45 protein-coding genes are annotated in these 53,998 nt (G+C 73.3%); 25 read left to right on the top strand and 20 right to left on the bottom strand.

Going from position 1 to position 53,998, the window contains the following annotated elements; translation table 11 throughout:
* Positions 1 to 42 precede the first annotated feature (42 nt).
* A complete protein-coding gene (locus ACH9D2_RS12440; RefSeq protein WP_396363115.1) occupies positions 43 to 3,432 on the top strand; it encodes a DNA polymerase III subunit alpha in 3,390 nt (1,129 codons plus the stop codon).
* Positions 3,433 to 3,615: 183 nt separating this feature from the next.
* On the top strand, positions 3,616 to 4,533 hold the full coding sequence (locus tag ACH9D2_RS12435; protein WP_396363114.1) for a DUF2382 domain-containing protein: 918 nt from the start codon (positions 3,616 to 3,618) through the stop codon (positions 4,531 to 4,533).
* Positions 4,534 to 4,616: 83 nt separating this feature from the next.
* On the opposite strand, the gene ACH9D2_RS12430 is transcribed toward ACH9D2_RS12435, so the two are convergent.
* Entirely contained in the window at positions 4,617 to 5,858 is a 1,242-nt protein-coding gene (locus tag ACH9D2_RS12430) for an MFS transporter (protein ID WP_396363112.1), read from the bottom strand.
* A 154-nt stretch (positions 5,859 to 6,012) separates the two neighbouring features.
* Here ACH9D2_RS12430 and thrS point away from each other — a divergent pair, with 154 nt between their 5' ends.
* The gene (gene thrS, locus ACH9D2_RS12425) at positions 6,013 to 8,136 is read left to right on the top strand and encodes a threonine--tRNA ligase (protein WP_396363111.1); all 2,124 of its coding nucleotides are present in this window, start codon (positions 6,013 to 6,015) and stop codon (positions 8,134 to 8,136) included.
* 8 nt (positions 8,137 to 8,144) lie between these two features.
* Entirely contained in the window at positions 8,145 to 8,711 is a 567-nt protein-coding gene (locus ACH9D2_RS12420) for an HIT family protein (RefSeq protein ID WP_396363110.1), read from the top strand.
* 53 nt (positions 8,712 to 8,764) lie between these two features.
* Here ACH9D2_RS12420 and ACH9D2_RS12415 read toward each other — a convergent pair whose 3' ends face one another.
* From ACH9D2_RS12415 to ACH9D2_RS12405, 3 genes are all read right to left on the bottom strand, one after another.
* The gene (locus tag ACH9D2_RS12415) at positions 8,765 to 10,858 is read right to left on the bottom strand and encodes a M3 family metallopeptidase (RefSeq protein WP_396363109.1); all 2,094 of its coding nucleotides are present in this window, start codon (positions 10,856 to 10,858) and stop codon (positions 8,765 to 8,767) included.
* A gap of 120 nt (positions 10,859 to 10,978) precedes the next feature.
* Positions 10,979 to 11,449: a hypothetical protein gene (locus tag ACH9D2_RS12410; RefSeq protein WP_396363108.1), complete on the bottom strand. Its 471-nt coding sequence runs from the start codon at positions 11,447 to 11,449 to the stop codon at positions 10,979 to 10,981.
* Positions 11,450 to 11,495: 46 nt separating this feature from the next.
* Entirely contained in the window at positions 11,496 to 12,188 is a 693-nt protein-coding gene (locus ACH9D2_RS12405) for a LysE family transporter (RefSeq protein WP_396363107.1), read from the bottom strand.
* A gap of 111 nt (positions 12,189 to 12,299) precedes the next feature.
* Between ACH9D2_RS12405 and ACH9D2_RS12400 the strand changes: the two genes are divergently transcribed.
* Entirely contained in the window at positions 12,300 to 13,220 is a 921-nt protein-coding gene (locus ACH9D2_RS12400; RefSeq protein ID WP_396363106.1) for a LysR substrate-binding domain-containing protein, read from the top strand.
* Between the two features lie 77 nt (positions 13,221 to 13,297).
* Here ACH9D2_RS12400 and ACH9D2_RS12395 read toward each other — a convergent pair whose 3' ends face one another.
* Both ACH9D2_RS12395 and ACH9D2_RS12390 read right to left on the bottom strand, forming a co-directional pair.
* Entirely contained in the window at positions 13,298 to 14,125 is an 828-nt protein-coding gene (locus tag ACH9D2_RS12395) for an MBL fold metallo-hydrolase (RefSeq protein ID WP_396363105.1), read from the bottom strand.
* Between the two features lie 246 nt (positions 14,126 to 14,371).
* Positions 14,372 to 14,701 (bottom strand): hypothetical protein, encoded by a 330-nt coding sequence (locus ACH9D2_RS12390; protein WP_396363104.1) that lies wholly within the window; start codon positions 14,699 to 14,701, stop codon positions 14,372 to 14,374.
* Positions 14,702 to 15,067: 366 nt separating this feature from the next.
* Here ACH9D2_RS12390 and ACH9D2_RS12385 point away from each other — a divergent pair, with 366 nt between their 5' ends.
* Both ACH9D2_RS12385 and ACH9D2_RS12380 read left to right on the top strand, forming a co-directional pair.
* Positions 15,068 to 15,490, top strand: coding sequence for a hypothetical protein (locus tag ACH9D2_RS12385; RefSeq protein ID WP_396363103.1), 423 nt, complete (start codon positions 15,068 to 15,070; stop codon positions 15,488 to 15,490).
* 389 nt (positions 15,491 to 15,879) lie between these two features.
* Complete coding sequence (locus ACH9D2_RS12380) at positions 15,880 to 16,215, top strand: hypothetical protein (RefSeq protein ID WP_396363117.1); 336 nt, start codon at positions 15,880 to 15,882, stop codon at positions 16,213 to 16,215.
* 170 nt (positions 16,216 to 16,385) lie between these two features.
* Here ACH9D2_RS12380 and ACH9D2_RS12375 read toward each other — a convergent pair whose 3' ends face one another.
* From ACH9D2_RS12375 to ACH9D2_RS12355, 5 genes are all read right to left on the bottom strand, one after another.
* Entirely contained in the window at positions 16,386 to 16,826 is a 441-nt protein-coding gene (locus ACH9D2_RS12375) for a VOC family protein (RefSeq protein WP_396363102.1), read from the bottom strand.
* 240 nt (positions 16,827 to 17,066) lie between these two features.
* Positions 17,067 to 18,221 carry an MFS transporter gene (locus ACH9D2_RS12370; RefSeq protein WP_396363101.1) on the bottom strand — a complete coding sequence of 385 codons (1,155 nt, stop codon included), beginning with the start codon at positions 18,219 to 18,221 and terminating at the stop codon, positions 17,067 to 17,069.
* Between the two features lie 151 nt (positions 18,222 to 18,372).
* Positions 18,373 to 19,143, bottom strand: coding sequence for a hypothetical protein (locus ACH9D2_RS12365; protein WP_396363100.1), 771 nt, complete (start codon positions 19,141 to 19,143; stop codon positions 18,373 to 18,375).
* Positions 19,144 to 19,809: 666 nt separating this feature from the next.
* Positions 19,810 to 20,715, bottom strand: a complete 906-nt coding sequence (locus tag ACH9D2_RS12360; RefSeq protein WP_396363099.1) for a hypothetical protein — start codon at positions 20,713 to 20,715, stop codon at positions 19,810 to 19,812.
* A gap of 143 nt (positions 20,716 to 20,858) precedes the next feature.
* The gene (locus tag ACH9D2_RS12355) at positions 20,859 to 21,584 is read right to left on the bottom strand and encodes a hypothetical protein (RefSeq protein ID WP_396363098.1); all 726 of its coding nucleotides are present in this window, start codon (positions 21,582 to 21,584) and stop codon (positions 20,859 to 20,861) included.
* Positions 21,585 to 22,347: 763 nt separating this feature from the next.
* On the opposite strand from ACH9D2_RS12355, the gene ACH9D2_RS12350 reads away from it, so the two are divergent.
* The 12 genes from ACH9D2_RS12350 to ACH9D2_RS12295 all read left to right on the top strand — a co-directional run bounded on the left by ACH9D2_RS12350 (position 22,348) and on the right by ACH9D2_RS12295 (position 35,608).
* Entirely contained in the window at positions 22,348 to 23,256 is a 909-nt protein-coding gene (locus ACH9D2_RS12350; RefSeq protein WP_396363097.1) for a CPBP family glutamic-type intramembrane protease, read from the top strand.
* A 118-nt stretch (positions 23,257 to 23,374) separates the two neighbouring features.
* A complete protein-coding gene (locus ACH9D2_RS12345) occupies positions 23,375 to 23,863 on the top strand; it encodes a DoxX family protein (RefSeq protein ID WP_396363096.1) in 489 nt (162 codons plus the stop codon).
* Between the two features lie 246 nt (positions 23,864 to 24,109).
* On the top strand, positions 24,110 to 25,417 hold the full coding sequence (locus ACH9D2_RS12340) for a MurT ligase domain-containing protein (protein ID WP_396363095.1): 1,308 nt from the start codon (positions 24,110 to 24,112) through the stop codon (positions 25,415 to 25,417).
* 12 nt (positions 25,418 to 25,429) lie between these two features.
* Positions 25,430 to 26,152, top strand: coding sequence for a type 1 glutamine amidotransferase (locus ACH9D2_RS12335; protein WP_396363094.1), 723 nt, complete (start codon positions 25,430 to 25,432; stop codon positions 26,150 to 26,152).
* Positions 26,153 to 26,293: 141 nt separating this feature from the next.
* Positions 26,294 to 27,055: a YebC/PmpR family DNA-binding transcriptional regulator gene (locus ACH9D2_RS12330; RefSeq protein WP_396363093.1), complete on the top strand. Its 762-nt coding sequence runs from the start codon at positions 26,294 to 26,296 to the stop codon at positions 27,053 to 27,055.
* 26 nt (positions 27,056 to 27,081) lie between these two features.
* A complete protein-coding gene (gene ruvC / locus ACH9D2_RS12325; protein ID WP_396363092.1) occupies positions 27,082 to 27,678 on the top strand; it encodes a crossover junction endodeoxyribonuclease RuvC in 597 nt (198 codons plus the stop codon).
* Positions 27,679 to 27,777: 99 nt separating this feature from the next.
* Positions 27,778 to 28,419 (top strand): Holliday junction branch migration protein RuvA, encoded by a 642-nt coding sequence (gene ruvA / locus ACH9D2_RS12320; protein ID WP_396363091.1) that lies wholly within the window; start codon positions 27,778 to 27,780, stop codon positions 28,417 to 28,419.
* 2 nt (positions 28,420 to 28,421) lie between these two features.
* Positions 28,422 to 29,546 (top strand): Holliday junction branch migration DNA helicase RuvB, encoded by a 1,125-nt coding sequence (ruvB, locus tag ACH9D2_RS12315; protein WP_396363090.1) that lies wholly within the window; start codon positions 28,422 to 28,424, stop codon positions 29,544 to 29,546.
* Positions 29,547 to 29,665: 119 nt separating this feature from the next.
* Positions 29,666 to 30,121, top strand: coding sequence for a preprotein translocase subunit YajC (gene yajC / locus ACH9D2_RS12310; protein ID WP_396363089.1), 456 nt, complete (start codon positions 29,666 to 29,668; stop codon positions 30,119 to 30,121).
* An 88-nt stretch (positions 30,122 to 30,209) separates the two neighbouring features.
* A complete protein-coding gene (gene secD, locus ACH9D2_RS12305; RefSeq protein ID WP_396363088.1) occupies positions 30,210 to 32,051 on the top strand; it encodes a protein translocase subunit SecD in 1,842 nt (613 codons plus the stop codon).
* Positions 32,051 to 33,070, top strand: coding sequence for a protein translocase subunit SecF (gene secF / locus ACH9D2_RS12300; RefSeq protein ID WP_396363087.1), 1,020 nt, complete (start codon positions 32,051 to 32,053; stop codon positions 33,068 to 33,070). The genes secD and secF overlap by 1 nt, the downstream gene beginning before the upstream one ends.
* Positions 33,071 to 33,283: 213 nt before the next feature.
* Positions 33,284 to 35,608, top strand: a complete 2,325-nt coding sequence (locus ACH9D2_RS12295) for a RelA/SpoT family protein (protein WP_396363116.1) — start codon at positions 33,284 to 33,286, stop codon at positions 35,606 to 35,608.
* Between the two features lie 174 nt (positions 35,609 to 35,782).
* Here ACH9D2_RS12295 and ACH9D2_RS12290 read toward each other — a convergent pair whose 3' ends face one another.
* Entirely contained in the window at positions 35,783 to 36,379 is a 597-nt protein-coding gene (locus ACH9D2_RS12290) for a hypothetical protein (protein ID WP_396363086.1), read from the bottom strand.
* Positions 36,380 to 36,470: 91 nt separating this feature from the next.
* Positions 36,471 to 38,021, bottom strand: coding sequence for a DUF349 domain-containing protein (locus tag ACH9D2_RS12285; RefSeq protein ID WP_396363085.1), 1,551 nt, complete (start codon positions 38,019 to 38,021; stop codon positions 36,471 to 36,473).
* 198 nt (positions 38,022 to 38,219) lie between these two features.
* On the opposite strand from ACH9D2_RS12285, the gene hisS reads away from it, so the two are divergent.
* Positions 38,220 to 39,578 (top strand): histidine--tRNA ligase, encoded by a 1,359-nt coding sequence (hisS, locus tag ACH9D2_RS12280; RefSeq protein WP_396363084.1) that lies wholly within the window; start codon positions 38,220 to 38,222, stop codon positions 39,576 to 39,578.
* A gap of 170 nt (positions 39,579 to 39,748) precedes the next feature.
* Here hisS and ACH9D2_RS12275 read toward each other — a convergent pair whose 3' ends face one another.
* Positions 39,749 to 41,077, bottom strand: coding sequence for an APC family permease (locus ACH9D2_RS12275; RefSeq protein ID WP_396363083.1), 1,329 nt, complete (start codon positions 41,075 to 41,077; stop codon positions 39,749 to 39,751).
* Positions 41,078 to 41,221: 144 nt separating this feature from the next.
* Here ACH9D2_RS12275 and aspS point away from each other — a divergent pair, with 144 nt between their 5' ends.
* The gene (gene aspS / locus ACH9D2_RS12270; protein ID WP_396363082.1) at positions 41,222 to 43,048 is read left to right on the top strand and encodes an aspartate--tRNA ligase; all 1,827 of its coding nucleotides are present in this window, start codon (positions 41,222 to 41,224) and stop codon (positions 43,046 to 43,048) included.
* Positions 43,049 to 43,169: 121 nt separating this feature from the next.
* Here aspS and ACH9D2_RS12265 read toward each other — a convergent pair whose 3' ends face one another.
* Genes ACH9D2_RS12265 through ACH9D2_RS12255 form a run of 3 tightly spaced genes read right to left on the bottom strand, consistent with a single transcriptional unit; the run spans position 43,170 to position 46,128 of the window.
* Positions 43,170 to 44,465: an APC family permease gene (locus ACH9D2_RS12265; RefSeq protein WP_396363081.1), complete on the bottom strand. Its 1,296-nt coding sequence runs from the start codon at positions 44,463 to 44,465 to the stop codon at positions 43,170 to 43,172.
* On the bottom strand, positions 44,462 to 45,700 hold the full coding sequence (locus tag ACH9D2_RS12260; RefSeq protein ID WP_396363080.1) for a glutathionylspermidine synthase family protein: 1,239 nt from the start codon (positions 45,698 to 45,700) through the stop codon (positions 44,462 to 44,464). The genes ACH9D2_RS12265 and ACH9D2_RS12260 overlap by 4 nt, the downstream gene beginning before the upstream one ends.
* On the bottom strand, positions 45,700 to 46,128 hold the full coding sequence (locus tag ACH9D2_RS12255) for a hypothetical protein (RefSeq protein ID WP_396363079.1): 429 nt from the start codon (positions 46,126 to 46,128) through the stop codon (positions 45,700 to 45,702). Before ACH9D2_RS12255 ends, ACH9D2_RS12260 begins: the two co-directional genes overlap by 1 nt.
* A 293-nt stretch (positions 46,129 to 46,421) precedes the next feature.
* On the opposite strand from ACH9D2_RS12255, the gene ACH9D2_RS12250 reads away from it, so the two are divergent.
* Positions 46,422 to 47,048 (top strand): maleylpyruvate isomerase N-terminal domain-containing protein, encoded by a 627-nt coding sequence (locus ACH9D2_RS12250; RefSeq protein WP_396363078.1) that lies wholly within the window; start codon positions 46,422 to 46,424, stop codon positions 47,046 to 47,048.
* A gap of 52 nt (positions 47,049 to 47,100) precedes the next feature.
* Here the strand turns inward: ACH9D2_RS12250 and ACH9D2_RS12245 are convergent, their stop codons facing one another.
* Positions 47,101 to 47,700, bottom strand: a complete 600-nt coding sequence (locus tag ACH9D2_RS12245; RefSeq protein WP_396363077.1) for a hypothetical protein — start codon at positions 47,698 to 47,700, stop codon at positions 47,101 to 47,103.
* Between the two features lie 55 nt (positions 47,701 to 47,755).
* On the opposite strand from ACH9D2_RS12245, the gene dtd reads away from it, so the two are divergent.
* Positions 47,756 to 48,208 carry a D-aminoacyl-tRNA deacylase gene (dtd, locus tag ACH9D2_RS12240; RefSeq protein WP_396363076.1) on the top strand — a complete coding sequence of 151 codons (453 nt, stop codon included), beginning with the start codon at positions 47,756 to 47,758 and terminating at the stop codon, positions 48,206 to 48,208.
* A 48-nt stretch (positions 48,209 to 48,256) separates the two neighbouring features.
* Here the strand turns inward: dtd and ACH9D2_RS12235 are convergent, their stop codons facing one another.
* Positions 48,257 to 49,561: a cation:proton antiporter gene (locus ACH9D2_RS12235; RefSeq protein WP_396363074.1), complete on the bottom strand. Its 1,305-nt coding sequence runs from the start codon at positions 49,559 to 49,561 to the stop codon at positions 48,257 to 48,259.
* A 173-nt stretch (positions 49,562 to 49,734) separates the two neighbouring features.
* On the opposite strand from ACH9D2_RS12235, the gene ACH9D2_RS12230 reads away from it, so the two are divergent.
* On the top strand, positions 49,735 to 51,192 hold the full coding sequence (locus tag ACH9D2_RS12230) for an AAA family ATPase (RefSeq protein WP_396363073.1): 1,458 nt from the start codon (positions 49,735 to 49,737) through the stop codon (positions 51,190 to 51,192).
* A gap of 33 nt (positions 51,193 to 51,225) precedes the next feature.
* Here the strand turns inward: ACH9D2_RS12230 and ACH9D2_RS12225 are convergent, their stop codons facing one another.
* A complete protein-coding gene (locus ACH9D2_RS12225) occupies positions 51,226 to 52,203 on the bottom strand; it encodes a sugar-binding transcriptional regulator (RefSeq protein ID WP_396363072.1) in 978 nt (325 codons plus the stop codon).
* A 95-nt stretch (positions 52,204 to 52,298) separates the two neighbouring features.
* Between ACH9D2_RS12225 and ACH9D2_RS12220 the strand changes: the two genes are divergently transcribed.
* The coding region (locus ACH9D2_RS12220; protein ID WP_396363071.1) for an FAD-dependent oxidoreductase at positions 52,299 to 53,998 on the top strand (1,700 nt) is incomplete at its 3' end.

Genomic DNA, 53,998 nt, shown 5'->3' with positions numbered 1-53,998 from the left:
TTGCAATTGACTTAATATTCGAACACGTATTCGAATGGAGGTGTGAGCTTTCCGCACCTGCACGTCGCCACCGCCTTCAGCGCCCACTTCGGGGTCAGCCGGCCCGCCGCCCTGGCCGCGGCCGCCGCTGCGGACGGCGCGGACGTGCTCGCCTGCACCGACCGGGACGGGCTCTACGGCGCGATCAAGCACCTGGGCGCGTGCCGGGAGCACGGCATCGACCCGGTCCTGGGGGTCGACCTCGCCCTGCTGGCCCCCGGCCGCGAGCGCTCCCTCGGCCGCGTCGTGGTGCTCGCGGCCGGCGGCACCGCCGGCGCGGGCTACGCCGCCCTGTGCCGGCTCGTCTCCACCGCCCACGCCACGGAGGGACCGCCCGGGGCGACCGCCGCCGAGATCGCGGCCTCCGCCGTCTCGGCCCGGCACGAGGACCCGGTCCTGACCGTGCTGCTCGGACCCGCCTCCGACGTCGGGCAGGAGCTCGCGGCCCGCCGCTACCGCACCGGGCGCGCCGCCCTCGCCCGGTGGCGGGCCCTGCTCCCCGCCCCGGCGCTCGCCGTGGAGGTGGTCTCGCACCTGGCCGCCCCCGGCACCGCGTGCAGCACGTCCCACGCGGCCCGGATGCTGCGCGCCGCCCTCGACGCGGGACTGACCCCGGTGCTGACCAACGCGGTGCGCTACGCCACCCCCGCCGAGGCCGCCACCGCCGACGTCCTCGACGCCGCCCGTGCCCTCACCCCGCTCGAGACCCTCGGGGCGCGAGCCGGCCTCGCGCCGGACGGCAGGGGAGGGGGCGCCGGACGGACCGGGGCGTCCCGGCGGACGGCGGCGCCGGAGCCGCTGCAGCCCAACGGTCAGGGCTGGCTCAAGTCCGCCCGGCTGATGCGCGCGCTCGCCGCGGAGATCGCCCGGGCCGCGGACCTCGGCGCCGCCGGCGCCGCGGAGCTGCTGGCAGGCACCCAGCGGGTCGCCGACCGGTGCCGGCTGGACCCGGTCGCCGACTGCGGCTGGGGGAGTCCGGTGGTGCCCGAGGCCTCCGTGCTGGGCCTGGGCCGGCCGGCGCCCGCGGAGCTGCGGGCCCGGTGCGAGGCGGGCCTGGGGCGCCGCTATCCGGGCCGCCGCGCCACGCGGGCCGTCCGGGACCGGCTGGAGCGGGAGCTGGGGGTGATCGAGCACCTCGGCTTCGGCTCCTACTTCCTCACCGTGGCCGAGGTTTCCGCGATGATCGGGGCGATGGGCGTCCGTCACGCCGCCCGCGGCTCCGGGGTGTCCTCGCTCGTCAACTACCTGCTCGACGTCTCCCAGGTGGATCCGCTCGAGCACGAGCTGCTCTTCGAGCGCTTCCTCTCCGGCGACCGCTCGACCCTCCCGGACATCGACATCGACGTCGAGTCCGCCGAGCGCCACCGCGTCTACCGGCGGATCTTCGAGCGCTTCGGCCCCGAGCGGGTGAGTCTCATGAGCATGCAGAACGCCTACCGGGCCCGCGGCGCCGTCCGGGACGCCGGGCTGGCGCTGGGCCTCGACGCCGAGACCGTGGACGGCGCCGCCAAGCAGCTGTGGCACCTGCCGGCCTCGGCGCTGCGGGAGACCATCGCCCGCCGGCCGGAGCTGCGGGACTTCGCCGAGCAGGTGGCCCAGGAGAAGCAGCTCGACCTCCTCGTGGACCTCACCGAGCGCCTGGACCGGCTGCCCCGGCACATCTCCATGCACCCGTGCGGGGTGATCCTGGGGGACCTGAGCCTCCTGGACCGCACGCCGGTGCAGTCCAGCGGGACGGGGATGCCCATGAGCCAGTTCGACAAGCACGACATGGACCCCATGGGCATGCTCAAGCTCGACATCCTCGGCGTGCGGATGCAGTCGGCGCTGGCCCACGCCGTCGACGAGGTGGCCCGCACCCACCCGGACCGGCCCCGCCTGGATCTCGAGGCGATCCCCGTGGACGACGGGAGGACGTTCGAGCTCATCCGCTCGACCCACACCCTGGGCTGCTTCCAGATCGAGTCCCCGGGCCAGCGCGAGCTCATCGGCAAGATGGCGCCCACGAGCTTCCGGGACCTCATCGTGGACATCTCCCTGTTCCGTCCCGGGCCCATGCACTCGGACATGGTCCGCCCCTACCTGGAGCACCGCCACGGCTGGTCCGTGCCCGCCTCGATCCACCCGGCCCTCGATCCGATCCTCGCCGAGACCCACGGCGTGACCGTCTTCCACGAGCAGGTCCTGCGCATCCTCGACACCTTCACCGGGTGCGGTCTCGCCCGGGCCGACGAGCTGCGCCGCCGGCTGGGCTCGGAGCGCCAGCTGGAGGTGGAGGAGTTCTTCCGGGAGCGGGCCCGCGCGCGGGACTACCCCCTCGACGTCGTGGACCGGGTCTGGGAGATCCTGGCGGCGTTCGGGTCGTTCGGCTTCTGCAAGGCCCACGGCGCGGCGTTCGCGGTGCCCACCTACCAGTCCGCGTGGCTGAAGGCCCACCACCCGGAGGCGTTCCTCGCGGGGCTGTGGGAGCACGATCCCGGGATGTACCCCAAGCGCCTGCTCGTGGGGGAGGCGCGGCGGATGGGCATCCCCGTCCTGCCCGTGGACGTCAACCGCTCCGACGAGCACTACCGCGTGGAGCGGCTCGACGACGACCCCGCCCGCCTGGGCGTGCGCCTGGCCCTCACCGGGATCCACGGGGTCTCCCAGGCCGAGGTCCGCCGGATCGTGGCCGGGCAGCCCTACGCCTCGCTCGCCGACCTGCGGCAGCGGGCCCGTCCCGCCCGGCGCACCCTCGAGCGTCTCGCGGCCGTCGGGGCCTTCGACGGCCTGCTGCGCCGGTCCGGCGGCGCCGCCTCCCGCGCCGATCTCGTGCACGCCCTGCGGGTCCGGGCGGACAGCGGCCGGCCTTCCCGGCCGGCCGGGGAGGTGGAGGGGCAGCTGGCCCTTCCCCTCGGGGACCTCGAGCTGCGCGCCCTGCCCGCGGAGCGCCCCGAGCCCACCCTGGCGGAGAAGGTCCGCACCGAGCTCGACCTGCTCGCGGTGGACGTCTCGGCGCACCTGCTGGAGAGCTGGGCGCCACTGCTCCGCGAGCTCGGGGTCACGCCCGCAGAGCGGCTGCTGGAGCTGCGCAACCGTTCCGAGGTGCTCGTGGCGGGGGTGCGGGTCTCGACGATGACCCCTCCCATGCGCAGCGGCCGGCGGGTGGTCTTCGTCAGTCTCGACGACGGCACGGGCACGGTGGACTGCGCGTTCTTCGCCGACGCCCAGGACCGCTCGGGGCAGCACCTGTTCGGCACGCGGATGCTGCTGGTGCGGGGGCGGACGCGGCGCACCGGACCCCGGGGGATCAGCCTCAGCGCGGAGCAGGCCTGGGACCTCACCGACCCGGGAACACCGGCTGCCGTGCGCGCCGCGCCCCCGCTGGCCCCCCCGAGAAGCAGGGCAGGATGAACCGGGAAACCGCGCAGTTCCAGGGGTTTCACTCTCGGTGAAGCCATTGGCCAGGGAACTGATTGCCAGTATGGTTACTAATAACAGCGGATGAGCTGCACCCCGCCCCCGGGCGGAGATCGTCCGCGGCGAGCCCCCCGTCCAGGGGAGCCCGTTGCCTCGCAGAATAGAGAAGGAGTTCTCATGGCTACGTACGACGTCAACGCACTGCTCTCGGCCACCGCCTACGGGTCGGACGGCGACAAGATCGGCAAGGTCGAGCAGGTCTTCCTGGACGACAACACCGAAGAGGTCACCTTCGTGACCGTCAACACCGGTCTGTTCGGCTCCAAGGAGAGCTTCGTCCCGGTCGACGGCGCCCAGCAGGACGGTGACCGCTTCGTCCTCCCCTACACCAAGGACGTCGTCAAGGACGCCCCGAACGTGGACGCGGACCAGCACCTCTCCCCGGCCGAGGAGGAGGAGATCTACCGCTACTACAAGATGAACTACGCCGGCGCCGATGCGGGTGACCGCGACGACCGCTACGCCGCGGACACCGACCGCAACGCCGTCCCCGCGACCGGCACCGCCGGCACCGCCGGCTACGCCGAGGTCGACCGCGACACCGCCGACCGCAACAGCACGGCGGGGATCGCCGACGTCGACCGCTCCGTCACCGATCGCGACCTCACCGACCGGGACCGCGACGTCACCGACCGTGCCGACAACGGCGTGGTCCGCCACGAGGAGCAGCTGCACGTCGGCAAGGAGCAGCGCGAGACCGGCCGCGCCCGTCTGCGCAAGTACGTGGTCACCGACCACGAGACCGTGGACGTGCCCCTCGAGCGCGAAGAGGTCCGTGTCGAGCGCACCCCGCTGAACGGCAACGAGGCCACCTCCGGCACCATCGGCGAGGAGGACGTCGAGGTGAGCCTCCACGAGGAGCGCCCCGTCGTCGCCAAGGAGACCGTGGGCGTCGAGAAGGTCGGCCTCGAGAAGGAGACCGTCCGCGACACCGAGCGGGTCGACGCCGACGTCCGCAAGGAGCAGGTCGAGGTCGAGACCGACGCCGATCGCGGCACCGGGCTCACCGACGACGATCGCCGCGACCGCATCTGATCGCGCCCGATCCGTTCCGGGGCCCCCGTCACCGTTCCGGNCGGTGACGGGGGCCCCGTCGTCGTGCCGGGCGCGGTTCGCGCCTATTCCCGCCGGGCCCGGGCGCCGGGCACAGCCGCGTAGTAGACCAGGCCCAGCGCCACCACCGCCGCGGCCGCCACGTACATGCCCCGGTAGCCCAGCGCAGGGACCAGGGCCCCCATGAACATCGGGCCCAGCGCCACGCCCACGTCCATGCACAGGAAGTAGGTCGAGGTGGACAGCCCCACCCGGGTGAGCGGGGCCGAGCGGACCGCGGCGGCCTGGGCCGCCGAGAGCACCGCCCCGTAGCCCACTCCCAGCACCGTGCCCGAGGCGAGCACGAGGAACGGCGAGTCCGCGGCCGCGAGCAGCAGCAGCGCCACCACGAACAGCAGCAGCGACGGGTACAGCACCGCGTTGTCCCCGCGCCGGTCCTGCAGCCGGCCCGCGAACGGGCGGCTCACCAGGACGGTGACGGCGTAGGCCACGAAGTACGCGCCCGCGGGGCCCACGAGGTCCGCCTCCACGGCGAACGGGTTGAGGAAGGACAGGACCGCCGAGTAGCCCACGCCCACGAAGAGCATGAGCGCCGACACGGGCAGGGCCCGCACCTCCACGAACTGCCCCGCGGAGAAGGAGCGCAGTCCCGCGCGCTGCTCGGGGGAGAGGCTGAGCTCGGGGACCCGGGTCACGGCCCCCACGGCGAGACCCAGCAGGGCGATCGCCGTGCACACCACGAAGAGCGTGCCGTAGCCCACCGCCGTGGACAGGCTCAGCCCCACCAGGGGGCCCAGCGCGGCGGCCAGGGTGGTGGAGAGCATGAAGTACCCGGTGCCCTCGCCCCGCCGGTGCGCCGGGATGAGGGCCTGGACGGAGGCCGGCAGCACGGTGGTCGCCATGCCGAAGCCCACGCCGTTGAGCACCCGGACCACGAGCAGGCCCCAGAAGCCGGTGTCCAGCAGGTAGGCGGCGGCGCACAGCGCGAGCAGCACGAGCGCGGCGTGGAGCACGCGCCGGCGCCCGAGCAGCTCCATGTACTTGCCGGTGAGCAGCCGCGCCAGGACCGCCCCGACGATGAAGGCGCTCGTGGCCACCCCGGCCAGCGCCTCGTCCGTGCCGAAGCGTTCCATGGCGTAGAGCGCCATGACGGTCATCAGCAGGTAGAAGTTCATGGAGATGAGGAACTGGCCCGCCCACATCAGCACGAAGCCGGAGGTCCACAACCGCTGCGGCGGCGGAGGGGAGGACGGAATCTCCCCGCCCGGGGCGGGCGGGTCGGGCGGTCCGGGAACGTCTGCGGGCATCGGGTGGCCTCACCTCCGCCGGTCATCATCTCACCGCCGCGGCCCGCACCGGCCGACAGGTACCATCGATGCAGTGCGCGCCGCCCGCCGGTGCCGCTGCCACGTGCCCCCCGTACCGGTGCGTGCCGTTGCCGACCCAAGGAGCACCTTCCCCATGACCACCGTGCCCGAGCACCAGCCCGAGTCCGCACCCCTCACGATCACCGTCGACGGCGAGCAGCGCACGGTGGGGACCGGGACCTCCGCCGCGGACCTGTACCGCGAGGACCGCTCCGTCGTGGTGGCCCGGGTCAACGGGGTGCTCAAGGACCTCGCCAGCGAGCTGGCCGACGGGGACGACGTGGAGCGGGTGCTGGTCTCCGAGCCGGAGGGCCTCGAGGTGCTGCGCCACTCCGCCGCCCACGTGATGGCCCAGGCCGTGCAGCAGCTGCACGAGGACGCGAAGCTCGGCATCGGCCCCTACATCACCGACGGCTTCTACTTCGACTTCGACGTCGAGCAGGCGTTCACGCCCGAGGACCTCAAGGCCATCGAGAAGCGCATGCAGCGCATCGTGAACTCCACCCAGTCCTTCCGCCGCCGCGCCGTGAGCGAGGAGGAGGCCCGCGCCGAGATGGCGGACGAGCCGTACAAGCTCGAGCTCATCGGCCTGTCCCAGGGCCCGGGCTCCGGCGGGGACGTGGACGACGCCGCGGAGGGCGCCTCCGTGGAGGTCGGTGCCGGCGAGATCACGATCTATGACAACGTGGACCGCAAGACCGGGGAGACGGTCTGGAAGGACCTGTGCCGGGGCCCCCACCTGCCGGACACCAAGCTGATCGGCAACGGCTACGCCCTCATGCGCTCGGCCGCCGCCTACTGGCGCGGCTCCGAGAAGAACAAGCAGCTGCAGCGCATCTACGGCACGGCGTGGCCGTCCAAGGAGGACCTCAAGGCCTACAAGGACCGCCTCGCCGAGGCGGAGCGGCGCGACCACCGCAAGCTCGGCGCCGAGCTGGACCTGTTCTCCTTCCCGGACGAGCTGGGCTCCGGCCTGCCCGTCTTCCACCCGAAGGGCGGGATCATCAAGCGGGAGATGGAGGACTACGTCCGCGACCGCCACGTCGCCGAGGGCTTCCAGTACGTGGGGACCCCGCACATCTCCAAGGACGGGCTCTTCCACACCTCGGGGCACCTGCCCTACTACGCGGACACCATGTTCCCGCCGCTGCACGTGGACGAGGAGCGCGACGAGGACGGCAACATCACCAAGCCGGGCCAGGACTACCGGCTCAAGGCGATGAACTGCCCGATGCACAATCTCATCTACCGCTCGCGGGGACGGTCCTACCGGGACCTGCCGCTGCGGCTGTTCGAGTTCGGGCACGTCTACCGCTACGAGAAGTCCGGCGTGGTCCACGGCCTCACCCGCGTCCGCGGGTTCGCCCAGGACGACTCCCACTCCTACGTGACGCGCGAGGACGCCCCGGCGGAGATCCGGCACCTGCTGGACTTCATCCTGGGTCTGCTGCGGGACTTCGGCCTCAACGACTTCTACCTCGAGCTCTCCACCCGCGATCCGGAGTCGGACAAGTTCATCGGCTCCGACGAGGAGTGGGAGGAAGCCACCCGCGTCCTGGAGGAGGTCTGCACCGAGACCGGCCTGGACCTCGTCCCGGACCCCGGAGGCGCCGCCTACTACGGGCCGAAGGTCTCCGTGCAGGCCAAGGACGCGATCGGGCGGACCTGGCAGATGTCCACGATCCAGTACGACTTCAACCAGCCGGAGCGCTTCGACCTCGAGTACCAGGCCGCCGACGGCACCCGGCAGCGACCGGTGATGATCCACTCCGCCAAGTTCGGGTCGATCGAGCGCTTCATGGGGGTGCTCGTGGAGCACTACGCCGGGTCGTTCCCCGCGTGGCTGGCCCCCGTGCAGGTCGTGGCGATCCCCGTGGCCGAGGCCTTCAACGACTACCTGCAGGGCGTGGTGGACACCCTCCGGGCCCGGGGCGTGCGCGTGGAGCTGGACGCGGGCTCGGACCGGTTCCCGAAGAAGATCCGCACCGCCTCCAAGGAGAAGGTCCCGTTCGTGCTCATCGCGGGCGGGGAGGACGCCGAGGCGAACGCCGTGTCCTTCCGGTTCCGCGACGGCTCGCAGGACAACGGCGTCCCGGTCGGCGAGGCGGTCGAGCGGATCGTGGCGCACGTCCAGCGCCGCGTCAACGAGGAGCCGACGGCCGCCGTCGTCGTCGAGGACCCCCGCGCCGCCGCGGAGACGGCGGGGGTGGGGCAGTGACCGGGGCGGTGCCCGACGCCGGCCCCCCGCACCACTGGATCCGCCAGGACGAGTTCGAGATCCCCGGGGTGCCCGACAGCTTCCAGCGGCTGTGGACCCCGCACCGGCTCGCCTACGTGCGCGGGGAGGACCCGTCCGTGCGGGAGGACCCCGGGTGCCCGTTCTGCAACGGCCCGCAGCGCGCGGACGAGGAGTCGCTGATCGTCCACCGCGGTGAGCACTGCTTCGTGATCCTCAACCTGTTCCCCTACAACCCCGGCCATCTCATGGTCTGCCCGTACCGGCACGTGGCCGATCTGACGGAGCTCGGGACGGACGAGCTGCGGGAGCTGACGGACCTGACCCGCACCGCGATCGCGACGATCCGCGGCGTCGCGTCCCCGCACGCCTTCAACGTGGGCATCAACCTGGGGGCCGCGGCCGGTGGCTCCCTCTCGGGGCACCTGCACCAGCACGTGGTGCCGCGCTGGAACGGGGACGCCAACTTCATGCCGGTCCTCGCCGGGACCAAGGCGATCATGCAGACCCTCGGGGACACCCGCCAGGACATCGCCGACGCCTGGCCGGTGGTCTGACCCTCTGGCCCGACGCCGGGCCCTGACACCTGCGCCGGGCGCCCTCGGAGAGCTCAGCCGTGGTCGGGAGCGTCCCGGGCCGGCGCCCCGCGCTGCCGGTGGACGAACTCCTCCCGCGGCTGGAGCCCGCGCCGCTCCAGCAGCGCGCCGAGGTCCGGGCGGCGTCCCAGCAGGGCCTCGAAGGCCTCCATCGGAGCGGTCTCGTTGCCCCGGGAGAGCACCTCCTCGGCGAAGCGCCTGCCGTTCTCCCGGGTCGGCCCGCCGCGTGCCGTGAACCACTGCGCCGTGTCCGCGTCGAGGATCTCGGACCAGATGTAGGACCAGTAGCCGGCGGAGTAGCCGCCGGCGAAGATGTGCTTGAAGTACCCGGTCCGGTAGCGGGGGGCGATGCCGGGCACGTCCAGCCCGGCGCGGGCCAGAGACTCCTGCTCCACGGTCCGCGGGTCCGGCAGCTCGGCCGGGTCCTCGATCCCGTGCCAGGCGAGATCCAGGTAGGTCGAGGCGAGGTACGCCACGGTCCGGAAGCCCTGCCCGTGCGCGGAGGCCTCCCGCAGGCCCGCCAGGGTCTCCGCGGGGATCGGCTCGCCCGTGCGGTGGTGGCGGGCGTAGCGCCGGAGCACGTCCGGGTGCAGCACCCACATCTCGTGCACCTGGGACGGGTACTCCACGAAGTCCCGCGGCACCTTCGTCCCGGAGAACGAGGGCAGGTGCACGTCGGAGAGCAGCCCGTGCAGGGCGTGGCCGAACTCGTGGAAGACCGTCACCACCTCGTCCAGGGTCAGCAGCTTGGGCCTGCCCGCGGGCGGTCGCGTGAAGTTCGCGTTGTTGACGACGACGGGGCGCTGCCCGGTCAGCCGGTTCTGGTGGACGAGCGAGCCCATCCAGGCGCCGCCCTGCTTGGTGGGTCGCGTGAACCAGTCGCCCAGGAACAGGCCCACGCCGCGGCCCTCCTCGTCGGTGACCTCCCACACCCGGACCTGGGGCAGGTAGCCGCCCAGGTCGGGGCGCTCGGTGAAGACCAGCCCGTAGAGATCCCGGGCGGTGCGGAAGATCCCGTGCTCGAGCACGGACTCCAGCTCGAAGTAGTCCCGCAGCGCTGCGGCGTCCACGGCGTAGCGCTCCTGGCGGAGCCGCTCGGCCCAGAACGGCCAGTCCCACGCCTCGATCGGGTGGCCGGCCAGCTCCTCGAGCTCGGCCCGCTCCTCGAGCGCGTTGCGCACGGCGGGGCCGGTGATCCGCTCCAGCATCTCGTGCACCGCCTCCAGGGACGGCGCCGTGCTCCCGGCCAGCACGTGGTCGGCGTGGCTGCGGTAGCCGAGCAGCTCGGCCTGCTCCGAGCGCAGCCGGGCGATCCGCGCGGCCACGGGCAGCAGGTCCGTGCGGCTCTGCGAGCCCTCGCCGCCGTGCTCGCCGGTGCCGCGGTTGACGGCGGCGAGATGGATCCGCCGGCGCAGCTCCCGGTCGGTGAGCACCGACAGCACCGGCTGGACGGTGAACAGCGAGGGCGTGAGGAGGTACCGGCCCGGCAGGCCGTTCTCGGCCGCCGCGGAGGCCGCGGCCTCGACGTCCGCGGGAGACAGTCCGTCCAGCTCCGCGGGGTCGTCGACGACCACGGCCGAGGAGTTGACCTCCCGGATCAGGTCGTTGCCGTAGCTGATGCTCAGCGCGGAGAGTTCGTCGTTGATCTCCCGGAGCCGCTCCTGGTCGTCCAGGCCCAGCTCAGCACCCGAGTTCGCGAACCAGGAGACGTACTCGTCCAGCACGCGAAGCTGCCAGGGCTCCAGGTCCGTGCGGTCGACCCGCCGCACCCGGGCGTAGAGGTCCTTGTCGAGCGTGAAGTCCGCCTTGTGCTCCGACAGCCGCGGGGCGAGCTCCTGGTAGATCCGCTGGATGCCCTCCGTGTTGTGGGCGGCGGTCAGCGTGAAGAAGACCGACTCGACCCGGTCCAGGGCCAGGCCTCCGCGCTCGAGGGCCTCGACGGTGTTCGCGAAGGTCGGCGGGTCCGGGTCGGCCAGGATCGCCCGCACGCACTCGAGGTCCTGGGTCATCGCCGCCTCGAAGGCCGGCAGGAAGTGCTCCTCCTTGATCCGCCCGAAGTCGGGCAGCTCGTAGGGGAGAGCGCTGGGGCGCAGGAGTGGGTTGTCCAAGAGCCGGCTTCTGTCGTGGTGGGCGGACGGGCGCGCTCCAGACTATCCTCCCGGGGCGACAGTGGCGCCTGGCGGACACCGAGGGCTCCACGGCAGGCCTGTCAGGGGAGTCCTCGCCGGTCACCGCGGTGCCTGCCCGCGACCTGGGACCCCACCCGGGGGTTCGGGGGCCTCCCGCAGGACGGTGCGGCAGATGGTCGATCGGGCCGCACCGGACAGCTCCGCCGGCTCGGCCCGGCTGTGCTCGCCCTGCGCGTGCAGGGCCATGAGGTGGCGCCGCAGCAGCGGTGAGAGCATCGGCTGCTTGCCGTGCAGACGCCCCTCGGCCCGGGCGACGGCCACGACCAGGCGCAGGGGGAAGGCGGTGGCGAGCACGGTCAACAGCCGGAACGCTGCGAAGTCCACCCTGCGCTGCGGCCGCTTCTGCGGGCCGTTCACCGGGCGCCGGGCCACGAAGCGATGGCCGTACGTCAACACCGAGCGCACGACGATCAGCGCGAGAAAGGAGACCACGACGGTGATCTCACCGGTGTTCGGGTGGAAGGCATGCCTGAGCCTCTGCTCCATGACCTGGATCCAGCCCGGCTTCACGCCCCTCCACGGGCAGCAAGGGTTCCTTTCGCGTGGCGCCGTTGGCTCAGATCCAGGAGGCGAGCACGGGGACGGTGGTCATCAGTCCCAGGGCCACGAAGACCGCCCCGGAGGTGAGCTCGATCTTGCGGGTCACGGTGGGACGGTTGAGCCAGGTGCTGGCGGTGTGGGCGGCCAGGGCCACGATGAGCAGGTAGATCCCGATGGTCGCCGCCACCGTCCCGCCCATGACCACCACGACGAACAGCGCGCCGGCCCCGGGCGGGGTGAACTGGGGCAGCAGGGCCAGGAAGAACAGCCCGGTCTTCGGGTTGGTCAGGCAGCACACCAGCCCCGCGGTGAAGGCCGATCCGGCCTTCCGCTGGGACGGCGCCGAGCGAACCGGAGCGACGGTGACGGTCGACCCCGGGGTCCGTGAGACACCAGCGGTCACCGGGACCGCGGTGGCCGGGGCGGGAGCGTGGGCGGTGATCGCTCGGTAGCCCAGGTAGAACAGATAGGCGCCCCCGAGAATGCGCAGAGCCTGGAAGGCGGCCGGGGAGTTGTTCAGGAAGGCGGCCACGCCCACCGCGACCAGCCCGGCCCAGGCGAAGATTCCGAGTGCGGAGCCGGCAGCGGCCAGCATCCCTGCCCGCCGCCGGCGCAAGGCGAAGCCCAGGGTCAGGACGGTGTCGGGTCCCGGGGTGAGGGCCAGGACCACAGCCACTCCCAGCAGGGCCAGGTAGCTCGAGGCGTCCACGGCAACTCCTTGTCGGTCGGTGATCCGTGGCCTCTACCGTGGCACCGCATCATCCTTCAGCACCAGCAAAGATTTCCGATTGATTGACAGGTGAAAGCGTACAATCGAAGCATGCTCGATCCGCACCGGTTGACCATCCTGCGCGCCGTCATCGCCGCCGGCTCGGTCCACGCCGCCGCCAGGAACCTCCACCTGGCCCCAGCCACCGTGAGCCAGCATCTGCGCGCCCTGGCCCGGCAGACGGGGCTGGTGCTGTTCGAGAAGAACGGCCGGGGCATCGAGCCCACTCCCGCCGCCCGGCACCTGTGCGAGGCCAGTACGGAGGTCCTCACGAGCCTGGAGCGCCTCGAGCGCACCGTGGAGGACCTTCGGCAGGGCCGGGCCGAGCAGATCGCCATCGCCTGCTTCGCGTCGCTGGCCCAGGCCTGGATGCCCGAGGTGGTGATCGCCCTGCGCGCCCAGTCTCCGGACGTGGTGGTGGAGATCAGCATCAACGAACTGCACCCCACCGGAGGCCGCCGGGTCCCGGACGTCGACGTGCGCAACGAATCCCTCGACGGGCCCCTGATCCACCTGGAGGGATACCAGCGCCACGCCCTGCACGAGGAGGACTTCTGCGTGGTGCTGCCGGTCGGCCACCCTCTGGCCGCTCAACCCACGGTGACCATGGCCCAGTTGCGTGATGAGCCCTGGATCGACCACGACATCCACGACGGTCCCACCGGCCGCATCATCACCCGCGCCTGTCACGCCGCCGGCTTCACGCCGCACCACGTCGCCCGCCTCGACGACCACCACGCAGCCACCAGCCTGGCCGCGGCCGGCCTGGGCATCACGGTGCTGCCCCGGATCGCGCTCACCGGGCTGCCCGAGAACCTCACGACGAGGCCGCTGGTCGATCCGACCGTCCACCGGCGCATCGTCGCCCACACACGCACCCACCCCACCCGGTCGCGGCTGATCCACACGACCCTGACGGCGCTGCGCGAAGCCGCTCAGCGCATGCGGCCGTCTACGCCGGTCGAACACTGATTCAGCAACCGCTCCGACAGACCCCGTGATCATCGGACACCCCCGGAGCTGCCCGCGGGCGATGCCGCAGCAGAGGTTCACTGTCCGGGTGTCTCGTCGTGCGACCGTCTTCGGGCGAGCCGCTGCAGTTGCCATCGGTGCACGTCCGGCAGCCAGTCCAACGGGGCCGATGGGCCGACCCGCGGGTCGTCGGGAACACCGCCGTCCCGCAGGGCCTGCACGTACGCGCGATCCTGTTCGATCCGTGTGCGTACCTGCTCAGCTCCGCCGACCGAGCCGTGACCGGAAATGACGGCAGCAACGTCGTCGGCCACGCTCTCGAGCAGCAGCAACGCTTCGAGGTAGTCCTCGATCGGATGCGCTGCCTCCAGATCGAGGAACGGCATCAGGATGTCGGACAGCATGTCGCCGGCGACGAGTACGCCGCGCTCCTCGATCAGCAGCGCCGCATGGCCCGGTGCGTGGGCCTGGTGCTCGAGGATCCGGACTTCGGGGCCGTCCCAAGGAATCCGTGCGGCTTCGGCGGGCAGACCGGTGATGAGACCGAGCAGATCCATCGGGATCTCCTCGGCGAACTCCGGCGGCAGCCCCACGGCTATGCGGGCCCTCCAGTCCGCGTGCGTCAGCAGATCGTGGATGGAGGCCGCGCAGCGGGCCGTACCGTAACGGGGCACGTCGCCGAACATCGCGTGCCAGAGCACGTGGTCCCAGTCGGAATGCGTCGAGAAGCCCGCCACGACGGGGCGGCCCGACTCGCGAAGGTCGTTCGCGAGGGCGGCCATTTCGTCGCTCGTGATACCGGGGTCGACGAGGAGCACACCGCCCCGGCCCTGCACGACCACGGAGTTGCTCCGGATGAACTCGCTCTCGTGCACGAGAACGCCCTCGGCGACTTCCTTCAGCATGGAACGCCTCCGCTGGTGGTGTGCAGCCACTTGTCGAGACGGTAGGACCTGGTGGAGTGGGATGTCCAGCCTCCGGCGGCTTCAGCCGCACAGACACCTCGTACCGTCCTGCATCTGGCACAGCCGGAGGCCAGTGCCTCTCGGCGCCGTCGAGCGGAACTCAGCCCGTTGCCCCCTCGGCCCCGCTGGTCGGTCGCACCCCGGACAGCGCGGTAGGGGTCCTGTCACGCTTCCAGCGGCGGGCAGTCATCCTCGTCCGTCCCGATGTTCGCCCCGGCGGGTCGCTTCCGCCTCCGCGGCATCACGCACACGCGTGTCGGTGGCGTTGTCGGCAGCATAGCGACGGTCGTCGGCGTTCATGTGGTCATTGCTGAGCGCGGCAACCGCCACGTCGAAGTCACTGTGGTGCAAGGCGATGTCGAGCAGCTCCGTCCCGCCCGTCAGCTCCTTCACCCGGTCGGCGGTCCAGTCCTGGACCCGACGTCGATGGTCGGCCTCCCTCTGCGCAAGCTGCCGCATCAACTCGCCCGTGTTGATCACAGAGGTGATGGGATGGGAGTCGTCGTGCTTCGTCACCGTTGTCCTCCTGGGGGGTCCATCTCTGGTGCTTCCATTCATATCCCACGACACCGGTCCCTGTAATCAGGTGCCCGTCCCCTGGTGGCGAGGAGGAACCCGGGACTGCCCCGGGTTCGCCCGACTCGTGAGGACATCCCCGCACAGTGAGGACGAACCTGTGCCCGAGTCCTGCCCGGCGGAACTCCACCGGGCAGGGCTCGGGCGTGCGGCTGGGGATCGTGGTGATGCCGTCGGCCGATGTCCGGTGAACGGGGTCGTTGTCGGGATCCTGGCGGCGGCCGGCCGTGCGGACGTCATCCTGGTCGGGGTCGTTCGTTAAGGCATGTTGCTCGGCAGTGGTTCGGACGGAGCGGACCATGGATCATGGGCCTCGCACCAGCACTGGATCTTGATGGGGAGTGGACGGCAATGGCGCCGAAAACAGTATTTTTGGCCTTCGCGGAGCAGGACGAGTTGTTCCGGGACCTGTTCATCGCACAATGGGCCCGAGCTGGGGACCAGGCCTGGTTCCTGGACTCGCCCGGGAACGGGACGTGCCCGGGCGAATGGAAGAAGGAAGTGCGGGAGCGGATCCGCGACTGCGACGGTGTGATCGCACTGGTCGGCGGCTCCACACCGACCTCGGCCGAGGCGCTGTGGCAGATCGAGTGCGCGGTGGCTGTGGGCAAGCCCCTGCTGGGCCTGTGGGTGGAGAACGAGCACCGGAGCAAGCCCGCCGAGATGGGACCGGCGCGCTGTGAGACCTGGACGTGGGAGAACATCGGGGACTTCATCGACCGGATCTGATCCGGCGGCCGCTGCGCCATGGCCCGTGGGTCGCCATCGACCCGTTGGCAGGGCGGGGTCTCCCGAACCCCGCCGGGGCGAACACCGAGGCGGTCCGCGCCGCGAAGATCGGCCCCGACCGCGGTGTCGGAGGCCCGCCGGCCTCGGCCAGCTTCATGACCCTGCCCCGCCCGAGCAGCCGGCCACCCGCTGAGTGCGCACCTCCTCCACGCCGACTCCCACGATGGCGGCGCTGCCTCCAGGACAGGAGACCGAACGTCTCATGCCCCGGCCTCTGCTCGGAGAGGGGTCGGGCCTTCGTCGTGCTGACCCCACAACCGGGGCGTTCCCGAGTGCACACTGTCCGTGATGAACTGGGCGCTGATGCGCAGCGGAGGAAGGCGGTGAGCATGAAGGGCACGACGAAACAGACCATCGGCACCCTGGTACTGACCTTCGGCGCCGTGACGGTGTTCAACTCCTTCAAGTTCCACACGGTGGATCCGTTCTGGCTGGGCGGGGTCATCACGATCGCCGGCGTGGCCTTCGGGGTGCTGGGGTGGAAGATGATCGCCCGCGGGCGCAGCGATGCCGCCCTGGAGGCGGCACGGCACCACGACGAGCAGGCCGCCCTCCATCGGGCGCACCTCGCCGATGAAGGTCCGCGCGCACGCCACCGGGACACTTCGTCCGAGGACGCCCCTGGGGCGGAGTCCTCGCTGGAGGACCCGCCGGAGCCGCGGTAGCGACTCCGGCGGCGGGACCGTCCGGCGAGGACGACGGACCGGCCGCGCGAGCCGCCCCGTCGGTCCTTCGCGCAGGCGCGCAGCGCTCGCAGAGCACCCGGCGGCCGGACGTCCTGGTCCCGAGGACAGCGATGCGGCAGGGGTGGTCGCCGGCCGGCCGCGACGAGCCGTCAGCCGAGCTGCTCGGCCAGCGCCACGATGATCCCCTCGGGGCCGCGGACGTAGCAGAGCCGGTAGCTGTCCTGGTACTGCGCCACCTCTCCGACGAGTTCCGCGCCGCGGGCTCGCAGGCCGGCGACCGTGGCGTCGATGTCGTCGACGGTGAACATGATGCTGCGCAGCCCCAGCGTGTTCCCCGGCGCGTTCTCCGGCACAGCGCTGACCGCCGTCGGCGTGTGGAACCTCGTCAGCTCGAGCCGGCCGTGGCCGTCCGGGGTACGCATCATCGCGATGTCGACCCGGACGCCGTCGAGCCCGACGACACGATCCACCCACCGTCCCTCGACCGGCGCCTCGCCCTCCAGCTCGAGACCGAGGTCGACGAAGAACGCCACAGCAGCCTCGAGATCGCCGACGACGACGCCCACGTGGTCCATCCGCTGGATCGTCATGGTGGTTCTCCTTCTTCGTGGGCGGCCTGTCGTGGCCCCCGGTGCACCGGGGACGGAGCCGGCGCCGCATTCTCGACACCCGGCAACCTGCCGGGTTCCAGGGACCGGCACGATCCAGGAAAGCACCGGCCTGATGAGTCCGGCAAGGACGAGCCCGAGGACGTGGTGCTCGGGCGATGCGTCGAACGCCCGCCCACAGAGGAGCTCAGTCAGCGAGCACGGTCAGGAGTGCCCGGGGCATCAGTTCACCCGCGCCCCGGTGATGTGCCGTCCGAGTGCGAGCGGCAGGGTCAGCAGCGAGATCGCGCCGGCCACGAGCAGGGCGGTGCTGAACGAGGTCCCGGCGGCGACCATCCCCACCACGACCGCTCCGATGCCGGTCCCGGCGTCGAAGCCGATGTTCCACACCGCGCTGGCGGGGCCGTAGTGCTGCCGGCTGACCGTCTGGAAGGTGACGACCAGGGTGAGGTTCTGCAGCCCGCCGTAGCTGATGCCCACCATCGCTGCTCCGACCATCAGCGCCGGGGCCTCCGTTGCCCGGGGATCGCGGACGGCCCAGGCGATGACCATCATGCCGGCCGTGGTGAGGAGCACCAGCGGCGGGATGAACCTGCGCGGTCCGTGCCTGTCGGACCATGCGCCGATCCGCCAGCGCGCGAGCGCGGCAGCGACACTCAGCAGCAGCAACGCCAGGGCGGTCAGCACGGCGTCGCTGCTCATCTGGGCCATGAAGGTGATCAGCGCACCACCGGCCAGGGTGACGCCGATCAGCAGCGCCATCGGAGGGAGGAGGCTCAGGTAGGGCGCCCGTGCGTCCTCCTCCTCGGGGACGTGGTCCAGCATCCGGGCCAGACCGATCGCGGGCACCGCGGCCACCGTCGGCAGGGCTGCCACGGCGAACACGACCCAGAAACCGAGCTGCTCGGCGATCCAGGGTCCCGCCGACAGGAACAGAACCTGCGGTCCGGCGATCGCCAGGCCGTAAGCGCCGATCGCCTTCCCCCGGCGCTGTGGCTCCACCAGCTCGGCCACCAGGGCGCTGCCGGTCACGGTCAGCACGCCGAAGCCGAGCCCGCGCACCGCGGACAGTGCCAAGGTCGGCCCGAGGGCATCACTGAAGCCGTGCGCCAGGGCGGGCAGTCCCAGCAGGAGCATGCCCGCGACCAGGACCGGCGCCCAGCCGAAGCGGCGCAGCGCCCTGGGGACGAACAGCTGCGTGAGCACGGTGAAGAGCATGAGCACGCCGTTCACCAGGCCCGCGCCGACGGCGTCGGCGCCGCCGCGCACCGCCCACAGCGGCGCGACCGCCAGCAGCGCGGCGTACCCCGAGAAGCCCAGGACGGTCATGGTCAGCAGCAACGGCATCCCCGGCGCCCGCCAGACCGAGGTGCTCACCACCGGCCGAGGCCCGTGAGGACGGGTCCGTGCTCATGGGACGCGCCAGCGGTGGCTGTGCCGACCCTTCGGCCTCGTGGCGCTGCGGGTGGCTGCCTGCTGCGGGCATCGATGATCGACATGGTCACGCCAGCCTATGCCCGGCGTCCCCTCAGCCGGGCCCTCCGCGCAGCACGTCCACGTGCACGTGGTCGAGGTGACGCAGGATCTCGTTGCCGGGGTCGGGCGCGTCGTAGTCCTGCCACTGCCCTCGCGCGCTGTGGACGCTCCAGACCCGGTCGTCGAAGATGACGTACTGGACGTCCAGGTCCTCGGCATGAGCGACCAGCCAGTGGGCCAGCAGCCACCCCTCACGACGGTTCTCCTCGGTCACCGGGCGGAAGAAGATGTCGATGCCACGGCCGTCGTAGTGCGTCGACTCCGCTCCGTGCCCCTGGTCGACGCCACCGGGGGCGAACCCGCCCAGGCTCTGGTCGCCGAAGACCTCCGTCATCGCCTCGCGAAGCTGCTCGGCGCGCGGTGTCAGGCCGGTGCCGGTCAGCTGCTGCTCCTGCAGGTCCCCGGCGGCCGAACCCCGGCACCACAGGCTCGCACCGGCGTCCCCGGGCGGCCCGGCGGCCAGGCGCTGCAGCACCGCCTCGTCGATCCCGGAGGTGTCCGGGGCCTCCACCCCGCGGGCGGAGAGCGCCACCGCCGTCGTGGCCAGCTTCGCCTCGGCACGGTCGAGCCCGACCTCTCCCTCCGACGTCTCGACCACGCACTCCGAGCCCCATCGCAGCCAGCCGTCCCCGCCGCGCGGGCCGCCGAGCACACCGGGTCCGAGGAGCAGCACGGCGCCCGCGAGCCCCCCGAGCAGAAGCAGAAGGCTCAGGAGCGACCGCCAGGGGCGGCGCCGGCGCCCCTGCGTCCCGTCGGCGGTCATCCCGGGGACAGACGTGCAGGCAGCACGGCGGCCCCCTGGGGGCCGGTGTCGACCGGCCCCCGGGCCGGGGCTGATCCGACGACTCCGGCGCCGGTCACGGCGATCTTCCCTGCGATGGCGCACCTGCTTCTTCTGACGGCGTGGACGTTCCAGCTATAGCAGAGCAGACGGCACCCGGCGAGACCCTCCACGAAGCGGCCGGGGCCGGCGGCACGGTCGACGTGGAGGGGATCCTGCACCGGCTCTCGCCCGCCGGGGGCGCCCGGAGCCGGGGCCGGCTCCACGGCGGACCCCGCCGCGGGGTGTTCGTCCCACCGGTGGGGACGACATGGCCGAATGCCGTCCCACCCAGATGTGCGTCGGGGCGGGAAACCACGGAAGGCGCCCGCGCACAGGCCAGGAACCCCGCGGACAGGGCCCCGCGGGCACCCGAGGCCACCGTGAAATGACCTCTGCCAACGCTCTGCACAGCGTGAAGAAGCCGACACCCAGGCGCCGGCTCGATCCGGCTCTCTCCAGGAAGGTCACATGCTCCGCTGCACCGTGTCCGGCTCCCTGCCGTGCCGGTGCCACCGGCCCCGGCACGGCGCCCCGACCGTCGGTCCACCGGCGCACGACGGCAGCACCGGGCCCGGAGGACCGCCGCACAGGATCGAGAAATGCCGGTCAGGAGGGGTGGTCGAGGTCGTCCCCGTCCCAGGACAGGTCGTCGGAGGGCTCGATCCGCACCGCCTCGAGGACGCCGTCCTCCAGGACGGAGGTGATGAGGTCGTGGGATCCGCCCACGACCGTGGAGTCCCAGTCGATCTCGGAGGCCACACACCACGCCCGGTCGGCGGGCCAGATCAGCTGGGGCATCGGACCCGGGAGCTCGTGGTGCCATCCGATGCCGGCGCGCCGGGGCCAGGCCGGATCGCTCAGCTCGTGGGCCGTGGTCTGCAGCAGCACGTAGCGGCGGTCCGGCAGCTCCAGCAGCGGTCCGTGGGCCAGTGCCCGGGCCACCTCCGGGTCGACGGCCGCGACCACCGCGGCCCGCAGCTCAGCCCGCGCCGCGCGTCGTTCTCGTGCGGTGGCCCCCTCCCGGACCAGGGGAGCGCTGCGGTGCGGGTACAGCTCACCCCATCCGTCCCACACCCCGAGCATCAGCTCCTGCGGGGTGGTGGTGGCGGGAGCCGCCAGGACCATCAGACGGGCCAGCAGGTCCGGCTCCAGTCGCCCGGTCTCCGGCGGACCCAGCACCCAGCCCCCACGCAGGACCACCGTTTCGCCGGCGTCGCCGGCCACCTGCCGCCACTGCACCTGCGGGTGCACAGTGCTCCCGGTCTCCGCCGCCACCCGGCCCCAGGTCCAGGAGGCCTCCTCGTCGACCGGGCCGCGACCTTCCGTCGTGCGCGCGGGGCCCGACGAACCGGCGGTGCCCGGATCAGGGGTCCGGCGATGCCCCGGTGCCGGGTGCAGGATCCTGGCGTAGGCGGCGAAGCCCTCGGGCACCGCACTGCCGACCGTGCCCCAGGCCGCACTCAGTCGTGCACGGATCCACCCGCCTGCCTCGATCTCACCGCTCCAGCGCATGAGGCGATGCTGTCACGCGGCCGCGCCGAGCGGGAGCCCGGGTGTGCCGGCGGTGCGTCCCGGCACGCACCGCACCCGTGGCCATGCTCGGTCCGGGGGCCCTGGCAGGCGCCTCCGGGCACGAGGAATCCTCGCGTCACGGCTCACTGACGTCCCGCCCGTCCGTTCGCCTCCGCGCGACCGGCGGCGATCTGGGCGGCCCAGCGCACGCGGAACGGCCGCCGGTCCCGGTCGGCCGGATCCTGCGACCGCGCCACCACACCCGCCGCCCCGTCCTCGACCCCGGCGGTCTGCTCCCGGGACCGGCGGGCGGCGTGGCGCTGGGCGGCCGCGATGGCCTCAGCCCGGCGCTGCTCCGTCTCAGCCGCCCGGCGCTGGTCGACAGAGCGCATCGGTGTGCCGTCCTGGTGGGCCCAGGCGCGCAGGCGGGCGGCGAACCAGGCCCCGGGGTTCTCGATCCCGGTCACGGCGTCGTGGGTGTATCGGACCCCCTGCGGGGTCCAGTCCAGGGCGTTCAGGACGTCGGCGACGCTCCAGCCGGCCTCGAAACAGGGCTCGGCCACGGCCACGACGTAGGCGGTGCTGATCCGGCGCAGCACCAGGGCGTGGTGCTGGAGCTCCAGCCCCGCCAGGCGGCGCACCTGCTTCCAGTCCTGACGGGTCGCCCCCGCGGTCGTCGGGCGCACCGTCGCATGGACCGGCCACAGCGGGGCGGTCCGCCGGCCCAGGGCGGCCTGGACCTCCCGCCGGTGCGCGGCGGTCTCGGCGGAGGCCCGCCGCGCGGCCGCATCCCTCGGGGAGAACGGCTCGCGCGCCGGCGGGGGAGGCCAGGCACCCTCCGCAGGGACCGGGCCGGCACGTGTATCCACAGGCACTGACTCCTCTGCTGGCTCCTCGGGGACGTCCTCGGCGGTCCACGGCTGCGGCGAGCAGCCCCGGCCTCAGGACCCCGGTTCGCGTCCACCACGTCACGCCTTCCTGCATCCGACCGGACTGGACGACCAACAGCATCATGCCTTCCGGATCACGGACATAGGCGATGGTCTCGCCCCACGGCATGGAACACCCGCTCGTAGAAGGCCCTGGTGCCCAGCAGATCCGCACAGTTGATGATGGGGAACAGCTCGTGCCCTGTCATGGTCCGACAGTACCGGCGGAGCCGACAGTGGCCCACGCAGGACCGGCGACAGGATGTGGCGGCCAGTGCGTCTGCCGGCCGATGTGGGGCCGGCGCGCGGAGACTCGTCCGGACCGTCGGCCCGAGGTGGGGTTGGTGGGGGCGACCCCCGAGTCCCGGTGGCAGGTGTCCCTGTTCTTCGTCCTGGCGTTCGCCAGCACCTGGTGCGTGCCGATCCCGGCGGCCGGCATCCGTGCGGCGGGAGCCCGGCCCGCCGTGGTCCGCAGGGCCCGGGGCGGGGGCGTCCGCGGGCGCGGCGTCGTCGTGCGGGGTGCCGACGCACGGGGTGCCGAAACATTGGTCCGAGGCCACGACGACGGCCGGGACGCGGGAGCACACTGGAGAGCGGGACTCCCGTGCGGAAGCCCGCCGGGCGGACCGGAGCCCGGGCGTCCCGGTGGTCCCCGACGGGCAGTGCCCCGCGGGGACGGCCTGCACCGGCCGGGAGGAGCACCATGACCACGCCCACCCCGGACCGCCGGGACACAGACCGCCGCACGCGGACCGGCGCTCCGGTCCGGCGCCGACCCCTGACGGTCTTCCTCCTCCTGGCCCTGGCCCTGGTCCTGGGCTGGGGAGGGCTGACGGTCCCGGTGCTCACGGGCCTGCCGGTGGAGCCGTTCCTGCTGTTCCTCACCTTCGTGGGACTGCTGGGGTCCGCGTTGTTGGTCACCCGCCTGGTCGACGGGCCGGGCGGGATCCGCCGGTTGCTGGGGCGGGCCTTCGCCTGGCGCTTCGGTCCCGGGCGCTGGGCGGTGATCCTGCTGGGCATGCCGATGCTCACGCTGGCGCTGGCCGCGGTCACCGGCTCCCTGCGGAGTCCTCCGGGCGGCTGGGCGCACGAGGCGGGGTGGTACCTGTTCAGCACGCTGATCTACGGGGCACTGGCGCTGAACCTGTGGGAGGAGACGGCGTGGGGCGGTTTCCTCCAGTCCCGGCTCACCGCCCGCCACGGCCTGCTGGTGGCCGCGGTGCTCACCGGCCTGCCCTTCGCCGCGATCCACCTGCCGCTGTACCTGGCCGAGGGCTGGAACGGCGACGTCGCCAGGAACATCGCCCTGCTGGTGCTGCTGGCGCCCGTCTACCGGTACCTGCTGGGCATGCACCTGCTCGACACGGGCGGCAGCGTGCTGGCCCTCGGCATCCAGCACGCCTCCTGGAACGCCGCCGGCGGCCTCGGGGCCGTGACGGGGGAGTGGCAGGTGATGGGGGCGGTGGTCCTGCTCACGCTCCTGGTGGCGCTGGAGCGGCGGGTGCGGGGACAGGGCTCCCGACCGCTGGGCCGGGACGCCGAGCGCCGGGCGGCGGCCGCGTGGACGGAACCGCGCAGCCCCGGCCCGCCGGCCGGGGACGCCGGGACGTGACCGAGCGGACGCGCCCGGGACCCTGCGGCGCGCGGGCCTGCCACCACCGGCGGGGCGAGCCCGTGGAGCCGGCCGTCCCCTCTGTCCGACGCCCCCGGGACCAGCTCAGGAGAATGCCATGACACTGCTCGTTCCGCTCATCGTCACGATCGTCGTCGTCCGGGTCCTGGCCGTCCGGGCGAGCCGCCGCAGGGCCGGCCCGGATCCCGGCTGGGCCGCGGCCATGGCCTGGGGGATGGCCGTCGTGTTCGTCATCACGTCCATCACCCACTTCGTCGAGCCGTATCGATCGGGCCTGGTCGCCGTCGTCCCGCGTGCCCTCCCGGCGCCCGAGGCGCTGGTGACGGTGTCGGGCGTGGCGGAGATGCTCCTGGCCGCGGGGCTGCTGGTCCCGCGGACCCGTACCGTGGCGGCCGCCGCGGCCATCGCGTTCCTGCTGGCGGTGTTCCCGGCCAACGTGGTCGCGGCGCAGGGGGTGGACCACCCGCACGCCCCCGACACACCGTTGCTGCCCCGGCTGGCCCTGCAGCTGGTGTTCATCGGGACCGTCACGGTCGTGCTCGTCTCCGGGCTCAGGCGGCGGAGGCGGGCCGCCGCCGGTCCGTGACGGAGCGGCACCACCAGCGGGCCCGCGCCGGGCACCCGGGGCGCCCCGGCGAGGCCCCGGACATCGGCCCGTCCCGCATCCCGGGCCAGGACCTCCGGACCGGCCTCCACCCGCGTGGCCGAGCGGGGCAGGCGCCGGGTGCGGCTCCGTCGTCGTCGCCCGTTCCCCGTGCCCCGGGGGGAAGGCGACGACCCCGCTCGGTGGGCACACCCGGGTGCCCGCCCCCACCCGTGCGCAGACCATAGGATGGAGCGCATGTCCAGACCCCACGTGCGCCTGCTCGGCCAAGGCATCCGGTACCTGACCACACTGCGCGGCGGAGGCTCCGCCTTCCCCGGCCTCGTGATGGAGCGGCTGCACCCCGGGTTCGTGGCCGAGGAGCTCGCGAAGCTGCCGCACGGCGTGGTGCTCATCAGCGGCACCAACGGGAAGACGACCACCACCAAGATGGCCGTCCAGCTGCTGCGCTCGCAGGGGTACAAGGTCTTCACCAACCGCACGGGCTCCAACTTCGTGCGCGGCGTGGCCGCCGCCCTGCTCGGGGAGATGAGCCTCACCGGCCGCCTCCACGCGGACATCGCCGTGCTCGAGCTCGACGAGGCGCACGCCGTGCACTTCGTCAAGCAGGTCAAGCCCCGCCACGCGCTGCTCCTCAACGTCATGCGCGACCAGCTCGACCGCTTCGGCGAGATCGACACCACCCGGCGGATGCTCGCCCAGATCGCGGCCGCCACCACCGGCACCGTGGTGCTCAACCGGGAGGACCCGCGGATCGTGTCCCTGGCGGAGTACGTCCCGGACGGCGCGCAGACCCGCTGGTTCGGCCTGTCCGCGCCGCTGCGCCCCATGTTCCCCTCCGACGACGACATGCGCTCGGCCGGCGGGCCCGACGCCGAGGAGGACCACGAGCAGGAGCTCGCGCCCCGGCCGGGCGCCGACGTGGAGCTGACGTCCTTCGAGGCGAACCGGGTCCGGCTCACGGTGGGCGGTGAGCCCGTCGAGACCACCGTGGAGCTCTACGGCGTCTACAACATGTACAACGCGGCCGCCGCGCTCGCCCTGGCGCTCGCCGTGGCCGGTCCCGACGCGGACCGCGCCGCCCTGGTGGACGAGCTCTCCCGCGTCACCCCCGCCTTCGGGCGCGGGGAGACCATCACCGTGGACGGCCGCCCGCTGCAGCTGCTGCTCGTCAAGAACCCCGCCGGGTTCCGCCTCTCGCTGGCCTCGGCGCGGCCGGGCGACTACGCCACGATGATCGCCATCAACGACGAGTACGCCGACGGCCGCGACGTCTCCTGGCTCTGGGACGTCGACTTCCACTCCCTGCGCTCGGGCGGGGTGGACGTGGTGGCCGGCACCCGGGCGTGGGACATGGGCCTGCGCCTGGACTACGACGAGGTCGCGGTGCGCGAGGTGGTCCCGGCCCTCGGCGACGCCCTGCAACGCTTTCTCGCCGGGGCGGGCGAGCGGCCCATGCGCGTCTTCTGCACCTACACGTCCATGCTCGAGCTGCGCCGGGAGCTCTCCCGCGTGGCCGAGGTCGCCGAGATCTGAGCGGAGCCCCCCATGACCGACCGCACCGTCCACCTCGTCCAGCTCTACCCCCGGGACATGAACATATACGGGGACTGGGGCAACACCCTCACCCTCAAGCGCCGGCTCGAGAAGTACGGCTACGCCGTGCGGCTGAGCGACCACAACCCCGGGGACCCGTTCCCGCCCGACGCCGACCTCCTGGTGGGCGGCGGCGGCCAGGACTCCGGGCAGTTCCGGGTCCAGGAGGACCTGCAGCGGATCGCCCCCGAGCTGCGCGCCATGGCCGCCGACGGCGTGCCGATGCTCGCGATCTGCGGCCTCTACCAGCTCTTCGGCCACGAGTTCCGCACCGGCGCCGGCGAGACCCTGCCCGGCATCGGGATCCTCGACCTGACCACGGTGGGCGGGCCGACGCGCCTGATCGGCAACATCGTGCTGGAGTCCCCGGAGTTCGGGACCGTCGTCGGCTACGAGAACCACTCCGGGGTCACCCGCCTCGGCCCCGACCAGGCGCCGCTCGGGACGGTCCTCAAGGGCGCGGGCAACAACGGCGAGGACGGCACCGAGGGCGCGCGTGTGCACCACGTGGTGGGCTCCTACCTGCACGGGTCGATGCTGCCCAAGAACCCCGCCGTGGCCGACCACCTCATCCGCGCCGCCGTGGAACGCCGGCTCGGGGCCTTCGACGCCGCTCCGCTGGACGACACCCTGGCCGAGCGGGCCCGCGAGGTCGCGCAGGCCCGGCCACGCTAGACCCCCGGCCGGGGGCGGACACACCCGGTAGAATGGGGCAGGACTTCTCCGGCCCGTCCCGGCCACCGCCGGGGCGGGCCGTGCCGGGACGACGACCGACGCGTCCCGGCCGACCGCCAACGACTTCCCGAGGAGGGACGCATGTCAGGACACTCCAAGTGGGCCACGACGAAGCACAAGAAGGCCGCGATCGACGCCAAGCGCGCGAAGGCCTTCGCCAAGTACATCAAGGGCATCGAGGTGGCCGCGCGCATGGGCGGGCCCGACACCGCGGGCAACCCGGCGCTGGACCTCGCCGTGTCCAAGGCGAAGAAGAACTCGGTGCCGGTCGCGAACATCGACCGCGCGATCAAGCGCGGCGCGGGCCTGACCGGTGAGGTCGTCGACTACACCGAGATCCTCTACGAGGCCCGCGGCCCCCAGGGCACGGCGCTGTACATCGAGTGCCTCACCGACAACAAGAACCGCGCGGCCTCCGAGGTGCGCGTGGCCGTGACCCGCAACGGCGGCACGATGGCCGACTCCGGCTCCGTGGCCTTCCTCTTCGAGCGCAAGGGCGTCGCGGAGGTCACCCGCACCGACGGGCTGACCGAGGACGACGTCCTGATGGCCGTGCTGGACGCGGGCGCCGACGAGGTCGTGGAGCAGGAGGACGTCTTCGAGGTCGTCTCGGAGGCCACCGACCTGCCGGCGATCCGCACGGCCCTCGACGAGGCCGGGCTCGAGTACAACAACGACGACCCGCAGTTCCGCCCGAGCATGCTCGTGGAGCTGGACGCCGAGGGCGCCCGGAAGTTCCTGCGCCTGGTCGACGCCGTCGAGGAGCTCGACGACGTGCAGAACGTCTACGCCAACGCGGACATCCCCGCCCAGGTCCTGGCCGAGCTCGACTCCGAGGACTGACCACGGCCACGCAGCGGATCCTCGGGGTGGACCCCGGGCTGACGCGGTGCGGGTTCGGCCTGATCGACATGGCCGGCAACCGCACCGCGTCCTTCGTGGACGTCGGCGTGGCCGGCACCGACGCCGCCGACCCTCTCGACGTGCGCGTCCTGCGGATCTGGGAGGCCACCGAGCGGTGGATCGAGCGGTACCGCCCCGACGCCCTCGCCCTGGAGCGCGTGTTCGCCCAGACCAACGTGAACACGGTCATCGGCACGGCCCACGCCTCCGGCGCGGTGATCGCCTCGGCGGCCCGCCACGGCGTGCCGGTCGCCTGGCACACCCCGTCCGAGGTCAAGGCCGCGGTGACGGGGGAGGGACGGGCCGACAAGGCGTCCGTGGCCCGCATGGTGGTCCGCATTCTCCGGCTCGACGAGGCGCCCCGTCCCGCCGACGCCGCCGACGCCCTGGCCATCGCCATCTGCCACGGCTGGCGCGGTGGCGGCACGGGCGTGGACGCGACGGCCCGGACCGAGACGCACCAGGGCGCCCGCCCCCTGGCCGCCGCCCGCACGGGCATGACGCCCGCCCAGCGGGCCTGGGCCGAGGCGGAGCACCGCGCCAAGCGGGGCCGGCGCGGCTGAGTCGGTGTCCACTGCTAGAGTGGCCCGCGAGTCGTCATTCGTAGATCTGTTCGAGCAACCGTGCTCGGCCCCCGCCGGGGCACGGGAAGGAGCCGCGCGGTGATCGCGTCCATTACGGGACAGGTCGAGCACGTCGGCCTCACCACCGCCGTCGTGGCGGTGGGCGGCTTCGGCGTCCAGGTCCAGGCGACGCCGGAGACCCTGGCCGGGCTGCGGATCGGCAGGGAGGTCCGCCTCGACACGGCGTACGTGGCGCGCAAGGACGAGGCCCCGCTGCTCTTCGGCTTCCGCAGCCCCTCCGAGCGCGAGGTCTTCGAGATCATGCTCGGCGTCAGCGGCGTGGGCCCCCGCACCGCCCTGGCGGTGCTCTCCGTGCTGGGTCCGGACGACGTCCACCGCGCCATTGCGCAGGGGGACGCCAAGGCGTTCACCACCGTCCCCGGCATCGGACCGAAGGGCGCCCGCCGGATCGTGCTGGAGCTCGCCGACAAGCTCATCGTCCCGGACCGTCCCGCCCAGCCCGCCGCCGCCCCGATGGAGCCGTGGCGGGCGCAGGTGCTCGAGGCCCTCGTGGGTCTCGGCTGGCAGGAGAAGGACGCCGCCCGGGGCATCGCCGACGCCCTCGCCGGCCGGGAGGAGCTCGCCGCCTCCGGGGACGTCCCGACGATCCTGCGCACCGTGCTCGCGTGGCTCGGCGCGGCCAAGGCCGGCGCCCGGGCCGGCGCGGAGCGGGGAGTCTGAGCATGGCCCGCGAGGACGGCGCCGCCGTGAACTCCCGCGACCGTCTGGTCTCGGCGGAGGACGAGCCGGACGAGAAGCAGCTCGAGTCGGCACTGCGTCCGGCCAACCTCGACGAGTTCGTCGGGCAGAAGCGGGTCCGCCAGCAGCTCTCCCTGGTGCTCGAGGCGTCCCGGCTGCGGGGCCGCTCCGCGGACCACGTCCTGCTCTCGGGCCCGCCCGGGCTCGGCAAGACGACCCTGGCCATGATCATCGCCGAGGAGATGGGCGCGCCCCTGCGGATCTCCTCCGGCCCGGCCATCCAGCACGCCGGCGACCTCGCCGCGATCCTCTCCTCCCTGACCGAGGGGGAGGTGCTGTTCCTCGACGAGATCCACCGCATGTCCCGGCCCGCCGAGGAGATGCTCTACATGGCCATGGAGGACTTCCGGGTGGACATCGTGGTCGGCAAGGGCGCCGGCGCCACCTCCATCCCGCTGGACCTGCCGCCCTTCACCCTCGTGGGCGCCACCACCCGGGCAGGCCTGCTGCCCGGCCCGCTGCGCGACCGCTTCGGCTTCACCGGTCACCTCGAGTTCTACTCGGTGGAGGAGCTCGAGCTCGTGCTGCGACGCTCCGCCGGGCTCATGGACCTCGCGATGACCGCCGAGGGATTCGCCGAGGTGGCCTCCCGGTCCCGGGGCACCCCGCGCATCGCCAACCGGCTGCTGCGCCGGGTGCGGGACTGGGCGCTCGTGCACGGCGTCGACCGGATCGACTCCCGCACCTCGTGCGCCGCCCTGGACATGTACGAGGTGGATGCCCGAGGCCTGGACCGCCTCGACCGCTCGGTGCTCCAGGCCCTCGTGACCAAGTTCGGCGGCGGGCCGGTGGGCCTGTCCACCCTCGCGATCGCCGTGGGCGAGGAGACCGAGACGGTCGAGACCGTGGCCGAGCCCTACCTGGTCCGCGAGGGCCTGCTCGGCCGGACGCCCCGGGGCCGGATCGCGATGGCCGCGGCCTGGGAGCACCTGGGCCTGCGCCCTCCCGAGCACGCCGCGTTCAAGGACCCCGGGCTGCGGGCGGCCTTCGGCGGTCCCGCGGCGGCTCCGGCCGCCGCCGAGGACGACCCGCCCCTGTTCGAGGACTGAGGAGCGAGGGCCGGGCGCTTTCGGGAACCGGTGCTCGCACACCGGGTGGTGTCCAGGGCGCTGAAGGCCCGGATCGCCTACCATGGTGGGGACACCCACCACCGATCGAACGGAAGTCCGTGAGCTCGCTCCTCGTCACCCAGTCCCTCGCCGCCCAGGCCCCCCAGTCCACGGGAGGCGGCACCGCCTGGTTGCTGCCCCTGATGCTCGTGGCCATGGTGCTCCTGCTCTGGCTGCCCATGCGCCGGCAGAAGAAGGCCATGGCCCAGGTCAAGGAGAAGCAGGCGGCCATGGGCCCCGGCACGGAGGTCATGACGAACTACGGCCTCTACGGCACGGTGCGCTCGATCGACCGGGACACCAACAAGGTCGTCCTCGAGATAGCCCCCGGCACCGCCGTGACCGTGCACCTGCAGACCGTCACCACGGTCGTCGAGGACGAGACGGTGCCGGCCGCTCCCGAGACCGAGGCGGAGCCGTCGGTGATCGAGCCCGACGCCCCCGGCGCGGGGTCGACCCAGGTCGATCCCCTCGACGACGACGCCCGGCGCGATCCCGGGCAGCGCAACGACTGACCCCCCACACGGGAACGGGCCGACCAATGGTCGGCCCGTTCCCATGCACAGGCCCGGCACCACCGGGCCGTCGTTCGTAAGGAAGACCATGGCACTGACCACACGCAAGACTCCCGGTGACCCGGGACACGCCGCACCGGACGGCACGTCCGGGCGGGGCGGCTCCACCGCGCCGGCACGTTCGGGGGTGCGGGCCGCTCTCTCGACCGCCCGGCGGTCCCTGCTCGGGCTGCTCGTGCTCCTCGCCCTGCTGGGCGGGCTGCTGGCCTGGGGGACGGGCACCGACCGCACCGGCTGGGGGCCCAAGCTGGCCCTCGACCTCGAGGGCGGCACGCAGATGATCCTGTCCCCGTCCCTGCAGGGCGAGGACGCCGGGCAGGAGGTCGCCCCCGAGCAGCTGGACCAGGCCGTGGAGATCATCCGCCAGCGCGTCGACGGCTCGGGCGTGGCGGAGGCGGAGATCGCCACCCAGTCCGGCAACAACATCGTGGTCTCCATGCCCGGCGTGCCCTCCGCCCAGACGCGCGAGCTCATCCAGACCTCGGCGCAGATGAACTTCCGGCCCGTGCTCACCACCGCCGCGGCGGAGCCGGTGCCCGAGGACCAGCGCGCTTCCGACGACGAGCTGCCCGAGCCCACCGCCGAGCCCACCGACGCCTCCGACCCCAACTGGATCACCCCGGAGCTGTTCCGGGAGTTCGAGGAGACGGACTGCACGGTGCCGCAGTCCCCCGAGGAGCGGGAGGCCCAGGACGCCGACGAGCCGGTCGTCGCGTGCGAGCCCGAGACCGGCACGAAGTACCTCCTGGGGCCCGTCGAGATCCAGGGCACCGGGATCGAGGACGCCTCCTACGGCACCGCCCAGAACTCCCAGGGCGTGTCCCTGAACCAGTTCGCCGTGAACCTCCAGTTCGGCCCGGAGGCCACGGACACCTTCCGCCAGCTCTCCGAGCGGCTCTACGGGATCGGCACCGCCACGTCCGGCGACCCCCGCAGCCAGTTCGCGATCCTGCTCGACGGCCAGGTGGTCTCCGCCCCGTCGATGAACGCCGTGATCTCCGACGGCCAGGCCCAGATCACGGGCCAGTTCACGGAGGAGCAGGCGAAGTTCCTGGCCGAGCAGCTCAAGTACGGCGCGCTGCCGATGAGCTTCGAGATCCAGTCCGAGCAGCAGATCTCCGCGACCCTGGGCGCCGACCAGCTGCGGATGGGCATCATCGCCGGGATCATCGGCCTGGTTCTCGTGTGCGTGTACTCGCTCTTCCAGTACCGGCTGCTGGGACTGGTGACCATCAGCTCGCTCGTGGTCGCGGGCGTGCTCACCTGGCTGGCCATCACCCTGCTGGGCTGGTCCGCGAACTACCGCCTGTCCCTGGCCGGCGTGGCGGGCCTGATCGTGGCGATCGGCCAGACCGCCGACTCGTTCATCGTCTACTTCGAGCGCATCCGCGACGAGATCCGCAGCGGCCGCTCCATCCCCGCGGCGGTCGACCACGGCTGGCAGCGCGCCCGCCAGACCGTGCTCGCGTCCAAGGCCGTGAACCTGCTCGCCGCGGCGGTGCTGTACTTCGTGGCCGTGGGCAACGTGCGCGGCTTCGCCTTCACCCTCGGGCTGACCGCGATCGCCGACCTGCTCGTGGTCTTCCTCTTCACGCACCCGGTGATGGTCATGCTCGCCCGCACCCGCTACTTCGGCGGCGGCGGGAAGCACTCGGGGCTCAGCCCCGAGGCCCTCGACGCGGTGCCCCTGTACCGGGGCGCCGGACGGCTGCGCGAACCGCAGGCGGAGCACGACGGCCTGACCATCGCCGAGCGGCGCCGGCGCGCGGGACGGACCGCGCCGCAGGACCCCCCGTCCGCGGCGGCACCGGACGGCGCGCCGGTCGGTGCGTCGTCGTCCGCCGTCCGCATCCCCGAGGAGAACGCCTGATGTCCAAGTTCGCAGATTTCGGCAACGCTCTGCACAGCGGGCGGACCTCCTACCCCTTCGTGGGCCGGGCCAAGCAGTGGCTCGCGGTCGTGGGCGTCCTCGTGCTGCTCTCCCTGCTCGTGCCCGTCGCCAAGGGCGGCTTCAACCTCGGCATCGACTTCACCGGCGGGTCCGAGTTCACCGTGTCCTCCGTGGCCGACCCGGACATCGAGACCGGCCGGCGTGCCGTCGCCGAGTCCTCGGACGCCGCGGAGGTCGAGGTCACCAACATCGCCCCGGAGACCGTCCGGGTGCGCACCGAGCAGCTCGACGACGACCAGACCCTCGCCGTCAAGGACGCCCTGGTCGACGCATACGGCGTGAGCGAGCAGGAGGTCACCTCCAACTTCGTGGGTCCCACGTGGGGCGCCGGCGTCACCAGCCAGGCCCTGCAGGGCCTCGTGGTCTTCGTGGTCCTGGCCACCGCCCTGATGGCCCTGTACTTCCGCACCTGGAAGATGTCGGTCTCGGCGGTCGCCGGGATGCTCGCCTCCGTGGCGATCACCGCCGGGATCTACTCGCTCGTGGGCTTCGAGGTCACCCCGTCCGCGGTGATCGGCTTCCTGACGGTGCTCAGCTACTCGCTCTACGACTCCGTGGTGGTCTTCGACAAGGTCCGGGAGAACACCGAGGGCCTGCTCGACGGCACGGCCCCGCCGGAGCGGGCCGGGCGGAAGTACTCCGACCAGGTGAACCTCGCCGTCAACCAGACCCTGGTGCGCTCGATCAACACCTCCGTGGTCGGCATCCTGCCGGTCGGCTCGATCCTGTTCATCGGCTGGCTCGTCCTGGGCGCGGGCACCCTCAAGGACCTGTCCCTGTCCCTGTTCGTCGGCATCATCGTGGGCACCGCGGCCACCCTGTTCGTGGCCGCCCCCCTCTACGCGCTGCTGCGCCGCGGCGAGCCCGCCATCCAGGAGCAGGAGGCGCGTGCGGGGGCGCCCGCGGAGCGTGCCGCCGAGGAGGCCGTGGCGCACTAGACTGTAGCCACCGTAGGGCGGGTCGTGCAGGAGCGGCCCGCCGCACAGCAGCACACGTCGAGCCCGATCCGGACCCGACGACCGGGGCGGCGGCCACACGGCCGCCGCCCCGCGTGCATCGATGGGAAGGAAGTCTCGGTCATGAGCTCGTCCGACGACGGGGCCGTCCCCACGGACCAGGGCGCCGCACCGACCCCGCCGCGCCGGTCGGACATGGCCGGCACGCACTACGTGGTGCCCGCGTCCCGGCCGATGCTGGGCCGGGCCGTGTTCCCGGGCCGCAGCGACCGGACCCGGTCGAGCCTGTCCTACCTCTCCGGCCGGCCCATGGACCACTCGCCGATCCTCGAGCCGCTGCTGCACACCGTGCGCGCCACCCACCCCGAGGAGGACCTCGAGGTCCTGCAGCGCGCGTTCAAGGTCGCGGAGAAGTGCCACGAGGGCCAGAAGCGCAAGAGCGGCGATCCGTACATCACCCACCCCGTGGCCGTGACCACGATCCTCGCCGAGCTCGGCATGACGGGCGCCACCCTCGTGGCCGCCCTGCTCCACGACACCGTCGAGGACACGGACTACACCCTCGACCAGCTGCGCGCCGAGTTCGGCGAGGAGGTCGCCGCCCTCGTGGACGGCGTGACGAAGCTGGACAAGGTCCAGTACGGGGACGCCGCGCAGGCCGAGACGGTGCGCAAGATGATCGTGGCGATGGCCAAGGACATCCGCGTGCTCGTCATCAAGCTCGCCGACCGGTTGCACAACGCCCGCACCTGGCGCTTCGTCTCCCAGAGCTCGTCCTCGAAGAAGGCCCGCGAGACCCTCGAGATCTTCGCCCCGCTGGCCCACCGGCTCGGCATGAACACCATCAAGTGGGAGCTCGAGGACCTCGCCTTCGCGGCGCTCTACCCCAAGGTCTACGAGGAGATCGTGCGGATGGTGGGGGAGCGCCAGCCCCAGCGCGAGCGGTCCCTCGCCAAGATCCGGGAGCGGATCGCCCTGGACCTCTCCGAGGCCGGCATCGAGGCGACCATCACCGGCCGCCCCAAGCACTACTACTCGATCTACCAGAAGATGATCGTGCGCGGGAAGGACTTCGACGAGATCCAGGACCTGCAGGCGGTCCGGGTCCTGGTGAACACGGTGCGCGAGTGCTACGCGGCCCTGGGCGCCCTGCACGCGCGGTGGCGGCCGCTGCCGGGGCGGTTCAAGGACTACATCGCCATGCCGAAGTTCAACATGTACCAGTCCCTGCACACCACGGTGATCGGCCCGGACGGGCGCCCCGTGGAGATCCAGATCCGCACCCACGAGATGCACCGCCGCGCCGAGTACGGCGTGGCCGCGCACTGGAAGTACAAGGACCAGGCCAACCAGGCGAACTCCGCGACCCCGAAGGCCATGGAGGGGGACCTCGCCTGGCTGAGCTCGCTCGTGTCCTGGCAGGAGGAGACCCAGGACTCCTCGGAGTTCCTCGACTCCCTGCGCTACCAGATCAACACGTCCGAGGTGTACGTGTTCACCCCCAAGGGCGAGGTCATGGCCCTGCCCACCGGCTCCACTCCCGTGGACTTCGCCTACGCCGTGCACACCGAGGTGGGGCACAAGACCATCGGGGCCCGGGTGAACGGCAAGCTCGTGCCTCTGTCCTCGGAGCTCCAGCACGGGGACTGGGTGGAGGTGCTGACCTCCAAGTCCGAGCACGCCGGGCCCTCGCAGGACTGGCTGAAGTTCGTGCAGTCCCCGCGGGCCCGCAACAAGATCCGGCAGTGGTTCTCCAAGGAGCGCCGCGAGGAGGCCATCGAGAAGGGCAAGGACGCGCTCACCCGCGCCCTGCGCAAGCACCACCTGCCGCTGCAGCGCACGCTCACCCAGGAGTCCCTGCTCGCGGTGGCCCAGGACTTCCACCGCACCGACATCAGCTCCCTCTACGAGGCGATCGGCTCCGACGTGGTCAGCGCCCAGGACGTGGTCGAGAAGATCGTGGGCGATCTCGGCGGGGCGGACGGCGCGGAGGAGGACTTCGCGGAGACCACCATCGCCACCCAGCCGGTGCGCCCGCGCGTGTCCGACTCCGGGGTGACGGTCCAGGGCGCCTCGGACGTCTACGTCAAGCTCGCCCGGTGCTGCACCCCGGTGCCGCCGGACGAGATCATGGGCTTCGTGACCCGCGGCACCGGGATCTCCGTGCACCGCAAGGACTGCGCGAACATGCTCGCCCTGCCGTCCGGCGAGCGGGTGGTCGAGGTCGAGTGGGCGCCCACCCAGTCCAGTGTGTTCCTGGTCGAGATCCAGGTGGAGGCCCTCGACCGCAAGTCCCTGCTCTCGGACGTCACCCGGGTGCTCTCGGAGAACCACGTCAACATCCTCTCCGCCTCGGTGCACACCTCGAAGTCGCGGCTGGCGATCTCCCGCTTCGCCTTCGAGATGGGCGACCCGCGCTACCTGGACCACGTGCTCAACCAGGTCCGCCGGATCGACGGGGTCTACGACGTCTACCGCACCTCGGGCAACCGGCCCATCTCGGAGCCGTCCTCCCGCTGAGCAGACCGGCCTCGAGGCGGGCCGGCCCTGAGGCAGACCGGCCCCGAGGTGGCCCGGTCTCGGAGCAGACCGGCCCCGAGGTGGCCCGGTCCTCGGGCTCAGCGGTCCGTGACCGGACCGGTCCCTGAGCTCACCGTCGGCCGCGCCGGCCGGACCTGCACGGCGCTGTCCGCCTCAGCGAAGCGGGCGCCCGACGGCCCGGGCGGCACGGCGGACCCGCAGCAGCGCCGCCTGCCGGCCGGGCATCCGCTCGAAGCTCTCGAGGGCGGCCTGCACCAGCGCGGGCGGGCAGTGCAGGTGCGGGGCGTGCATGAGCTTTTCCAGGGCCGCGTCCGCCTCCCGTCCCGGCACGTGCAGGGCCAGGTCCACCGCGGTGCGCAGCGGGGTGGTGACCTGCACCGGCCCGGCCTCGTGGACGTCGTAGCCGCCCAGCGTGACCTGGTGGAGCGCCAGGCCCTCGGGCACCGGGGACATCGTGGTGCGGCGCAGCTTGTCCAGCAGCACGGGCAGGATGCTGGGGCGTCCGGCGCAGTCGTAGAACCACGCCGCGGACAGCCGCCCGAGCACCCCGCGCCGCAGCAGGTGCGGGGGCAGCTGCGCCTCCAGCGCCGCGACCTTCACCGCCCGGGTCACCGGGCGCCCGCGCAGGACGTGCGCCTCCAGCACCACGGGCACGAGCACCCCGTCCGTGACGAGGGCCGAGAGCTCGGCGCGCGAGAACGGCCGCGCGGGAAGGAACAGGGTGTCGGGGTGCCAGGGCGGGGCGTCCATGGGCCCACTGTCGACCACGGTCCCGGCACGGGGAAGGCCCCGCGGCGCGCTGTGGACAGCGCGGCCGCGGGGCCTCCTGGTCCGCCCGGGGTCAGCGCAGGTCCGCCGCGGAACGGCGCAGCGTCTCGAGCCACTGCCGGCTGGTGGCGAGCTCGCCCTCCAGCTTGGCCGCGCGCTTGGTGTCCCCGGTGGACTGCGCCCGGGCCAGCGCCGCCTCTTGGTCCTCGATCTTCGACTCCAGCTGCGTGAGCATCGAGTTGGACCGGGCCTTCGTCTCCGGGTTGGAGCGCTGCCACTTCTCGTCCTCGGCGTGGCGCACGGCGTCCTCCACGGTGCGCAGCTCGGCCTCCACCCGGCGCATGTGGGCGCGCGGGACCTTCCCCGCCTGCTCCCACCGGTCCATGATGTCGCCGAGCGCCCGCTTGGCGGCCTTGAGGTCCGTGATCGGCAGCAGGGCCTTCGCCTCGGCGAGCAGCTGCTCCTTCACGGCGAGGTTGCCCTCGAACTCCTCGTCGATCCGGTCGTTGTCGGCCTTGCGCGCCGCGAAGAAGGTGTCCTGGGCGGCGCGGAACCGTGCCCACAGGGCGTCGTCGTCCTTCTTGGACGCGCGCTTGGACTCCTTCCAGCGGTCCATCAGCCGGCGGTACTCCGCGGCCGTGGCGCCCCAGTCGGTGGAGCCGGACAGGGCCTCCGCCTCGGCGATGAGGGCCTCCTTGGCCTTCTTGGCCTCGGCGTTGTCGGCGTCCAGCTGCGAGAAGAACGCGCGGCGGTGCCGGTCGAACGTGGTGCGCGCGGTGCGGAACCGCTTCCACAGGGCGTCCTCCGCGGCCCGGCCCAGACGGATGCCGGACTTCTGGTGGGTCTTCCACTGGTCGAAGAGCTCGGCCATCCGGGCCGAGGACTGCTTCCACTGCGTGCGCTGGGGGTCCTGGGCGGCGATCTGCTCCGCCTCCGCGACGATCGCCTCCCGCGCCGCCACGTTCTGGGCGCGCTGGGCCTCGTGGGCGGCCCGCTCGGCGGCCTCCAGCTCGCGGATCGCCGGGCGCAGGGCCTCCAGGCGAGCCTCGAGGGCCTTGACGTCCCCGAGCATCTTGCGCTGGCCGACCTGCTCGGCGAGGTGCTCCACCGTGCTCAGCATGTCCGCCGAGGGCGCGCCTGCGGCCACCCGCTGCTCGAGCAGGGCCACCTGCGCCTCGACGTCGTCGAACTTCCGGGCGAAGTAGCCCAGCGCCTCGTCCTCGGTGGCGTCCGGGAACTGTCCGCACAGGACCTCCTCGCCGTCGACGACCACGTAGACGTGGCCGTCCTCCGTGACCCGCCCGAAGGCGCGGGCCCGGGCCACGGACTCCGGGGAGGCGAGGGCCGGGGACGCCGCTGAGGGCGCAGCCGGGGGCGCGGGCTGCTGGACCGCCGCGGGCGCGGGGGCCGGGCCGGGGGAGGCCTGCGCCGGCGCCGCGGGGGCGCCCGGCTTGGGAGCCCCCGGCCTCGGCACGGGTCCCGGGGTGGGGGCGGGGCGGGGCGTGGGCTGGTCGTCGGATTCGAGACGTTCTGTCACCGCTGAAACTCTTTCGCTCTCGCCGTGCGGCGGCCCCGGGAGCGTGCCCGGCGTCGTCGCCCGGCTCCGGACAATCGTCAGCCCCATACTACCGAGGACACCTCCTCCGGCCGCCGCGCGCCCGCGGTGCGCCCGGGGACCGGCCGGCCGGTCCCCGGGCTGGGCGCACCGCGGGGCTTTGGGCCGGGCGCTCGGGGATCTCTAGGATGAGTGCGGAACCGTCGGGCCCGTCCGGGCCGGCCGTCCACCCGTCCCGCCGCCGATCCACCCGAGGAGCACGTCCCCATGGCCCGCAAGACCTCCCTGTCCGGTTTCCCCGAATGGCTTCCGGAGGAGCGTCTGGTCGAGCTGCACGTCCTCGACGTCCTGCGGGAGAGCTTCGAGCTGCACGGCTTCTCCTCGATCGAGACCCGCGCCGTCGAGACGGTGGGGCAGCTGCTGCGCAAGGGTGAGATCGACAAGGAGGTCTACGTCGTCTCCCGCCTGCAGGAGGACGAGGACGCCGGCCCCGCCGAGCGCGGTGACGACCAGCTGGCCCTGCACTTCGACCTCACCGTGCCCTTCGCCCGGTACGTGGTGGAGAACGGCGGCCACCTGGCCTTCCCGTTCCGCCGCTACCAGATCCAGAAGGTGTGGCGCGGAGAGCGCCCGCAGGAGGGCCGCGCCCGCGAGTTCACGCAGGCGGACATCGACGTGGTGGGCGACGGCACGCTGCCGTTCCGCTACGACGTGGAGCTCGCGCTCGTGATGATCGACGCCCTGTCGAAGCTGCCCATCCCGCCGTTCGTGCTGCGCGTCAACAACCGCAAGCTCGCCGAGGGGTTCTACCAGGGCATCGGGCTGAAGGACACCGCCGGGGTGCTCCGCAACATCGACAAGCTCGAGAAGATCGGCCCCGAGCGGGTCGCCCAGGCCCTGTGCGACGAGGTCGACGCCACACCGGAGCAGGCGCAGGCAGCACTGCAGCTGGCCGCGATCCGCACCGAGGACACCTCCTTCGTGGACCGGGTCCGCGCGCTCGGGGTGAACACCCAGCTGCTCGAGGAGGGGCTGCGCGAGCTCGCCGAGGTCGTGGGGGAGGCCTCGCGCCGGGCCCCCGGCACGGTGGTCGCCGACCTCTCGATCGCCCGCGGCCTCGACTACTACACCGGCACCGTCTACGAGACCGTGCTGGTGGGCCACGAGCAGCTGGGCTCCGTGTGCTCCGGCGGCCGCTACGAGTCCCTCGCCTCCACCGGCAAGAAGACCTACCCCGGCGTGGGCCTGTCCGTGGGCGTCACCCGGCTCGTGTCCCGCATCCTGTCCCAGGGGATGGCCGCGCCCTCCCGCAAGGTCCCCACCGCCGTGCTGGTCTCCCTGGTGGACGAGGAGTCCTGGTCCTCGGCCCAGGACGTGGCCCAGCAGCTGCGCGAGCGCGGCGTCGCGTGCGAGGTCTCCGCGAGCGCGGCGAAGTTCGGCAAGCAGATCAAGTACGCAGAGCGCCGCGGCATTCCCTTCGTGTGGTTCACGGTGCGCGGCGAGGACGGCTCGCTCACCCACGAGGTCAAGGACATCCGCTCCGGCGAGCAGGTCCCCGCCGACCCGGCCTCCTGGACACCGCCGGCCGAGGACCTGCGCCCGGTCGTGCGGCCCGCCGGCGCCTGACCCGCCCGTCCCGCCCCGGCCCCCGTTCCGCCGAGCCCCCACCTCCCGGCCCCCCGTTCCGCCGAGCCCCCATGCGAGCCTCGTCTCCCCAGCCTGATTCGTGGGGATCTGCCACGGGAGTGGGGGCTCGGCGCCTGTGGCGGCACGGGGCCGGGGACTCGGCGCGGGGGTCAGCGCCGCCGCGCCAGGACCAGGGCGCGCCCGGCCAGGCCCACGGTGAAGACCCCGAGCATGGTGACCACGGACTGCCACGGCAGCGTGAACGCCAGGACGAGGCAGCCGACCAGGCCGAGCGCGTTGACCGCCCGCGGGGCCCACCCCGGCCGCTGCTCCAGCGTGAGCGCCGAGAGGTTGGCCAGCGCGTAGTAGACGAGCACCCCGAAGCTCGAGAACCCGATGACCGTGCGCACGTCGCCGATCAGCACGAGCACCACCACGAGCCCGGCCACGGCCAGCTCCGCCGCCCACGGCACCCGGTGCCGCTCCGACACCGCGCCCAGCGGCCCGGGGAGGTCCCGCTCGCGGGCCATCGCCAGGGCCGTGCGCGAGATCCCGGCGACCAGCGCCAGCAGCGCCCCCAGCGTGGCCAGGGCGGCGGCCGCGGTGACGACGACGGCGCCCGCGGTCGCCGGCCCCGCCGCCCAGCCGGTGCCCCGGACCACGTCCAGCAGCGGGGCGGTCGCCGCCGCCAGCCGGTCGACCCCCAGGAAGCGCAGCAGCCCGAGCCCCAGCAGCCCGTAGAGCAGCAGCGTGAAGGCCAGCGCCCCGAGCACGGCCCGGGGGATGGTGCGGGCCGGGTCCCGGACCTCCTCGCCCATCGTGGCCACGCGCGCGTAGCCGGCGAAGGCGAAGAAGAGGGTGCCCGCCGCCGGCAGCACGCCCCAGGCGGTGCCGTCCCACACCGCGCCGTCCCACCCCTGGCCGTTCTCCGTCGAGGCTCCTCCGGCGCCGGAACCGCCCGCGGCGGGACCGGTGCCCGCGAACAGCAGGACGACCAGGGCCAGCAGGACCACGAGCACCGGGGCGACCAGCAGCTTCGTCAGCCGGGCGGTGCGGCTGACCCCGCCCAGGTTCACGGCCGTGAGACCGAGGACCGCGGCCACGGCGAGCAGCCGCGCCCCGGCGTCGTCGGCCCCCGTGAGCTCCGCGGCGTAGAGGCCGAAGGTCAGCGCCATCGCCGCGGCGGACGCGGTCTTGCCGGTCACGAAGCCCCAGCCGGCCACGAAGCCCGGCCACGGCCCCAGCTGCCGGTTCGCGTAGACGTAGGTGCCGCCGGAGGCGGGGTGGACGGCGGCCAGCTGGGCCGTGGAGGTGGCGTTGCACCACGCGACCACGGCGGCCAGCAGCAGGGCCGGCGGCAGCCAGGGCCCGGCGAACGCCGCGGCCGGGGCGAAGGCCACGAACACCCCGGCCCCGACCATCGAGCCCACGCCGATCACGGCCGCGTCGAGGGTGCCCAGCCGGCGGGCGAGGGCGGGGTGGCCGGGGGAGGTGCTCATGGTCGTCCTGTCGTCGTCCTGGTGCCGGAGGGCCGGGCTGTAAACTCGTCCCCGGAACGAGAGTAGGGGCACCGGGGAAACACCGGGCCAGCGCGCGATGAGCGCGGCCCCGTCCGCACCTCCCGAACAACGAAGGGTTTTTCAGTGCTGCGCACCCACAACCTCGGCGCCCTGCGCGCCGAGCACATCGGAGAGACCGTCACGCTGGCCGGCTGGGTCGGCCGGCGCCGCGACCACGGAGGGGTGGCCTTCCTGGACCTGCGCGACGCCTCCGGGGTCGCCCAGATCGTGGTGCGCGACGAGGCGGACTTCCACCACCTGCGCAACGAGTTCGTGCTGCAGGTCACCGGCACGGTGGAGCGCCGCCCCGAGGGCAACGAGAACCCGGCCCTGGCCACCGGCGAGGTCGAGGTCATGGCCGGGACCGTGACCGTGCTCAACACCGCCGCCGCGCTGCCCTTCCAGATCGACGAGCACGTGGAGGTCGGCGAGGACGCCCGGCTGCGGCACCGCTACCTCGACCTGCGCCGGCCCGAGCCGGCCCGCATCATGCGCCTGCGCTCCGACGCCAACCGGGTGGCCCGCGAGATGCTGCACGAGGACGGCTTCACGGAGGTCGAGACGCCCACGCTGACCCGCTCCACCCCCGAGGGCGCCCGTGACTTCCTGGTCCCGGCCCGCCTGGCCCCGGGCTCCTGGTACGCCCTGCCGCAGTCCCCGCAGCTGTTCAAGCAGCTGCTGCAGGTCGGCGGGATCGAGAAGTACTACCAGATCGCCCGCTGCTACCGGGACGAGGACTTCCGCGCCGACCGCCAGCCCGAGTTCACCCAGCTCGACATCGAGGCCTCCTTCGTGGAGCAGGACGACGTCATCGCCCTGGGCGAGCGCATCGTGGCCGCCCTGTGGAAGCTCATCGAGGTGGAGATCCCCACCCCGATCCGCCGGATGACCTACGCCGAGGCGATGGCCAAGTACGGCTCCGACAAACCGGACCTGCGCTTCGGCCTCGAGCTCACCGAGCTGACCGAGTACTTCCAGGACACCACCTTCCGCGTGTTCAAGGCCCCCTACGTGGGCGCCGTGGTCATGCCCGGCGGGGCCTCCCAGCCGCGCCGCACCCTGGACGCCTGGCAGGAGTGGGCCAAGCAGCGCGGGGCCAAGGGCCTGGCCTACGTGCTCGTCGGGGAGGACGGCACCCTGACCGGGCCGGTGGCCAAGAACATCACCGAGGCGGAGCGCGAGGGCCTCGCCGCCGCGACCGGGGCGCAGCCCGGGGACTGCATCTTCTTCGCCGCCGGCGAGAAGAAGTCCGCCCGCGCGCTGCTGGGCGCGGCCCGCGTGGAGATCGGCCACCGCACCGGGCTGATCGACGAGGACGCGTGGGCGTTCGTGTGGATCGTGGACGCGCCCCTGTTCGAGTCCGCGGCCGAGGCCGTCGAGTCCGGCGACGTCGCCGTGGGCGCCGGCCAGTGGACCGCCGTGCACCACGCGTTCACCTCCCCCAAGCCCGAGTTCCTGGACACCTTCGACCAGGACCCCGAGCACGCGCTGGCCTACGCCTACGACATCGTGTGCAACGGCAACGAGATCGGCGGCGGCTCCATCCGCATCCACCAGCAGGACGTGCAACGGCGGGTCTTCGAGGTCATGGGCATCGGCCGGGAGGAGGCGGACGAGAAGTTCGGGTTCCTGCTCGAGGGCTTCAAGTACGGCGCGCCCCCGCACGGCGGCATCGCCTTCGGCTGGGACCGCGTGGTCGCCCTGCTGGCCGGCACGGACTCCATCCGCGAGGTCATCGCGTTCCCGAAGACCGGCAATGGCTACGACCCGCTGACCGCCGCCCCCGCGCCGATCACCCCGCAGCAGCGCAAGGAGGCCGGGGTGGACGCCAAGCCCGATGCCGAGCCGGACGCCGCGTCCGACACCAAGGCACAGCCCGGGAGCCGGGAGAAGAAGCCGGTCGACGCCTGAGCCGTCGGCGGTTCCCGCGGGGGCCGGGTCCGGTCGTGCACGACGACGACGACGGGGCCCGGCCCTCGCGCGTGCCGGCCCGGCCGAGCCGGTGCCGCCGGGCGGGTGCGGCCGGGCGGGGTCAGTCGAGCAGGCTCTCCAGGTGCGGGGTGCGCTCGTGGGCGCCCGGCAGCGGTTCGCGGCCCCGGCCCAGGAGGAACCACAGCGGCACCACGAGCAGGGCCAGCAGCAGGCCCACCCACACCCACGAGGCGGTCAGCGCGTACTCCGCACCGGTCAGCACGAGGGCGACGGCCATGAGCGCGGTGCCCACCGCGCCGAGCGCCCGCGCCCCGGTGGTCCGGCCGAGCTTGACGACCGCCGCGCAGGCCAGGCCGTAGTAGAGGGCCACGAGCACCGAGATGATGCCGATCGAGTCGTCGAACAGCGGGCCGGAGAACGCCATCCACACGGCCGCGACGGCGGCCGTGCACCACGTGGCGAAGGACAGGGACAGGAAGCGGCGCGGCAGGTGCCCGCCGCGGGCCATGGACATCAGGCCGCGGGAGGTGGGGATCATCGTGGTGCCGATGGACGCGCCCGCGGAGACCGCCACGAGCGCGGCCAGCAGCGGGGAGGCCACCGACGTCCCCGGGGCGTAGGCCCAGCCGATGGCGGCGTAGGCGGCGGCCACCACGCCCAGCGCGACCCACGCCGAGACCCGGGGCGCGCGCTGGGTGGTCGACTCCTCGGTGAGCGAGAACGTGGAGTCCCACCCCCAGTACAGGAACAGGGCCAGCAGCAGGGCGGCCGCCACGTCCCCGGCCGACACGCCGGAGCCGGTCGCGAGCTCCGCGGCGCCGTAGAAGCCGGTCCACTCCCCGTCCTCGGCGCTCTCGCCGGGCGGGAGTGCCGGGGCCGTGCGCACGGCCCACACCAGCACGCCCACCCCGATCAGCTGCAGGACGGCCAGGACCCACTGCACGGCGGCCGAGACGCGGATCCCCGTCGAGGACACCGCCGCGAAGGCGGCCATGAGCAGGGCGGCCACGGCGGTGGTGGTCCAGGGCCCGGCGGCGATCCCCAGGGCGAACAGGGCGGAGTCGGCCGTGACCCAGGCCAGGGAGGCGAGCACGAGGGTCGCCGAGAGCCACAGCCCCCAGCCGCCCAGGAACCCGGTGAACGCCCCGTAGGCCTCCCGCGCCCACCGGTAGACGGTGCCCTGGTCCTCGTAGAGCGCGTCCAGGCGGGCGAAGCACAGCGAGACGACCACCATGGGGAGCACGGCGCCGACCAGCACCACGGGGGTCCAGGAGCCGACCAGGGCGTGGACCAGTCCGACGGTGACCACGGCCGAGTACAGCGGGGCGATCGAGGTGGACCCGATGACCGCCGAGGTCGTCGTGGAGATCGACCGGGGGAGCAGGTGGGCGGTCACAGGAGACCCTTCCTGTCGATGACGTTGGGCACGAACCGGCAGTAGTAGTCGGTGAGCGGACCGTCGGACTCGCGGATCCCGATGCCCGCCGCACCCGCCTCGCCCACCACCCAGGAGCCGATCACCGGGTGGTTGGGGGCGCCGTCGGAGCCCGGGAAGTTCCGGACGGGCGTGTAGGCCTGCCACACGTCCAGCGGGGAGTTGTGGGGGTGCTCCGAGCGGATCCGCACGTCGCGGGCGTGCATCTCGATGCCGTCCCCCTCGCGGCCGAACACGGGCTTGCGCACCCACTCCTGCAGGTCGCCCGGTCCGTCCGGGTGGGCGGCCAGCAGGTTCTCGTGCCCGGGGAAGCACCGCCACAGGGCCACGAGCAGGAGCTTGTTGGACTGGAACATCTTCCACGGCGGCTCGTACCAGTGGTGCATCAGGGTGGGGTCGTCGAGCACGAACGCGCCGGGCCCGTCGTCGAGCATGTGCTCCCACGGGTGCAGGGCGAAGATCTCCTCGATCGGGCCCACCACCACGGGGTCGTCCACGTCCCCGGTGGCGTGCACCCAGCCGCGGGACCGGGTGTCGTAGCGGACGTCCTCGACGGGCAGCAGGACGGCCCGGTAGCCGGCCTCCACCGCGGTGTTGGCCAGGACGGCGGCGTTGGCCGCGTCCTCCCCGGACTCCTCCTCGCGGGTGTACGCCACGTGCAGGGTCTTCGTGGCCGAGAACGGCAGCCGCTGCCGCCACCGGTCCACGAGCATGGGCCACAGGCCGTTGAGCTGGTCGAACTCCGGGTGGTCCTCGCCCAGGCCCGGGAACAGCGCCTCCGCGCGGCTCCACTGGCAGATCGCCCCCTCCACCAGCCCGGTGGGGGTGTCGCCGTTGAGCTCGAGCATCTTCGGCGGGCCGGTCCCGTCCCAGGCCAGGTCGAAGCGGCCGTAGATCGAGGGCTCCCGCAGCCGCAGGGAGTGCTGGGCCAGCTCGAACGCCGCCTCCGACAGGCCCAGGGTGCCCAGTGCGCCGGTGGCCAGGTACCGGGCGGCCTCGGCGCACATCCGGTGCAGCTCGTCCGTGACGGACTCCAGCTCGTCCACCTCGTCCGGGGAGAAGACGTAGGCGGCGGTCTCGTTCCAGTACGAGAAGCGCCGGCCGTCGGGCCGCTCCGTGAGGGCGTAGGTGAGCCCCTCGTCGCGGATGGTCCGTTCCCAGCCGGGGCGCGGGGCGAGGCCGTCGACGCGCCGCATCAGGAGCCCCAGCCGCTCTTCGACCCGCCGAAGCCGCGCGAGACGCCGCTCTTGCCCACGGCGGTCCCGTCGCGGGGCAGGCCGCGGGCCACGGTGGCCGAGGCCGGCGGGCGGCCGGTGGTCCAGCCCGCCGAGCGCGGCACGGGCGAGCCGACGGCGGGGACGGGCACGGCCCGGGTGGAGCTCATGAGCACCCACATCGGGAAGAAGCCGCCGACCCGCGGCCCGCGGTCGTCGTCGCATTCGTCGTCGTCGACCCGGACGGGCTCGGCGCCGCCCTCGCCGTCCGGGTCCTCGACGCAGATCCGGGCGTAGTCGGAGTCCAGCTCCCGGACGTCCTGGGCCTCCTGGCCGCAGCCGGTCAGGGCGATCGTCAGGGCGCCGATCGAGGCGGCGGCCATGGTCCGTGAGGAGGGACGGGGCGGCATGCTGGGCCTTCCGGGACGGGAGCGGGACAGGGGCTGCGCGGGACAGGGGCGGAACAGATCGGTGCGGACTCCTTCCAGAGCGTACGGCGTCCCCGCCCGGTGCGGGTCCCCCGGCCCGCGACGTGTCCCCGGCCGCGGGCTCCGCCGCCGCGCGGCCAGGGAGTGTGCGGGCGCAACCGGGAGCAACATCGGCCCCACCGCCGGCGCCCCGCAGTATGCTTCGGTCACGCCCGGGGCCGTGTCCCGCCCGACCGCTCGGACCCGTCCCCGCCCGCACCACCTCAGGGGAGCCCATGAGCCGTGATCCCGCCGCCGCCCGCGCCGCCCTCCTCGACGCCGGGGCCTGGTTCGCCGACCTCGTCGAGGAGCTCCGGCCGCACCACTGGACGCGACCGGGCCCGGGGGTGTGGGACGTCCGGGCGCTGGTGGGGCACACCCACCGCGCGCTCGTCACGCTCGGCAGCTATCTCACGGTCCCCGCCGACGACGAGACCTGCACCGGCACGGCGCAGTACTACGCGCTCGCCGCCGCGGCCACGGACCCGGCGGAGGTCGCGGCCCGGGGCGTCGCCGCCGGCCGCGAGCTGGGCCGGCACCCGGCCGACACCGTCCGGGCGTCGCTGGAGCGGGCCCGGGACGCCCTGGCGCAGGTGCCGCTCGACGAGGACCCCCTGATCCGCACCGTGGTGGGCGGCACCCGGCTGCGCGCCTACGTCCCCACCCGCACGTTCGAGCTGGCCGTGCACGGCCTGGACGTCGCCCAGGCCTGCGGGCTGGACCGGAGGCCCCCGGAGAACGTCCTGGCCGACGCCGGCCGGACGGTGCTCGAGATCGCCGCCGACGGCGGGCACCTGCCCGGGATCCTGCTGGCGCTCACGGGCCGGCGGCCGCTGCCGCCGGGGTTCTCGGTCCTGGCCTGAGCCGGCCCCGGGCCCTGCCCGGCGGCCGGGTCCGCGTGCCCGGGCCCCCCGCTCAGAGCACTCTGCCGGCGGTGGCCGCGTAGCCCAGGCCGATGAGCACCCCGATCAGCGCGCCGACGACCGTCTGCGCCGGGGTGTGGTCCCCGGTGCGCACCCGCGAGACGGCCACCGCGAACGGCACCGGCGCCGCGGCGAGCCCGGCCCACGGGGTGGAGAGGGTCCCGAGGGCCACGGCCCAGCACGCCGCCATGGCCACGTGGGCGGAGACCTTCCACCACAGCGTCACGACCAGCAGCACCAGGAGGCCCAGCAGCACGAACGCGGTGGTCACCGGCACGACCGCCGGTGCGCCCAGCGCGAGCTCGGCGACCACCACGAGGGCCGTCAGCAGGCCCGTGGCGGCGTAGACGGGCAGCCGTTGCGCGCGGGAGCGCACGAAGTGCCCGTCCACGCGCCCGCGCCGGGCCAGGGCCCGCAGCACGAGCATCGGCAGGGACGCCACGACCACGGCCGTCCCGAGGCCCCACAGGGCCCCGGACCATCCGGCCCCCGACCAGCCGGCGAGCACCACCAGGGACAGCACCAGCGGGGCGGGCGCGAACACCTCCGCGACCAGGGTGCTCGGTCGGGACGTCGTGCGCGCGGCTGCCATGGGACGAGGCTAGCGGCGGTCCCGGCCCGCCCGCGCATGTGGTGGACTGGAGCGCATGCGCATCGTTCTGCAGAGGGCGGCCCGGGCCGCCGTGACCGTCGGGGGAGACGTCGTGGGGGCGATCGAGGAGCCGGGCCTCGTGGCACTGGTGGGCGTGACGCACGACGACGATGCCGCGACCGCCGCGAAGCTCGCCGAGAAGACCTGGACGCTGCGGCTGCTGGCGGGGGAGCGGTCCTGCGCCGACCTCGGCGCCCCCGTGCTCGCCGTCAGCCAGTTCACCCTCTACGGCGACGCCCGCCGGGGCCGGCGCCCCTCGTGGTCGGCGGCCGCGCCCGGGCCGGTCTCGGAGCCGGTGTTCGAGGCCTACGTCCAGGCGCTGCGGGACCTCGGCGCGCGCGTGCAGACCGGCCGCTTCGGGGCCGCGATGCAGGTGGAGCTCGTCAACGACGGCCCGTTCACCCTGGTCCTGGACAGCGCCGAGCTGGAACGGCCCCGGCGGGGCTGATCCCGGCGGGCGCCTTCCGGACCCCGGAGCCCCCGACGGGCCGGAGCGTCAGATCGGGGTGCGGGAGGCGGCCTCCTCGGTGCCCGTCCCGTCCCGGGCCCTGCGCCGCCGGGCCCGGTCGAGCCGCGTGATGACGGGGCCCGCGGTGACCCCGTGCAGCACGATGGAGGAGACGACCACCAGCCCCACGACGCGCCACAGGGCCTGGTCCTCCGCGGCGAACTCGCCCTCGGACAGGGCGTAGCCGAGGTAGTAGACGGAGCCGATGCCGCGCACGCCGAAGAAGGCGATCACGCCGCGCTCCCACGGGCCCGTCCGGCCCCCGAGCAGACCGATCCACCCGGCGAGGGGCCGGACCAGCAGGAGGAAGGCCGCCGCGACGAGGACCTCGCGCCAGGTGAGCCCGCTGAGCAGGCCGCGGGCCACGGCACCGCCCAGGAGCACGAGCACCACGACGGTCAGCAGGCGCTCGAGCTGCTCGATGTAGCTGTGCAGCACGCCGTGGACACCGTGGACCCGCTCGACCGCGCGGATGGTCACCGCGCACACGAACACGGCGATGAAGCCGTAGCCCTCGACCATCTCGGCCAGACCGTAGGTGAGGAAGGTCGCGGCCAGGGCCACGAACCCCTCGGAGTGCACGGTCGTGCGGACGCTCTCGAGCGCGGAGCGCAGGAAGATCCGTCCCAGCAGCCGGCCCACCAGGAAGCCGACGAGGCAGCCGAGGGCGATCCGCCAGGCCACGTCCACGGCGAGGAAGTGCGGCAACCACGCCCCGGGGTCGGTGCCCACGAGACTGAGGGCGATGGCGAGGTAGACGAAGGGGAAGGCCAGGCCGTCGTTGAGCCCCGCCTCGGAGGTGAGCCCGAACCGGACCTCGTCCTCGCCCTCGAGGTCGTCCTGGGTCTCCGAGGGCTCCCCGACCTGGACCTCGGAGGCCAGGACCGGGTCCGTGGGGGCGAGCGCGGCCGCCACGAGCACGGCGCCGGCCGCGCTCAGCCCCAGCACCGACCACCCGAGCAGCGCCGCCCCGAGCAGGCTCAGGGGCATGGCGATCCCCAGCAGCCGCCAGGTCGTGGCCCACCGCCTGCGCCCCGGCGGGCGGTCCAGCGCCAGTCCGGCGCCCATCAGCGAGATGATCACGCAGACCTCGCTGAGGTGCACGGTGACGTCGCTGTAGGCCACCGGGTCCGGGTCCGGCAGCCGGTCGGCCAGGGAGAAGATCACCGCGCCCGCGCCCAGGAACACCATGGGCATCGACACGGGTGCCCGCAGGAGCAGACGGGGCAGCAGGGCGGCCGCGAACACGGCCAGCCCGGCGGCGGCGAAGATCAGACTCGGGGGTTCGAACACCGGTACCTCATTCCTCGCCCGGCCGGGGGCTCCCGAACGGAGCCCGTCCCCGGCCGGCCGTCGTCGTGCGCCGTCCGCCCACCGGGGGACCACATGTGATCAGCATGCTGATTGTACGCCGATTCCCCCCCCCGTCCGACAGGTCACGACGGGACAGCCGCTAGCCTGAGGGAGTGACCGGCTCTCTCTTCGACGACCTCGACGCCCCCGACGGCGTCCAGCACGACGACGCCGCTCCGGCCCGTCCCGCCGGGCGAGGACGGCGCTCCCGGGCGCCGCTCGCGGTGCGGATGCGCCCGCGCCGCCTCGACGAGATCGTGGGCCAGCAGCACCTGCTCAAGCCCGGCTCCCCGCTGCAGGTGCTGGCGGGGGAGGACCGCGGGCCGGCGGGGCCGTCCTCGATCATCCTGTGGGGGCCCCCGGGCACCGGCAAGACCACCCTGGCCCACGTGATCGCCCGCGGGGTGTCCCGGAAGTTCGTGGAGCTCTCCGCGATCACCGCCGGGGTCAAGGACGTGCGGAAGGTGATGGACGAGGCGCTCACCGACCGGGACCTGCACGGGCGCACCACGGTGCTGTTCCTCGACGAGATCCACCGCTTCACCAAGGCCCAGCAGGACGCGCTCCTGCCGGGGGTGGAGAACCAGTGGGTGGTGCTGGTGGCGGCCACCACGGAGAACCCGTCCTTCTCCGTGATCTCGCCCCTGCTCTCGCGCTCGCTGCTGCTGACCCTGCAGCCGCTGGAGCGGGCCGACATCGGGGCGCTGCTGGACCGCGCCGTCGTCGACCCCCGGGGCCTGAACGGCGAGGTGGAGCTCTCCGCGGAGGCCCGCGAGCACCTGCTGGACCTGTGCGGCGGGGACGCCCGGAAGGCCCTGACCGCCCTGGAGGCCGCCGCCGGGGTCGCGTTCTCGGAGCAGCCGGCGCCCGCCGCCCTGGACCGGGACGGGCACGACCCGGGCGAGGAGGGGGACGGGGACAGCGGCCGGTCCGTCCCCGTGATCACCCGGGAGTACGCCGAGGAGGCCCTCGACCGGGCGGCGGTGCGCTACGACAAGAACGGCGACCAGCACTACGACGTGGTCAGCGCGTTCATCAAGTCGATCCGCGGCTCGGACGTCGACGCCGCGATGCACTACCTCGCCCGCATGATCGAGGCCGGGGAGGACCCGCGGTTCATCGCCCGCCGGCTCATCATCTCCGCCTCCGAGGACATCGGCACCGCCGACCCGACCGCCCTGCAGACCGCGGTCGCGGCCGCTGACGCCGTCCAGCTCATCGGCATGCCCGAGGGGCGGATCCCGCTCGCCCAGGCCGTGGCGCACCTGGCGACCGCCCCGAAGTCCAACGCCGCCTACTCCGCGATCAACGAGGCGATCGCCGACGTCCGGGCCGGCCGGGCCGGGCCCGTCCCGCTCCACCTGCGCGACGCCCACTACCCCGGCGCGGGCCAGCTCGGCCACGGCCGCGGCTACGTCTACTCCCACGACGAGCCCAACGGCGTGGCCGCCCAGCAGTACCCGCCCGACGAGCTCGTCGGCACCGACTACTACCGGCCCACCGAGCACGGCCGCGAGCGCGAGATCGCCCACCGCCTCGAGATCCTGCGGGGCATCGTCCGGGGCCGGTGAGCCGGGCGAGGCCGGTGGCGGACCCGCCGTGGCTCAGCGGCCGAACAGGTGGCGCACCACCGCCGCGGCGGTGCGCTCGTCGATGAGCAGGTCCGTGACCACGCCCGCCCGCAGGGCGCCCACCACGCCCGCCACCTTGTGGTCCCCGGCGACCACGCAGAGCCGGCGCGGGATCCGCCGCAGCTCCATGGGCGTCGGCCCGCTCGCCCGCCGGTTGTAGTCGATGTCCGCGTAGGTCCCGTCCTCCCGCAGGAAGACCGTGCACACGTCGCCGACCACCCGGTGCGCGGACAGCTCCCGGAGCGCGTCCTCCGGCAGGTAGCCGCTGCTGTACACCTGGGAGATCATCGGTCCGCGGAAGGCCCCCACGCTGAACACGGCCAGGTCCGCCGCGTTGCGCACCGCGAGCACCCGGCGCACCGAGGACTCCTGCCACATCAGCCGCCGGGTCTCCTCCTGGTCGAAGAACGCCGGGGTGGGGAAGGGCAGCAGGGCCGCCCCGAAGGCCGTCGACATCTGCCCCAGCAGCGCCGAGGACTGCGCCGCGCCCGTGGAGCGGACGCTCACCGCGCCGTTCATCTGGACCACGACGGCGTCCCGCACGGCCTTGGGCTGGAGATGGCCGGCGATCGCCGAGGTCGTGGTCCCCCAGGCGACCGCCAGGGTCATCCCGTCCCCGAACCAGTCGCCGAGCAGCCCGGCCGCGGCGCGGGCCACGGACTCCAGCCGCTGCGGCTCCGTGGCCGTGCGCGGCGTGCCCGCCACGTGCACCGTGACCCCGAAGGCCTCCCGCAGCCGGCGGGACAGGTCGTGTCCCGCGTGCGGGGGAGCGCTCAGGCTGATCCGTACGATGCCCCGCTCCCGGGCGGCCTGCAGCATCCGCGAGACCGTGGGGCGGGAGACCCCGAACCGGTCCGCCACCGCCTCCATCGTCATGCCCTGCACGTAGTACAGCTCCGCCGCGTGGTGGAGCTCGGCATCACCGTGCACGGTGACCTCCTCTTCCTGCACGTCCGTTCATTTGCTTTGAGCATAGGTGCAGCCTCGGCCAGAGTGTGATGCAGAGCACGCCACCGTCGCAGCCACTCACCCCGAGGAGACCCACCATGGCCCACACCGCACTCTCCAGCACCGAACGGGACCGGGCGCTCGCCGAGCTCTCCGGCGGCCCCGAGCTCGACGTCCTCGTGGTCGGCGGAGGCATCACCGGGGCCGGCATCGCCCTGGACGCCGTGACCCGTGGCCTGCGCACCGGCATCGTCGAGGCCCAGGACTGGGCCGGCGGCACGTCGCAGTGGTCCTCCAAGCTCGTCCACGGCGGCCTGCGCTACCTCCAGCAGCTCGACTTCAAGCTCGTCTCCGAGGCGCTGCGCGAGCGGGAGCTGCTGCTGGACTTCCTCGCCCCCCACCTGGTCCGGCCCGTGCCCTTCCTCTACCCCCTCACCCATCGGATCTGGGAGCGGCCCTACGTCACCGCCGGCATCGGCCTCTACGACGCCATGGCCCACGTCGGCGCGAAGGTCGCGACCCTGCCCTACCAGCGCCACTACGGCTTCAAGGGCGTCGAGCGCGTCTTCCCCGACGTGAAGCCCGGCTCCATGGTCGGCGCCGTCAAGTACTGGGACGGCCGGGTCGACGACGCCCGCCTGGTCCTCACCATCGTGCGCACCGCCGTGCGCTACGGCGCCCTCGCCGCCAACCGCACGCGGGCCGTGGCGTTCCCGACGGACGAGAGCGGCCGGGTGGTGGGTGCCACCGTGCGCGACCTCGAGACGGGGGCGGAGCACACGGTGCGGGCCAGGACCGTCATCGCCGCCACCGGCGTGTGGACCGAGCAGACCCAGGACCTCGTGCACGCGGAGGGCGGGCTCAAGGTGCTGGCCTCCAAGGGCATCCACATCGTCGTGCCCCGCGAGCGGATCCGCGGCGAGGTCGGGCTCATCCTGCAGACCGAGAAGTCCGTGCTGTTCATCATCCCGTGGGAGCGCTACTGGATCATCGGCACCACCGACACCCCGTACCACCACGACCTCGAGAACCCGGTGGCCACGGGGGAGGACATCGACTACGTCATCGACCACGCCAACGTGGTGCTCGACCGGCCGCTCACCCGCGAGGACGTCGTCGGCACCTACGCCGGCCTGCGGCCGCTGCTGCAGCCGGGCACCAAGAAGGGCGGGGACGACCAGTCCACGAAGATCTCGCGGGAGCACACCGTCACGGAGGTGGCCCCCGGCCTGATCTCGATCGCCGGCGGCAAGCTCACCACCTACCGGGTGATGGCCGAGGACGCCGTGGACCTCGCGCTGGGGGCCGAGCGGGCGAAGGAGGTGCCGTCCGTGACCGACCGCACGGCGCTGCTGGGGGCCGACGGCTACCACGCGCTGCGCCGGCAGACCGGGACCCTGGGGGCCCGGCACGACTGGGACGAGGAGCGGGTCCTGCACCTGCTCGGCCGGTACGGCTCCGGGATCGCCGAGATCGTCGAGCTGGTCGAGGAGCGCCCCGACCTGAACCGGCCGCTCGAGGGGGCGCCGGCGTACTTGCGGGCGGAGATCGTGCACGCCTGCACGCACGAGGGGGCGCTGCACCTCGAGGACCTCTTCGACACTCGCACCCGGCTCACCTGGGAGCAGGCTCGTCACGGTCTGGACGCGGTCGAGGAGGTCGCGGATCTCGCCGCCGAGGCCCTCGGCTGGGACGGACCGCGGCGCGAGGCCGAGGTCGAGGCCTACCGGCTCCGCTGCGCGGCGGAGGACGCGGCCGCCGGGACCGCCGACGACACCGCTGCCTCCGCCGCGCGCGC

Origin of the sequence: Kocuria rhizosphaericola (assembly GCF_044462205.1) — a bacterium.
In the GTDB taxonomy this organism is placed as follows: domain Bacteria; phylum Actinomycetota; class Actinomycetes; order Actinomycetales; family Micrococcaceae; genus Kocuria; species Kocuria rhizosphaericola.
The sequence above is the reverse complement of the archived record's forward strand: the minus strand, read 5'-3'. Positions and strand labels throughout refer to the sequence as shown.

Coding starts and splice junctions, on each gene's coding strand:
- hisS (WP_396363084.1), top strand. CDS start 38,220: ATGGCCCGCAAGACCTCCCTGTCCGGTTTCCCCGAATGGCTTCCGGAG.
- ACH9D2_RS12245 (WP_396363077.1), bottom strand. CDS start 47,700: ATGGCAGCCGCGCGCACGACGTCCCGACCGAGCACCCTGGTCGCGGAG.
- ACH9D2_RS12350 (WP_396363097.1), top strand. CDS start 22,348: ATGACCACGCCCACCCCGGACCGCCGGGACACAGACCGCCGCACGCGG.
- ACH9D2_RS12260 (WP_396363080.1), bottom strand. CDS start 45,700: ATGCGGCGCGTCGACGGCCTCGCCCCGCGCCCCGGCTGGGAACGGACC.
- ACH9D2_RS12345 (WP_396363096.1), top strand. CDS start 23,375: ATGACACTGCTCGTTCCGCTCATCGTCACGATCGTCGTCGTCCGGGTC.
- ACH9D2_RS12365 (WP_396363100.1), bottom strand. CDS start 19,143: ATGACCGCCGACGGGACGCAGGGGCGCCGGCGCCGCCCCTGGCGGTCG.
- thrS (WP_396363111.1), top strand. CDS start 6,013: ATGACCACCGTGCCCGAGCACCAGCCCGAGTCCGCACCCCTCACGATC.
- ACH9D2_RS12335 (WP_396363094.1), top strand. CDS start 25,430: ATGACCGACCGCACCGTCCACCTCGTCCAGCTCTACCCCCGGGACATG.
- ACH9D2_RS12385 (WP_396363103.1), top strand. CDS start 15,068: ATGGGCCTCGCACCAGCACTGGATCTTGATGGGGAGTGGACGGCAATG.
- ACH9D2_RS12285 (WP_396363085.1), bottom strand. CDS start 38,021: ATGGGGCTGACGATTGTCCGGAGCCGGGCGACGACGCCGGGCACGCTC.
- secF (WP_396363087.1), top strand. CDS start 32,051: ATGTCCAAGTTCGCAGATTTCGGCAACGCTCTGCACAGCGGGCGGACC.
- ACH9D2_RS12250 (WP_396363078.1), top strand. CDS start 46,422: ATGAGCCGTGATCCCGCCGCCGCCCGCGCCGCCCTCCTCGACGCCGGG.
- ACH9D2_RS12430 (WP_396363112.1), bottom strand. CDS start 5,858: ATGCCCGCAGACGTTCCCGGACCGCCCGACCCGCCCGCCCCGGGCGGG.
- ACH9D2_RS12435 (WP_396363114.1), top strand. CDS start 3,616: ATGGCTACGTACGACGTCAACGCACTGCTCTCGGCCACCGCCTACGGG.
- ACH9D2_RS12255 (WP_396363079.1), bottom strand. CDS start 46,128: ATGCCGCCCCGTCCCTCCTCACGGACCATGGCCGCCGCCTCGATCGGC.
- secD (WP_396363088.1), top strand. CDS start 30,210: ATGGCACTGACCACACGCAAGACTCCCGGTGACCCGGGACACGCCGCA.
- ACH9D2_RS12330 (WP_396363093.1), top strand. CDS start 26,294: ATGTCAGGACACTCCAAGTGGGCCACGACGAAGCACAAGAAGGCCGCG.
- ACH9D2_RS12395 (WP_396363105.1), bottom strand. CDS start 14,125: ATGCTGAAGGAAGTCGCCGAGGGCGTTCTCGTGCACGAGAGCGAGTTC.
- ruvB (WP_396363090.1), top strand. CDS start 28,422: ATGGCCCGCGAGGACGGCGCCGCCGTGAACTCCCGCGACCGTCTGGTC.
- ACH9D2_RS12295 (WP_396363116.1), top strand. CDS start 33,284: ATGGCCGGCACGCACTACGTGGTGCCCGCGTCCCGGCCGATGCTGGGC.
- ACH9D2_RS12290 (WP_396363086.1), bottom strand. CDS start 36,379: ATGGACGCCCCGCCCTGGCACCCCGACACCCTGTTCCTTCCCGCGCGG.
- ACH9D2_RS12400 (WP_396363106.1), top strand. CDS start 12,300: ATGCTCGATCCGCACCGGTTGACCATCCTGCGCGCCGTCATCGCCGCC.
- ACH9D2_RS12340 (WP_396363095.1), top strand. CDS start 24,110: ATGGAGCGCATGTCCAGACCCCACGTGCGCCTGCTCGGCCAAGGCATC.
- ACH9D2_RS12375 (WP_396363102.1), bottom strand. CDS start 16,826: ATGACGATCCAGCGGATGGACCACGTGGGCGTCGTCGTCGGCGATCTC.
- ACH9D2_RS12275 (WP_396363083.1), bottom strand. CDS start 41,077: ATGAGCACCTCCCCCGGCCACCCCGCCCTCGCCCGCCGGCTGGGCACC.
- ACH9D2_RS12360 (WP_396363099.1), bottom strand. CDS start 20,715: ATGCGCTGGAGCGGTGAGATCGAGGCAGGCGGGTGGATCCGTGCACGA.
- ACH9D2_RS12380 (WP_396363117.1), top strand. CDS start 15,880: ATGAAGGGCACGACGAAACAGACCATCGGCACCCTGGTACTGACCTTC.
- dtd (WP_396363076.1), top strand. CDS start 47,756: ATGCGCATCGTTCTGCAGAGGGCGGCCCGGGCCGCCGTGACCGTCGGG.